The sequence below is a fragment of the Methanomassiliicoccales archaeon genome (assembly GCA_013415865.1).
In the GTDB taxonomy this organism is placed as follows: domain Archaea; phylum Thermoplasmatota; class Thermoplasmata; order Methanomassiliicoccales; family UBA472; genus MVRC01.
On the sequence record CP058896.1, the window covers coordinates 1,092,267 to 1,149,937 of the forward strand.

Below are 57,671 nucleotides of genomic sequence, written 5' to 3' on the forward strand. Positions count from 1 at the left end.
CGAGTTCGATTGCCCAGAGTGCGGCACCCATATTTCTGGGGGGCAGATGAGATGCCCCAAGTGCGGGACGGAGTTCGTTTTTGAAGAGGTCGAGGGGATCGAATGCCAATATTGTGGTAATGTCATCCCAGGGGACAGCGAGGTCTGTCCCAAGTGCGAGAGGCCGCTCAAGGAGAAGGCATCCAGCGTCGAACCGTCACCAGGACCAAGGACCGAGGCTGGACAACATCCAGCATCCGATGAGGAGGAGCTGAAAAGGCAGTTCCCTGTATATGTGTCCGAGGTAAAGCCCTTGATGGAACTAGCGAAGGAACACGCCATCGACATCACGGAGTGCAGGGTCCTGATAGACAAGGCCGTGAAGGCCGGCAAGAACAAGGAGCTGGCCATTGCCGTCGCTAGCGTTAAGGAGTGCCATTCGCTCATCAGGCGGAAGATAGAGGACCGGATCGCTGCGGACATCGAGTACCTCGAGAAGCTGGTACAGATAGCCAAGGGCATGGGGACAGACCCTTCGGACATCGACGCCTCATCGAGAAAGGCAAGAGAACTTCTTGCAAAGAGGGATTACGAGGGCGCTCTCCGAGAGGCGAAGAACGGCAGGAAGATATCGGAGAAGGTCACGGGCAAGTACGTCGAGGCAAGGGAGCTCTATGACCAGTTGGAGGCCACCATCCTCAACTCCGAGCGCTTCTACGTCGACACGAGGGAAGCCCGCCGTATGCTGAAGGAGGCCCAGGACGCTGAAGAGCATGGGGACTGGGCTATGATGGGGATCCTCGCCAGGAAAGGTAAGGAGGAGCTTATCAGGGTGCTCCCCGATGTCACGAACGCGGAGATAAAGCGGGCCAAGGCGCAGCTCTTGGAGGCCAAGGCCGAGGGTAAGGATGTCAGCATCTTGGTCAAGGTGCTCAAGGAAGCAGGCCTTGCAGTTAAAAAGGAAAGATATGACAAGGCGCTGGAGCATCTGATCGAGTTCAAGAGCGAGCTGAAAAGGATATGAAACGGATCAAGCGGACCTGATGACGTTCATCTCCCTCTCGATGATGGACCGCTCCTGATTGTTCAGGCTCGCCGGGTCCACCGACATCAAGAACATCGCCTTCTTTTCCGACATCTTGTCAACAAGGCTCCTTATGAACCGGACCGCCCCTTCGAAATTATTGCTGCTGACAAGGTACTGAAGGTCATCGATGAGGACAACGCACCTATCGTTCTTTGATAAGAACTCCTCCACAACCACCATGATCTTTTCGAGGGATGGAGAGATCGTCTCTTCGCTCTTGGTCTCGTGGTCCGTCAACCAGTATATCTGAGCCTCACCCTTTCCTATCCGGGACCGCAGACCTCGAGGGTTGGCCCGTGTGATACCCAGACCGGTCATGCCATCTTCCACCAGGTAGGCGAATATCCCATGGGAGTAGTCCCTGCTCGCCTCTTCCACCAGGTAGCTCTCCCCCTCCGTCAGCTCGACATCTATCCTCAGCTCTTTCTTGGGGGAGGCCTTTTCCTTGATGTTCCTCAGATGGAATTCCAATATCGCGGCCGCCATCTGGTCGGCATCATCGACCTGTGCCACGGGGGCTTTTTGCGCCTTCCCATCGACGACCTTATGATGAAGGATATTCTCAAGAGGTCGGTCGTAGTCCTTGCTCACGTCCCTGCCCTTCAGTACCTTCTCCAGCTCTTTTATCTCCCCGACCTTGTGCAGCTCGATCTCTGCGTTTGAGTAGAGGGAATCGCCGCAGACGAACTCCATGGCCCTCTCACCACGATAGATGATCTCCACAGACTCGTTGCCAGATGGTCTGAACGAGTATATAGCATATATCGGCCTGCCCGCTTCAAAGATGATGATGCCGCTGGAATCATGCCCTTCAAGCGCCAGGGACGACTGGAGATATCCTGTCAAAGGCATCTTCTTGACCTTTTCCATCACCATGCGGAAGGACTCCTGCCCGCCCTTCCTCACTTCTATCATCTCCCCCGGGGGGACCGATATCTCAGCTAGCGCACCGACCAACACGAAGTATGATTGGGCATCTGAGGATATTATCTTTTGTCTCTTATTGAAATGGTCCTAGAATGGCCTCGAGGACGAAAGGATTAAATCGGCGGAGCTGATGAAGGCAACCCTAGGCCACTGTAGCTCAGCGGCAGTCAATCCGAAGTTGACCGTTATAGAGCGACAGTTTCGTAAACTGTAGGCCGGGGGTTCGATCCCCTCCAGTGGCTCCATTTTTTCCTCGTCTTCAGGCGTCAGCGCATTGGATGCCACAGGGCAAGTGAATTTTGTGGGACCGACCATCTTGACGATCATTGCCTTAAGAGAGCATCGAAAGGGCCCATACTAAACGCTCTCTTGTCCTTGTGGTCCGTTCATCTTGGACCACGTCTCCCCCGGGGCCGAGCTGCAAATGGTGAAAGGTGCGAGGGCACCACGATCGTCAGTGATGAGATCACAGGGCCGAGGACATCCATAGGCCTCTCAGGACCATCATCTCTTCTTTAGATGCTCTTTCACGATCTTGATCGCGCATACATCGCCGCACATCGAGCAGCCCTGAGCGTCGCCCTGATGCCCTCTGGCCCGATATCTGCGCGCCTTCTCAGGGTCCAATGCCTCCCGGAACATGCCCTCCCAATCGAGATCCTTCCTTGCCCGGGCCATCCGGTCGTCGCGGTCCCTACCCCTCCCCAGCGCGACGTCGGCGGCATGTGCCGCGATGCGCGAGGCCATCAGACCCTCCAACATGTCCTTTTCATCTGGCAGGCACAGGTGCTCAGCGGGGGTCACATAACAAAGGAAGTCGGCCCCATACAGCGCCGCCATCGCGCCACCGATCGCCCCGACTATGTGGTCATAACCTGGAGCTATGTCGGTCACCAAGGGCCCGAGCACATAGAACGGCGCGCCATCGCATATGGTCTTCTCGATCCTCATGTTCGCCTCGATCTGGTCCATAGGCACGTGTCCTGGCCCCTCGACCATCGTCTGCACATTCTTCCTCCTCGCCCGCTTCACACACTCCCCGAGGGTTATAAGTTCCTGTATCTGGGCCCTGTCAGAGGCATCATGGATGCACCCTGGCCTCAGACCATCACCTAGGCTGAGCGTGATATCATACCTCTCTGCCATCTCCAGAAGGTAATCATAGTTGGCATAGAGCGGGTTCTCTTTCTCGTTGTGTATGATCCAGGCGACCAGGAAAGAACCCCCTCTTGAAACGACATCGGTGATCCTGTCAGAGGACCGGAGCCGTTCGACGCTCTCCTTGGTGATGCCGCAATGAACGGTCATGAAGTCCACGCCGTCCTTGGCGTGCCTTTCTATCCCGTTGAAGATATCGTCCTCGGTCATGTCGACCACGGCGCTCTCCCTGGCGGCCTTGAGCCCAGCTTGATAGACCGGCACGCTTCCAAGGGGGAGCTTGACCTCCTTGATCATGCGTCTGCGTATCGCATCGATGTCCCCGCCCGTGCTCAGGTCCATTATCGCGTCCGCACCATGCTCTGCCGCGAGATGGGCCTTCCTTATCTCCTGTTCGACATCAACCAGGTCTTTTGAGGTACCGATGTTCACATTCACCTTGACCCTCAGTCCTTCCCCTATGCCACGGAGCTCGATGTCGTGGAGGGGATTGTTCGGGATGACGACGCGACCACCGGCCACCCGCCTCCTGAGGACCTCAGGGTCAACGCCCTCCATCTGAGCGACCGTTCTGATCTCTTCCGTGACAGAGCCCTTGGCCCTTCGCATGAGCGTCATCGTCCTCACCTAATCGATGAACCGTTATATCCTTTTTCGAAACACTTCGGCTTTGGACGAAATTGCCAGCCCGTCCCTGTGAGCAAAGGCCGTTAACATGCTTCCCTCAAGGCCTAAAAATCGACCTCAAATTGCCCCGTCCTTTTTATATACCCAGTGTAGTGAAAGGCTATTAATAGTTTGAAGCCATATGGAAGTGTAGCGTTAAAAGGGATGGGAATAGAGGGATCCCTCGAGAAGGGCCGGTCTAGGAAAGTGCTCGGGACAATCGAAGTAAGTGTCATGAAAGAGTTGAGAATATGGAAGATTCCAGTTATACGGCCGAAAGTATCCAGGTGTTAGAAGGGCTGCAGGCCGTCAGGAAAAGGCCAGGAATGTATATCGGCAGCACCGACGAGCGCGGTCTGCATCACCTGGTCTACGAGATCGTCGACAACAGCATCGACGAGGTCATGGGAGGTTATTGCACCAGGATCGATGTCACGATAAATGCGGACGGGAGCGCGACCGTCACGGACGATGGCAGGGGCATCCCTGTCGGCATAATCCCGAAATACAACAAGCCCGCAGTGGAGATGGTCCTGACCACCCTGCATGCAGGCGGGAAGTTCGATAAAAAGAGCTACAAGGTCTCGGGAGGCCTGCACGGGGTAGGGATGTCCGTCGTCAACTCACTGTCAGAGTGGCTTGAGGTCAGGGTCAGGAGGGAGGGAAAGGAATGGATGATGCGGTGCGAGCGTGGGGTCGTCACGGTCCCCGTCCACGAGACAGGCGATGCAATGGGCTCCGGCACGAGCATCACCTTCATGCCAGATCCTGAGATATTCCCGAAAAGGGACTTTGACGATGACACCTTGATAGCAAGGCTCCGGGACCTTGCGTTCCTCAACAGGACCGTGGCGATCTATTTCAAGGACGAGCGCAACGGAAGAGAAGAGAAGTTCCATTATGAGGGAGGCATCATAGAGTTCGTCCAGAGCATCAATAGGAACAAGGTCGTGATGTTCGAGAGGCCGATCTACCTGTTCGGGGAGAGGGAGAACGTGATCGTCGAGGCCTCCATGCAGTACACCGATGCGTACTCGGAGAGCGTCTACTCGTTCGTGAACAACATAAACACGGTCGAAGGCGGAACGCACATAGCAGGGTTCAGGTCTGCCCTGACAAGGACGATGAACAATTATGCTCTGGAGAACAAGTTCATCAAGGAAGGGGAGGAGGGCCTCACAGGCGAAGACGTGAGGGAAGGCCTGACCGCCATCCTGAGCATAAAGATACCTGAACCCCAGTTCGAGGGCCAGACAAAGACGAAGCTTGGCAATTCCGAGGTGAAGGGGATAGTCGACTCGATCGTGTCGGAAAAGCTGGCGACCTTCCTCGAGGAGAACCCCAAGGTGGCCGAGGCCTGTATAAAGAGGGCCCTGCTGGCGGCACAGGCCCGCGAGGCGGCGAAAAAGGCGAGGGACCTGACCAGGAGGAAGGGGTTCCTCGAGAGCGCCTCATTGCCTGGAAAGCTGGCGGACTGTTCCGAGAGGGACCCGGCGAAGAGCGAGATATACATCGTTGAGGGGGACAGCGCAGGAGGCTCGGCGAAGCAAGGAAGGAACCGGGAGTTCCAGGCCATATTGCCCCTCAGGGGAAAGATCTTAAATGTCGAGAAGTCGAGGATGGACAAGATATTGAAGAATCAGGAGATCAGGAACCTCATAACGGCGTTGGGGACCGGGGTGGGACAGGACTTCGACATAACCAAGCTGCGATATCACAGGGTAATAATCATGACGGATGCGGATGTCGACGGCGCGCACATCAGGACACTTCTCCTGACGCTCTTTTTCAGGTACATGAGGCCCCTGATCGAAGGAGGGCACGTGTACGCGGCACAGCCTCCCCTTTACAAGGTGGCGAAGGGGCAGAAGGAGGTATATGTCTATGACGACAAAGAGCTCCAGGAGGCCCAGGAGGAGATCGGCCGGGGAGCGACCATCCAGAGGTATAAGGGTCTGGGGGAGATGAACCCCCATCAGCTCTGGGAGACGACGATGAACCCCGAGACGAGGGTGATGAAGCTCGTGACCATCGAGGACGCCATCAAAGCGGACGAGCTGTTCACGGTCCTGATGGGCGACGCCGTGGAGCCAAGGAAGGAGTTCATAATGGCCCATGCAAGGGAAGTGGAGAACCTGGACGTCTGAGGTGAGATGAGTGGCCGACGAGAACGAGAACAATGGGCAAGATATCCGACCAACGGTCCAGGAGGAGGTCCCGAAGAACCTGATCAAGCGCCCTATAGAGGCTGAGATGAAGAAGTGCTACATCGATTATGCGATGAGCGTCATAGTGGGCCGGGCATTGCCGGACGTGAGGGATGGGCTGAAACCGGTCCACAGGCGCATCCTGTACGCGATGTACGACATGGGCATCGCCTCTAACAAGCCGCATAAGAAGAGCGCAAGGGTGGTCGGTGACACCCTCGGCCGTTATCACCCTCATGGCGACACCGCGGTCTACGATTCATTGGTCCGTATGGCCCAACCATTCTCCCTCAGGTACATGTTGATAGATGGTCAGGGGAACTTCGGGTCGGTCGACGGCGATTCCGCGGCCGCGATGCGATACACTGAATGTCGTCTCAGCAAGATAGCCGAGGAGATGCTGCTTGACATCGACAAGGAGACGGTCAACTTCGTGGACAACTTCGATGGGAGCCTCAAGGAACCAGAGGTCCTTCCCGCGAAGCTACCGAATCTGATACTCAACGGAGCGTCGGGAATAGCGGTCGGGATGGCCACCAACATGCCTCCCCACAACCTCAAGGAGACCGTGGATGCCATAGTGCATCTCATAGATCACCCCGATGCCGAGGTGATCGACCTCATGCAGTTCATAAAGGGACCTGACTTCCCCACGGGGGGAATTTTGTATGGTGTAGGTGGCATCCTTGAGGCCTACCAGACAGGAAGGGGCAAGCTCCGGGTCCGTGCAAGGACGGAGATCGAGGAGCACGAGGGCAGGACAAGGATCATCGTCAGAGAGATACCTTATCAGGTGAACAAGTCCAAGCTGATAGAGTCGATAGCTGACCTGGTGAAGGACAAGAAGGTCGAGGGCATCACGGACCTGCGCGACGAGAGCGACAGGCAGGGGATGCGCATCGTCATCGAGCTGAGGAAGGACATTCAGCCGGACATAGTGCTGAACCACCTGTTCAAGCAGACCCAGCTCGAGTCGGGATTTGGTGTGATAAACCTAGCGCTGGTGAACAATGAGCCCAAGGTCCTGACCCTCAAGGAGCTGCTCCAGAATTACATCGCTCATCGGCACGACGTCGTGGTGAAAAGGACCAGGTATGAGCTGGCACAGGCAAGGAAGCGCGAACATATACTCATAGCGCTGATCATGGCCGTGGACGCGATAGACGAGACCCTTGCGATCATCAGGGGTTCCGGGACCCCCGAGGAGGCAAGGAACGGCCTCATGACGAGGTTCGGGATCGATGAAGAACAGGCGAAGGCCATACTGGACATGCGCCTGCAGAAGCTGACGGGCCTGGAGATCGAAGAGCTGAGGAACGAGTTCGCCGACCTCGAGAGGACCATCGCCGACCTGTTGGACATATTGGCGAACGAGAGCAGGGTCTACGGCATCATCAAGACAGAGCTGCAAAAGCTGAAGGAGGAGTTCGGGGACGAGCGGAGGACCGAGATAGTGGCAGACGCCAGGGACCTGGAGGACGAGGACCTCATCCCGAACGAGGACATGGTCGTCATGGTGACCCAGGATGGTTATATCAAGCGCGTCCCGCTCGACACCTACAAGCAGCAGAGGCGTGGCGGCATAGGCCTCATGGGAATGGAGACCAAGGAAGAGGATTTCGTCACTGACATGTTCGTCACGCTCACCCACAATTTCCTTTTGTTCTTCACGAACAAGGGACGCGTGTACAGCCTCAAGGCCTACAAGCTCCCGGTCGGATCGCGCCAATCGAAAGGCAAGGCGATCATCAATCTCCTGCCCAAGCTCGAGGACGGCGAGAAGGTCATGGTGACCATGCCCGTGGAGAAAATATCTGCTGTAGAGCGGTACCTGGTCTTCGCGACGAAGAACGGCATCATAAAGAAGACGCCATTGGAAGCCTACTCGAACATACGCTCGTCGGGCATAATAGCGATAAGCCTTGAGCAGGGCGATGAGCTTGTGGACGTGAAGATCACCGACGGGACGAAGGAGATAATCCTCGCGACGAAAGAAGGCCAGGCCGCAAGGTTCGAGGAGACGCAGGTGCGTCCGATGGGCCGACCGGCGCATGGCGTCATCGGCATAAGGATGGATGATGGCGACGAGGTCGTCTCCATGGCGGTGGTCACCCCAAGGTCGATGCTCCTCACGGTCACGGAGAACGGTTATGGGAAGATAACCCCGGTGGGAAAATGGGAACCTACGGACGAGCACGACGTCTATCGTAAGACCAACAGGGGCGGAAAAGGGGTCATCACAATCAAGACCGATGAAAGGAACGGAAAGGTCGTCAGCGTCATGGAGGTCGAGGATGAGGACCAGCTGGTCGTCGCCTCCAAGTCAGGCAATGTACAGAGGATCATCGCCTCTGAGATCCGGAAGACGGGCCGTGTGGCAATGGGTGTCCGTATCATGAGGTTGAAGGAGGAGGGCGACAAGGTCATCGCCGTTGCCCGTCTGGCGGGCCGAAAGGAGGAACAGAAGGTCGTTGAGACCGAATCGAAGGGAGACCGCCTGCTCCCTGATATCCCAGAGGAGCCTGGGGGAAGATCCGATACGGGGGAGGATGATTGAGATGCGGGCACCGGCATCATCTTATGAAACCGACCGCGAAAGTTTTATCATAGGACCAGACCATAGAACGCAGAACATGACTGGCGGTGCTTGAAAGTGTTCAGGAACTCGATCCCCGGTTTGGACAAGATATTCCGCACGGACATCGAGGCGCCGAAGGTCGTCCTTATCACCGGGCCTCCGGGGTCCATGAAGACGAGCTTCTGCTACTCGCTCATGCTCAACTATCTCGAGAAGAATGACGAGTTCGGTCTGTATGTGACCTTGGAGGAATCAGCAGAAAGCCATATGCGCAACATGCGGTCGCTCAAGCTGGACATGACGAACAATATGGAGATATCCGATTTCTCGGACCTGAGGGACCTTGACGAGATCGTCGATATCGATGACCCCACAAATTATGTCGAGTTCATAATCCAGATGATACACTATTACAAGAAGAAGCACGGGGACAGGTTCACGGTCTTCACAATGGACTCTCTCGGCGCTCTTTATTCTCTGATGGAGGACACCAAGGGCATGCGCAAAAGGATGTATCATTTCTTCAAGACCTTGAGGGATTATAACCTGATATCTTTCATAGTGATGGAGAGGACGCCGGGCGCGCCCTCGGAGATGATGGGGAACGAGGGTTTTCTCGTCGATGGAATAATAGAGCTGGGCCTTGATAGGTCACGAGGAAAGCTTGTGCGCTTCGTCCGCGTCGAGAAGATGAGGGCGTGCGATCACAGCATGGAGAGCCATACGATGGAGGTCGGAGAAAAGGGGATCACGGTCCTGGGCCCGACATTGGCCTGAGACCATCAATAGCTATCTGAAAAAGGTGAAAGCATGGTGGACGAGCAGGTGCCAATCTGGGACGTCATCGAGGAGTTCAAGAACAAGATCAAGGTCCAGGAGATAGACCTGAAGAAGAGAAGAGAGGAGCTTGACAAGCGCGAGGCCAAGGTCCGAGAGGATGAGAGGGAGATGGCCGAGCTCAGGGCGGACCTGGATAAAAGAGCGGCATCCGTGTCCGCGAGAGAGACGTCCATAGGGGCACGCGAGGCAGATGTGGCGAAGAAAGAGGCCAAGCTTAGGACCCTCGAGGCCGAACTGGCCGCCATCGAGAAGCATCTTACCGCTGAAAGGGCAGTGATGCAAAGAAGGCTGGCAGAGATGACGGAACGGGAGGCCGAACTGCTCAGGATGTCAGAGGTCTGTTCCGAGGGCGAGGTCAGGGCGAAGGAGGCCCTGGCGCATTTGTTGGCCGCGGAAGAAAGGATGCTTGCTGAGGAGGCAACGCTCAAGAAGTTGCTCGAGGAGGCTTCTGGCAGAAGGGAGGAGATCCTTGCCAGGGCAAAGGTCCTAGAAGAGCAGAGCGCATCGGTAGCGGCCAGCAGGCGCCTGATGATCGAACAGCAGAAGAGATTGGTGGAGCTCGAGCGCACGTTGAACGAGAGGGAGAAGGACCTGAACGAAAGGGCGCTCTTCCTCGAATCGAGGATAAGGAACATCCCAGCCCAGGCCGAGGACGTCATCCCAAGCATCGGACCGGTGCCTGAGGAGGGCAACGCCGCGGCCCTGGAGGCTAAAGTGGACGAGGTCCCGGAGATGAAGAGCGTACCGGCACCGATAGAGCCAGAAGTGCATGCCGAGCCAGCATCCATACCACATGAGATAAGCTGCCCCAAGTGCAGAACGATGATCGAGGCAACGGCAGAGAACTGTTGGGCATGTGGAGCGAACGTCAAACAGGCATATGAGGAACTCAATCGACCGGTCCAGGTCCAGGAGCCCCCTGTCCAACCGGCGCCGAAAGAAGAGACCAAGACCCCTGTTGGAGATGGAGGACGCGATGAGCAGAAGGTCGCCCCCGCCCATGAAGAGGAGGCAAAGAGGCCGGTCTCGATAAGAAAGATAATAAAAAGGAAATGAGGCCCGACCTTTTTTTTCAAAAATATTTTTATATTATTCGCGGTAGCCCGTGATGGCCAATTTTTATAATCTATGTATTTTAATATTATTTCAGGCCATATGTATTTATAATCCGTGAAGTTTATTTTATCCGATTAAACGAAGTCATCGGGTGGGCTTATGAAAATGGGGGATAAACTAACAAAGTTCGCTAGTGCGATGATCGTATGGTGCATGGTGTCGACCTCGTTGTTAGGTCTTTTGCTGGTCGCGGCACCGATCGTCGCGGAGGGAGCCGGCGTTTCTAACGCCGATGTAACGATAGGCGCAGACAACCCTCTTGTGATCATGGGCGGCATATATGTCCTTGGTCACAATCTGACCGTAGGGTCTGGGGGGACCGCCTACTTCGAGAACTGCAGGATCAATGTGACACAGAACTACGACCCCGCTCACCCGTTCGACCCGGCCGATTTGATGTATTGGATCAAAGTGCAGGATGGCGGTCAGCTAATCTTGAAGAATGTCACGGTGACGAACCAGCTCGTAACTCAAAACATGCCCGCCCCAGGTCTCGGCATCATCGTCAGGAATGATGGCTACATGCTCGTTCAGAATTCTACGTTGGCATTCCCAGGGCACTTCGTCGTGGACAACGCCCATCTGATCATGTGGGACTCCGTCGTCAAAGGTATCGACGCCCAGACTATAGCAGAAGAATGCGACTTGAGTTATTTCGTACCCGATTACTTTGATGATGCCCCTGTGATGCTCTTCATATCGAGCGACGTCCAGCTTTATAACACAAAGCTTTTGGGCACATTTAAGAACTCGATTTGGACCAACACCCCTGATCTCTTAAGCTTCAGCTACCCATTTGCAACAGACGATTCTAGCAGGAAGACCGTCACCTACTCGTTTGAGAGGAACGTCCTACCATCTGTCACCGGAACGGCCGTCGGCGAGAACGCTGTTAATCTGACAATGGAGGATGGACTATTCTACTCTGTAGAGGCTGGAGAACAGCTCACCTCACAAGGATTTGACATCGCAGGCCTATCGTTCTCCTCCGCCGATGTTGGGTTCATCACCCTCAATATACAATACTCGGCACCATATCCATTTGCCGACGCAACCCCAGATGCTTTCAGTTATACCATCCCCTTCGGAAGCCCCGTGGCCACTGGCATAACCGTGACCCCGACCTGGGGGCCTGACCCATCTGATGATATGGAGATCGTGAAGTCAGCCTCACTCCCATCAATGTCATCACAGGACCTGGCCAACCTATTGATATCATATACGAATGGCGGATCAAATGTGGTCAAGATAAATAGGATATGGGTAGATGTTGGCTTGGAGTATCAGTCTTACAGGAACATAACTCTGGCAGGCAACACAAATTTCCTGGCGGTCAACTCGGTGTTGGATATAAACAATTATAACTACACCGATGAATACAATTATACGTGGAACAAACTGGTTATAGCGGACCAGGCCACGGCGTACCTTTATGGCGTGAATGTCACCGACACAAAAGGAACTCCATCGCCAGATGGAATATCGCCGATAATCTGCGATAGCAAAAATGTAATTATCCTACCCGAAGAAAAGAGTATACTTGACAACACTGGCCAATCTATAACTTCTTTGTTCATGAATGATGATAATTATTATTCTATACAAAATGGACAAACATTCAACATTAATAAATTTACAACAAACGGTCTTTCTGGAGGGTTGTTAAGTGCGAGGCTATATGTCAGATATATTGCAAATGTGGGATATACAACTTCAAATTATTTGACATGGGGAATAGGAGAGAGCTCTGTAAAAAAGAATGCTATATTGTTCTCATACCAAACTGGAGAAACTCAGGTTTCCTATGATTTGTTTACAAATGGAGTTACAACAATAGAGGACATTCAAAGTCTCAACATATCATTTGAAAATGTGGGTGGAGAAACAATCGGCATCGATCAGCTTTGGTTAGAAATTGAACTCGATCCCAATGTTTACATATATAGGTGGGCCAATTTCAATGTAACCGACGAACAAGCATTACCTGTCGATGGGGCCAAGATCAGTTTGGTTGACCAGAGGGGTAATCCATTGGTCTATATCAGCCCCTCTGGTACGAGCTCCACCCCTCCAATAGAGGTATTGAATTATTTGGGGAGAACAGCCTCAGACTTCAATATAACAGATCCATTTGGCCATGCGTCTGTACCAGTACTCACCGAGATCGTGAACAGCTGGTCATTACCTAGGTCCATGGACCTATATGGTGTAAGGTCTCCGATGAGGTATGATGCCACGGTCACATATGTAAATGCAACATCTGTATTGTTCGATGAGTCTGTAGCAGTCTCATTCGAACAGTTCCCAGAGATGAGCATTGTAGGTCTCGACCTGGATGTTAAAATGGAAGGTCTTTATGTCGACAAGCCAGACTTATTGCCGATCAACCCAGGTCACAGTCCTGAACCCATGTATAAAAATATGACCGGTTCGACCGTCAATGTGACAGTCTGGAATAAAGGAATTACAGCTGCGCAATTTATAACGGTACAAGTCTTAGACATCTATAAAGCCAAGACCATCATCGTGGCAAATGTGACTGTAAATTCTCTATTGCCAGGAGAGTGGGCGGTCATAACGGTGCCATGGGTTAACAACACAGATGGCCTTCACGAGATCAAATTCATTGTGGACCCCAAGAACACCATTCTCGAAGAGGATGAGAGCAATAACGCCATCTCTCATTATGTGAATGTTCTGCCTCTATTGCCAGATCTCTCGGTCTCAAATAGCGATATCAACTTCAGCATGACCCCTGCGATGACCGGCATCCCATTGACGATAACAGCCACCATCTATAACACATATGGAAGGGCAGATGCAGTGAACGCCACGGTCAGCTTCTATCTCGGTCAACCGACTTCAGGTGGAATATTGATCGGGACGGATCGTGTGACGGTCAGTGCAGGTGGGCAGGTCAATGCCACCTTGGTCTGGAACCCCAGTGTCGTTGGTAAGTTCACGATATATGTGGTGGTCAGCGGCGTTTTGGAATACTCATATGCGAATAACCAGGCATACGCCAACCTTGCAATCTTCGTGTCGCAGAGCGGCCAATTGGAAGTGAACGACACTGTCGGAACGATGTACATCAACGAATATAGGAATCAACAGCAAAATGTCATTATCCGAGAGAATGGAACATTGGTCTTGAACGCAACATTGTTCATGAAGCAGAGCAATGCTAACCAATACTGGATCGTCGTTCAGGATAATGGTAGGCTGGTTCTCAATGGAGGAGGTCTGATATCATCAGATCAAGCGCTGACCGTCTATCTTGCAAACAATGCGAACCTTACTATAACGAACGCAAACCCGCAATCGAATAGTAAGGTGACCATCATCGCCGATGACACCTCGTCTATATACATAGCGAACTCTGGAATCGGTTATGATTTCATCGCGCCAAGCACCTCCCAGGCGGTATTTGTCGCATATGACTCACTGTTCCTGAGGAAGTGGACATACTTTGGAGGTCAAGCCATAGCAGATCTGACGAGCGTTGCGATTCCGAAGCTGGACCCGAGCGAGAATGCTATCATCAACCATTACCGTTGGATAACGGTCACCACATACGATGGAAGTGGCACAGTAAAATTGTCCGGAGTATATGTCGAGTTAAAGAGCTGGAACACCGCAATACCGATCTACTATGCCTCTGGAGTGAGCGACTCCAATGCGGAGGTCAAGTTCAAGGCGATCTGTGATGTAATTGTCGCGGGGCCATCCGTTCAAGATTATGGCAACTACAAAATTAATGGAACATATTGGGTTGATGGTAACAGGATCGATTCCTTGGCTGATCAAGAGGTCAGTCTATTGTATTACACAGAGCCATTATCGATCGCCAACAGCGTTGAAAAGCTGATAATACCCGTCCTGTTATCCGATGTATCGATAGTGGCCAGCGATATTGTGGTATCTCCCACAAATCCTGTGACGAACACAACAGCGACTTTATCGGCCACAATAAAGAATTTAGGCAGCCAGGCAGCTAATGGAGTTAACATTACGTTCTATCTTAATACAACTGGAACAAGAACGTATTTAGTTAGCCGCATAGTGACGAGCATACCGAGTGGGCAGTCCTATACGGTCAACGTCCCATGGATGCCAAAAAAGCCTGGCAATGAGACAATCCTCGTAACACTAGACGAAGGACAGGTCTTGAATGAGAGTACCAGGGGCAATAATCAGGCAAGCATCAATGTGAAGGTCTTGGACATTCCACACATATATGTTTCCCAAATATCCTTCAACATTGGTTCAGGAACTATGCCCATCTCCCAGGCCATCGTGGGTCAGCAGGTGAAGATAAATGCGAAACTTGTAAATGACGGAGAATCGTCTGCAACAGACTTTACTGTAAGCTTCTGGCTCAATCAACCGGTAACTGGAACCTTGATAAGCACGGTGCCTGTATCGAACATCGCCGCGGGCTCGGAGTACACGGCATCTACGTTCTGGGAGGCAACATCCATCTCTGGTGGAGGTGCCTACCAGAACAGGCAGATATTTGTTACCGTGGATAAGATGGAATATACTAAGGTCACTGACGTCCCTCAATCTCAGATCATCCAGATCATAGATGATCGTCCTGACCTTATAATTGAAGACGATGTCGTCGTGACCAAGGGAGCTACGATAGCATCGGGAGCGAGCCTAGGTGAGAGGATAAAGGTATGGTTCAATGTAACAAATGTCGGCATGTCCACTGCTGAAGACGCGGTCATATTGGTCAACATGACCTCTGGGACAACCAACGTGGTCTTAGCAACATTTGTGATCACATTAGACCCGAGCGAGACACGACAGTATAATGTAAGTTGGCTCGTCAGCGGTATTGCCCTTGGCACGTATGATCTGAACATATGGGCCAATCCGAACCAGACCTTTAAAGAGGCCTCTCAGACGAATAATCATTACATCACAGAATTCGACGTGGTCGTCTTAGAGGACCCTGTGATCGAGATCGTCCTGCAGACAGGTGGAAAGACAACCTTCGAGCCTGGTGATAAGATCACAGTGAGCGGGACGATCAAGAGCAAGGATGGCATACCCATCGTTGGTCAGCCGGTAAAGGTCAGCCTGAGAGACAGTAAAGGATTCCAGATCGGCACCGCTCAAACAAGGACGACCGACGAGACCGGTTGGTTCATAACTACGATCAACGTATCTCCTGACTATTCTGGAAAGGAGGCCTACGTCACCGTAACGATAAATGATGGCGTACAGGACGTTTCTGGTTCGGTGAAGATCAACATATCGACAGAAGAAGGTCTACCGATCCCACTCTGGCTAATACTGTTGATCATAGTTGTGATAGTATTGGTCGTAGCGTTCTTCTCTTGGTACCTGTACCGTTACAGCCTAGGAAAGATGGTTGAGTGCGGCGAATGCGGTGCATTGATCCCGGAGAGCTCTAAACGTTGCCCGAAGTGCGGAACGGTCTTCGAGACCGGAACGGCAAAATGCTCGGAGTGTGGTGCATGGATACCGGCCAATGCAACAGAGTGCCCGGAATGCCACGCCAAGTTCCTAACGATAGCGGTCGAGCCAGAGAAAGGGGACGCATACACCAAGGCAATGAAGGAACAGTATGACCAGTATGTGAACGGTTACCGCCAGCAGGCGATGGCAGCCCTTGGTTCAAAATACTCCGAGGAGAAATTCCAAGAGTGGTTGAAGACCGAACCAGGATTCCTAACCTACGACCAATGGGTGAAGAAGACCGAGGAGGACCGGAAGTCAGGCGTCTTCCCCTGCCCCAACTGTGGTACCCCGAACCCCCGCGGAAGCACCATATGTCACAAGTGCGGCACGGTGTTCGCGACCGTCCAAAAGGAGCAGCCACCAGAGGAGAAACCGAGGACCTTCCGGAAGATCGTCAAACGCGATAAGGAAAAGAAGCCTCCTGAGGGTCAGTAGGCATAAACCCTTTTTCTTTTCTCCCTTTTTGATCCTGTATGATAAGATCATTAGAGATGAAGATGACAATGGTTCATCCTGGTGACATTATTGAAAAATAATTGAAGAAAATCGTTTAAAGGTCAGAGCTGAAGGGTCTTTTCCCTTACCTCTTTCATCACTCTTTCGGGGTTGCGATAATAGGCCGATATGACCTTTGCGACCTGTTTGTAATTGTTCACCCCTAGCTTCCTCATATACTCCAATATCTCAACGCGCCTTTGGAGCTCTCTCTCCATCTCTCTCGGGGACCACGACTTGATGGCCCTCACCTTCTCAAAGATGTAGCTATGACCGCTATAATTGAAAGAGTCGTCGGCCGGATTCCAGGTGAACACCGAGTTTGTGATCAGCTCACCTGTCTCAGGGTCCATCCCTACGATCTCAGTGATCGATTTCACACGTCTGGTCATCTTCGTGCCGACCTTGACCTGTGCCTGTAGGAGGACGATGTCGAGAGCTGTTATCAGGGCCCTTGGCAGATTGATCGGGTCGTTCTCCATACGATGGACCATCGCCTGAACGTCCTCGGCGTGGAATGTTGAGTATGATGTCTTTCCTGTGGCCATGGCCTGGAATACGACATAGGCCTCCTTGCCCCTCACCTCACCGACCATCAGGTAGTCAGGCCTCTGTCTCAAGGCAGCGGTCAACAGATCGAACATGTCGACCTGTCCGACCGAACCTGATTTCTTTCCTCCGAACCCTTCCCTTGTAAGACCTGGTATCCAGTTCTCATGAGGAAGGTTCAGTTCCCTCGTATCCTCTATGGAGATGATCTTCTTCTGCGGGGGTATGAACAGAAGTACCGCATTGAGCGTCGTTGTCTTGCCTGAAGCGGTACCCCCGCAGACAAGCATCGACGAGCCGAACTCGGTGGCGATCCAGAGATATGCCATCATCTCTGTGCTCATTGTCTTGAACTTGATCAGGTCCAACGGAGTGAAAGGGTTCTCCTTGAACCGTCTTATTGTGAAGGAGGAACCTCTTTTGGTCACATGTTTGCCCAAGCTGGCATTTAAACGCGAGCCATCTGGGATCGTCGCATCTAGCAAGGGGTCGGCCACAGAGATATGCTTCCCACAGCGCTGGGCCATCCAGACCACGAAAGCATCGAGCTCCCTGTCCGTATAGAACTTTACATTGGACTTTATAGAACCGTATTTCCTATGGAAGATGTATAAGGGGATGTTCACCCCATCGCAAGATACGTCCTCAACATTCGGGTCTATCATCATCACATCTATGACGCCGTACCCAACGAAATCTCGCTTGAGATAGTACAATATGCGCTCCTTGGAGACCGGGTTGAGCGTGACATTAAATGTCTTGAGGAGCTCCTCCATGCCTTTCTTCACCAAGAGGCCCCTTTCCTCAGGCCTCTTCTCATCTGTGAGGTTAAGGGTGATCGTCAAGGACTCCTTCAATATATCCAGGAGGTCTTTCTCATCAGGCGTCAGCTGAGGCTCTATGACCTCATAGATATACTCTGATGAGGTGTTGTCGAACTTGATCCTTACGAAGGCCGCCGGTTTTACAATTGTGTTGACCTCGACCTCATCAACATTTGGCTCAGTTATTTTCGGGATCTCCGTGATCGTGGATTTTGAAGGGTCGGTCAGGCTGTCCTCGCTGATCATGACCTTCATAGGTTTTGACCTTAGGCGGTAGAGAAGATTGATATAAGACTCCTTTAGACCGGACCTGGGATTCTCTTCTTTCGGCCCCATCAGCTCTTCCGGCGTTATCTCCTTTTCAGCTTCCATCTCTTCACCTCAGATCAATGTACCTATAAGTCCGATCAGCAACATGATGAACGAATGTCTAAGACCGTTCGCTATCACCCCATCCTGCAAGACCCCGGCCAGTATACCATCCCCGAACGCATGGATGGCCACAGAGATGATGAATATCAGCTGCACCTGTGGGATGACATCGGTCTGAATGCTGTTCGGCAGACTGGTGATGCCCGCCTGCTCGGCCCCCTCCGCCACATCCCTGCCCGCGGTCTCCATGTTCGGAAGGAAGGTGGTGTTCAGGATGAATATCGTTGCAAGGAACACCCCGAAAGCGACGTAGATCACCACAGTATAAGTGGACATTGTCAGGCGGCGGTCATTGGCGTTGATAATATTCTCCCTGGCGTCATGAGCGACCATGTTGAGGACATCTGAAACGCTTCCACCGGCGTCGTTCGCCTTAATGATGATGGACACCATCCTCTTTGTCAGGGGGGTGTTGACCCTCTCAGAGAACAATCTTAAGGCCTCCGAGGCCGGGACACCCCAATCGATCTGCGCGGCCATCCTCTGGATCTCTGGGGTGAGACTACCATATATCCCCCGGGAGGAGACCTTGATGGCCTGCGCCAGCGTCATTCCGAATCGTCCGCCCTCCGCTACATCTCTGAGGAAATCGGGGAGCCTGTTCTCGATGTCCCTTATCTTCTTTATCTTCCAACCAGCATAGAACCCATACGGGCCTGAGAAGATCATGAGCCCGATCATTACGAGATGGATCCACTTTATCCTTTCCCCTAGGTCTATCCTCTCGAACGCCAGCAATGCTGCGAGGACGCAGAAGGCGGCAAGACCTATCCCACCAATGATGAGGAGCGTCTTTGAGATGTCCTTCTGCTTAATAAAAAGCTGTTCGACATCCACGACCTCTTGTTTATCTTTCTTTTTTGCCATCATCTCACCTCACATGGTGGACTCCTTGGTGGTGTTCCAGATGAAGAAAATAAAACCGAACTGAGAGAACGGTATCATCAGTCCCACGACCATATAGAGCAGCAGGACGGTGCTGTCCGCACTGCTCCCCGAGTTCCCAGGGACAATGGCCATGATCGCCATTATGACCACCAAGAACAGAGGGAACGCGACGACCACGGTCACAAAGGTCTCAGCCATAAGACCTAACGTCTCAAGCTGTTTCCTCATGTCGAGCTTTGCCTCCTTCTCGAACTGCTCTGCCTTCTGCAGGAAGTATGGCTTCAGCTGCCCTCCAGAGGTCGCCGTGGTGACGACACCCTGTAAGAACTCTTGGAACTTTGAAGATGGGGTACGCTGGGCGGCCTTGCTTATCGCCGTCAGGATATCCACTCCCAGCAGCTCCGTGTCCCTGGTGATCCATTCCGCCTCGGTCTTTATCTCGCCATAGATCGGCTGTCGAGCCAGCTCCTTGAAAATCACGTCGATGTTGACATCCGCAGAGGCCATCGCCGAGATGAAGCTCATGGCGGCACCGATCCTCTTGTCAATATCCCGTTTCCGGGTCTTTGCTTTGGATCCTGGCAAAGACATCATGACCGCCCAGGTGAGCAATGGAGGCAGCACTATGACCATCAATGTGAATATCAAGACAAGACCGCCGGCCACATTCAAGAGAGCAATCAAGGCGGCCCCGAACAACAATCCTGCAGTGATGGAGACTATCGCCACGAGGACCGTCGTCATGTAAACATATGCCAGGAACTCCTCTACCCTCAACCTCATATGCGCCTGTTGGAGCGAAAGCTCCAACTTGGCATTGGGCCGCATCGTACGTGTGACGAGGGGCCCCAAGACCTTCCAGCAGAGCTTTTGATAAGGAGAGAGCTTTACATAATCTGGTATGGCGCCCTTCGGCAGCTTTACCATTCTTGGCCCGGTCTCGTCTATCTTCGAGCGGATGTCCTTGGTACGGAGGTATTGTTTCTTTGATGATTCCAGGCGCGTGAATATATCTGATGATGCCTCAGGACACATCTCTCTCAACCCCCTGCTCTCTTTGCTGCTTCCATCTCTTCCATCTCCTTTCTGATGCGCAGAAGCGTCTTCTGAGGCTCCTTGTAATATGCCTGGGTGACGGCCCAGATCTTGCGATGGTCCGTCATGTTCTTCGCGACCATGTAATTGATGATCTCTATGCGGCGATGGAACTCCTCCATCATCTCCTCCTGGGTCAGCGACTTCATCTCCATTATCTTGTCAAAGAGGAAACTATGGCCCTTATAGATGAAACGGTCTGTGGCCTGGTCCCATTCGTAGACGGTGTTCGTGATGAGCTCGTTCGTCTCAGGCTCGAAACCTACTATCTCGATGACCTGCTTCATCCTCCTGACGTAGTCCGAGCCGACCCTCACCTGTGCCTGGATCAGCACATTCCTAAGGGCGGTTAGCAGTATCCTCGGACAGTTGATCGGAGGGTTCTCGAGACGGTTAACCATCGACTTGACCGAGTCGGCATGCATCGTCGAATAGGTGGAGTGCCCCGTCGCCATCGCTTGGAACATGATGTACGTCTCCTTACCCCTGACCTCCCCCACGATGATGTAGTTCGGTCTCTGCCTCAAAGATGCCCTGACCAGGTCATACATGTCGATCTCGCCGGCGGCCTTACCATCAGGCCCCTTCTCTCCGACCCCCGTCCTGGTGGTCCCTGGTATCCAGTTCTCATGTGGCAGGTTGATCTCCCTTGTGTCCTCAATGCTGACGATCTTGGCCCCTGGCGGGATGAAAAGAGTGATGGAGTTCAATGCGGAGGTCTTACCAGATGCCGTCCCCCCGCACAATATCATCGACTCGCCGTTCTCGACCCCCAGCCAAAGATAGGCCATCATCTCAGGGTTGACGGTCTTGTATTTCAGAAGGTCTACCGGGGTGAAAGGGCGGTCCTTGAAACGCCTTATCGTGAAGGTCGAACCTCTTGTGGACACCTCCCTGGAATAGGTCGCGTTGACACGGTGACCTTCTGCGGTGGTACCATCAAGGATAGGGCTGGAGACGGAGATCTGTTTGCCCCCCCTTTGTGCTAGGGCCACGACGAATGAGTTCAGATCGTCCTCGTTAGTGAAGACCAGGTTCGTCTTTATGCTCTCGAACTTCCTATGGGAGACGAATATAGGTATCCCTACACCATCGCAGGAGATGTCCTCAATGTCATCATCCTTCATCATTACATCGATGACCGAGTGTCCAACAAAATCTCTGATGATGTAGTATTCTATCCTTTTCTTCGACAGATCAGAGACCCTCACGCCTCTGGACTCAAGGTAGCTATCGATCGCGTGACCGAGATATTCCTTCTTGTCCATGACGGTCAGCTTCTCCCATTCATACCCAAGGGTCTTCTGCAAGGTGTCCTTTATCAGGCCCAGAAGCCCCATCTCCCTTATGTCGAGCCGAGGTTCGATGACCTCATAGAGGTGCTCGCTCGTATCGTTGTTGTAAGTGATCCTGACATAACTATAATCCGGTAGGACCGGATAGAACTCCTCCACCTCCATGGCCGGGCTGGCCAAAGGTGGTATCTCCGTTATCTTGGAACCCAATTTCTGTTCTACCTTCTCCTCCCCGAGGTTTACTTCGGTCTGGGCTTCGGACAAGCCTGCCGGCACCATGACCTTCCTGGCCTTCTTTCGCCCCAACAGACCCCGGCCTCTTTTTTCTTTAGATCCTTCATCGCCGCCTCGGCCACCCTTGTCTACTTCACTAGCTTCCATCTTCACAACCTTTGTACAGTCTCTTCACTTGGTGACCTCATAGTTCACGAAAGAATGGTAGTAAGCCACATTACTGATCCCAACGTTTTTGATGGTCAATGATACTGTGTATATCCCTGTCGTCGGGTTCTTATTCAATTCAACCTTCCAAAACAGCTTCGTAGGGTCCAAATTTCCCGGGGCCTGGTTTTGATAATAATAATGGTCTGGATTGATCGTCACTTTTCTATTGGCCTCTGAACCCAGTAACGGCATCCCCGCTATGCCCGTAAGGGTCTCTACCAGATAATTATAGTAAGCCTCCCCATATTTGGTCGTGAAATCGAATACTATGTTGGAATCAACGTCTGGCCTATAGTTTGACTCCATCACAGTGACCACTTCTAGATTGATCCCGATCGACCCCGTCCCTGAGTTCGATGACGCTTTCCCGATCAATGAGGTCTGATAGAAGACCGTGTTCAAAACCGGTCCACTTGGTGAATTGGAGTCGAGGAGGAATATTATGCCTGGCTTCGACCTTGCGATCTGACCATCATCCTGCTTTAGTATGATCGCTCCGTTCTCATAGGCTATCCATTGCTGGACATAATATCTATTGGGCGCATAGAACTCGATAGAGCCCCCCCCAGGCGAAGGGGACACAGAGACCCCGCCGACGGTAACTGTCAACCGGCTCATTGAGGTCGACCCACCAACCGGGGTGATAGTCAACAGACCTGCTGTCGGAGATGCAAATGCAGGGATGCCCTCTGATCCTAGGTCGATGCTTTGGTATACAGGAAGGGAAGGCTGTCCAGACAGACGAGTGTAGATCACCATGTTGTCAAGGCTTCCTTTCATATACCCAAACTCATTCATCACGGAATCCATATGGGTCCGTTCATGCTCTTTCAAGGTGACAGGCATCCATGTGTTTACGAACAGGGTCAATAGCGTCAGGAAGATCAGAAGCGCCATGATCGTACCGACGACCGAGGCTACACCCTCCTTGTCCTTCCTTATAAACCTGCTCTTACTGGGATAGGTGGACCTCAATCTATCCGAACCCCGACAGCGCATGCTCTATTCTCCAGACCGTTAAATAGAACTCGTGCGATATTTAAACATATCGAATTTAATCTTTTTATAATAAACAATAGAAAATAATATGCCCAGACGGTCATTGCAGCATCGTAGAGAATAGGAGTATTTATTGCAGAAATGAATAAAGAACGCGACGCCCCTTCTGTGAAAACGTTTATCAATGCGTGTACCTTTCACTCTCCCTACACGCCGCAGTAACTCAGCTGGGAGAGTGCAAGACTGAAGATCTTGAAGTCGCCGGTTCAAGTCCGGTCTGCGGCACCTTTTTGCCATTTTTCTACTCTGTTCACTTGTCTCCATAAATACCTGATAAGACATTAGGTGGAACAGAGGCGGGTTGGCATGCATATCAGATCCTTCGAGACGAACGGCATAGAGGCGAAACGCTTCTCAAAGACCGGAGAGCGAATGGCAAATATTCGCATCGACCAGAACAGCAGCATCATCCAGATAGTCAAATCTTCTAACGACATCGCCTCGATAGATTTCAGGTTCACCGCCAACTATGTAGGGCTCGGGTTCATAAAGATAGAAGGCCAGATGACCGTTCAGGGGGATGTGGACGTCATGATCTCGGAATGGAGCAAGGACGGAAATATGAACCCTGAGGATGCCAACATCGTCCATAACACCATCGTGAGCAACTGCCTTCCGACCGCCCTCCTCGTTGCCAGAGATGTGAAGCTGCCTCCACCTTTCCCATTACCGCGCATCAACATACAGAAAAAAGGAGAACCCCGCCCCTCCAGCAACGTCGAGGTCGCCTGATCAGCGTATGTGGTCGAGCGCAAAGGAGCCTATGTTGAGACTGTGCTTTGTCGCCGTGTAACGTATATAGGCCCTGGATTGGACATCCGCGATGCCCTGCACAGAGAAATAGGTCTTCATCTGCTCCACCTTGAAGTCGAACATGCCGTCCATGATCGACCCGAGCATCTGGATCTCCTGTTCACCGTGCATTCCTTTTTCGACAAGGTACATCGAGACAGCCTGGTCTCTTTTTCTCCTCCCGCACAACGGGCTCAGGAACTTGAACGCGGCCGAGGGGTCTGAATAGGCGATCAATGTGGAGACAGAACGGAAGGCCATCCGATAGTACTTGGCCCTCTCCTTGAACTCCTTGCATACCACCTCCACCATCTCAGATATCTTGTCGTGGTCGGTCGGCTCCTCCACATATATCGTATATGGGTCCTGGGTCTCGTCGCCCATGCTCCTCGAGTAACAATCAATGTACTTCACGAGCCCCCTGGCCTCATACTCCTCGTAACCTGAGATGACATATCTCATCTCATCACGGATGTCCTTGGGGGTCTTGTCCGTGATGACCCAAAGGACCGGGACCCCCTTCTTCAGCCCGTCTGCCATGAAGACGTTCACCATCGTCTCTTTTCCTTGGAACGGCGGACCGTGGACCATGATGTTGGACCCTAAAGGAATACCTCCATACAACAGGTCATCCAGGCGGTTGTTCCCGGTCTTTGCCTTTGCCTGCTGGAGCTCCACCACCAGCTCCTTTTGTCTTGCCTTCAGGTCATCCTCGATTATACCTGCCTCGCGCTGCCTGATCTCTTCTGCCTTGGCCGCCAGCCATTTCTCTTTGTTCCGAAGCTCCTCCTCTTTCGCCTTGATCTCGTTGCCAAGGTCCTCAAGCTTCTTCTTGAGCTCCACCTGGCTTATGCCAAGCACCTCTTTCTTGGCCTCCTCGAGCTTCAATCTCTCGGCAGCGATGACCTTTTCTTTATATTGGATCTCCTCTTCGCGCCTGGCCATCTCCTCTTCTTTCTTGTTTATTGCCTCACGGAGACGGTTCACCTCCTCCTCCCTGACGATCATCTCGGCCTTAAGGTTCTCGAGCTGGACCTTCATGAGGAGGGACTCCTTCTCCTTTGATTGCAGCTCCATCAGTTTTTTATCTATCTCCGCCACCGCGTTGCCCGAGCTCAGATTGCCTAGCTTCAGCTGCTCCTCCTTGACCTTGAGGTCGACAAGGGCCTTGGCCAGGTCTTTTTCAAGGCGCTCGACGTTCGCCCTTAGTTCCTGCTCTCTCTGGCGCCACTTCTCCTCCTTCGTCTGCATTTCCCTCGTGTATCGCTCAAAGATCTCGCGCTCTATGTCCTTGGGGGCCTTGGCATCTCTCAACGGCCCGGTCATCTCGAGCTCAGCGGCCTTGGCCTTCAGCCTCGACTCAAGCTCCTTGAGCTCTATCTCCTTCATTATCAGAGCGCTCTTCTCATCAGGGACCTTTTCGAGCGACCTCTGGAAGTCCATTTTCATATTTTCGACGAGCCCCTCGAGCCGTTCGACCTCTGTCTTTAGCGCTGCATTTTCATCAATGACCTTTACGGCCCTTTCTAAAAGCTCTATGATGCTTGAAAAGCCCTGGTCCGTCTCTGGTTGATCTGGAGCGAGCCTCTTCCTCAATTTGGCAATATCGACCTTATATCGTTCTAGCTCTCCCTTGATACGGTCGGTCTCCTCGGATGGAGGGCATTCCATTGTTCTCCAGGCAGGGTCTTCCCTCAACCACTCGAGAAAGGTGATGTCCTTGCGGTCCAACCATTTCTTGAGGCCATCGATGATCTCCTCATCCTTGATGACCGGGGCATTGGCCTCGACTTCGTTCTCTGCATCCGAGGCCGTGACACAACCCCCCCTGGTTTCATTCTTCAATTTCTTTCCCTCAGCAGAACATGATCGGTCTCTTATAGTATCAACTGCACTATACATCTTTATCGGGCAACCAGCATAAATATGTATGTATGCTATGAACATGGGAGCGTCACGGCCATGGCGCTCCTTGGCGATGGGCTGTCTGGCCCCGTGAGCATGTCATGCCGCCAAACAAATAATATATATCGACGACGTATCATAGAAGAGTTCAGTCGTTGGCCAGGGCTTATGATGGAGAAGAAGGTGCATGTGAGGTTGGACCGCAACAGCGACTTCACCCTACGTGAGGTTCTAAAGAAGATAGAGGAGATCCAGGCCCAGCATCCTGACCTTGATGTTTTCTTTGATGGGGACGACTATGCGATATGCAGCAGACCTAGGAAGGTCCCATTGAAAAAATGACCTCTAGTGAGGACCGCCCGCGATAATCAGAAATAGGGTCCCTTTCCTCAGCGTCATCATATGATGCACAAGACAAGGCTTGGGAGGGCCACCGTAGCGATATTCAACTCCTATGATTCCAACATTTTCAGGGAGGCCCACAGGAGGATACTGGCCAGAGCAGGACCCCTCGCCCTGGCCTTCGATTGCAACCTTGCGACCTTTGGCTTCCCATTCCCCCAGGAGCTCACAACCCCGAACGAGATCGCGGAATGGATCTCCACCACGACCTCCATAGGGGAGGATGGCAGCTATCTGAAAGAACTGACCGCAAAGGGCAGGTTCCAGACCTTCCCTTATCCTGAGAAGGGTTTCCCTCCGCAGCTTGGAGAGGTCGTGCTTACGACATGCAATCCCGACCCATCCAAAAAGAGGAGCGTTGACTGGGCGGTCGAGGTGCTGCTCTCAGGGAGGTCGATCTGTCTCGTCTTCGGTGCGGGCCCGAAAGGGGTGCCGAAAGAGGTCCATAACATGGCAAGGAACCACTTGGACATAACCTTCGACGAGATGTCCCTTGAGACCTGCACGGCCCTTGGGGCCGTGGTCGCGGTGCTGGCCCATAAGGTCAGAGACGCAAGGGTCCAATAGCGTCATTACTGCGTTTATAATGGGAAGACCCCGTTCAGAGGACCGCATGGGCGGTCACCCGTCCCTTTATTATCATCGGGTCCAGCGACCCCGGTCTCAATACCCCTCATAAAGAATTTCCAACGGGCTTATACCGGCACCATCCCCTTCCTTGACCTCCCCTACGACCCTGGCACCTTCGCCAAGAAGGCCCAAGGCCTCTTTCACGTCCTCTTGACGGAGGACGATGCCGAACCCCATTCCCATGTTGAACGTCTTGTACATCTCCTCGTCTGAGACCTCGCCCGTCTCTTGGAGGATATCAAATATCGGATGCGGCTCGATAGGTCGGTCGATGTCGAACAGGACGCCCTTCTTCAGCCTGACGAAGTTCTTCAGGCCTCCCCCTGTCACATCCACCATGCCTGTCGGCTTCACCTTTTCCAGCATCCTCAGGACCTTCCTGACATATATCTCAGTAGGGGTTAGGAGCTCCATGCCGATGGTCTTTCCAAGGCCCTCGAACTTCGTGCCGAGGTCTATCTGAGCATCCTCAAGGATCCTCCTTGCCAGGGTGAGGCCGTTGGAATGGACCCCACTGCTCCTCAGGCCTATGATGGCATCGCCCACGCGGACCTCGGCGCCCGTCACCATCTGTTCTTTGCGGAGGAACCCAAGGCAGGTGCCTGAAAGGTCGACCCCATTGACCATCTCGGGGAGGACGGCTATCTCTCCTCCCACCAGGTCGACGTTCGCCATCTCCGATGCCTTGTCGAGCCCTATCCCTATCTGTTCGGTTATTCTCGGGTCAGGCCTGTCCATAGCGATATAATCCACGAACGCCATCGGCTCAGAGCCGACGCATATGGTATCATTGACGTTCATGGCCATGCAATCGATGCCTATCGTGTCCCACTTGTCCAACGCCTCGGCGATGAGCAATTTCGTGCCGACCCCGTCAGTGCACAATGTCAGGACCCAACCCTCGAAATCGATCAGGCTGGTGAACTGTCCTTTGATGTCGATCACCCTGCCTTTTCCGACCCTGCGATATCTGAGGCGGTCCACCAGAGCCCCGATGGCCTTTGATTTTTGATCTATGTCCACTCCCGCCTTTGCATAGGTCCAAGATCCCTGGGTCATGTAACTCACCTCTCGTATCCTGATGGGTTCTAAAATACCTTCGTCACCATCGCGAACATAAGGGTTTTATCCGGGAAAGGCATGGTTCGCGCGCATGTCGAAGAACTGGTTGCAGGCCCGGCGAAGAGACCACTACTATCGCAAGGCAAAAGAGCTGGACTATCGCAGCAGGGCATCTTTCAAACTGATCCAGATAGACGATAAGTTCCATATCCTGAGGGAGGGGTCGATCGTTGTGGACCTAGGCGCCGCACCAGGTGGTTGGCTTCAGGTGGCAGCGGAACGTGTCGGTGAAAGGGGCAGGGTCATCGGGGTGGACCTTCAGCCCATCGACCCCATCGAGGGCGCCCTGGTCGAGACCATAAGAGGTGACATCAGGAAGCAGGAGACCGTCGAGAAGGTGCTATACATGATCGGTGGAAACGCCGATGTAGTTCTCTCCGACATGAGCCCGAACATATCCGGTCATTACTCCATGGACCATGCAAGGTCGATAGAGCTCTGCGAACATGCGTTGGCCTTCGCGAGGAAGACACTGGTGCCCGGAGGTGCCCTCGTCATGAAGATATTCGAGGGCGATATGATGAACGACTTCCTCAAGGAGGTCAGGGAAAACTTCGAGAGCGTGAAGCTCTTCGGGCCCAAGGCCTCAAGGTCCAGCAGCTCTGAGATATACATCATAGCCAAAGGGTTCCATTGGAGCGATGGTAGATCTCAGCCCGCTCTGAGCCCATCGGCCTGATTCAGAATTTATTTATGCAATGTCCTTGTTTTTAGGTGCATGATCACCTACATCCGCATAATGTTCAGCTCGGAAGGTAGGCGCCCGTCTCTGGTTTTCGAGGCGCTCCGCAATCTCGGTTTCGAGGCCACGAAAGGCAACTACGACGGAATATACAGGTGGGACAAGAATGCCACGACCGAGGACGCCATCTATCTCGCTGATAAGGTCCAGGTCACCTTGAAAGGAATGGGCGTCATATTTACCTTGGAGACGGTCGGTGACAGCGGCGAATGACCGAGGGTGGGCCTCGATGAGGTTTGGAAAGATCGTCTGCGTTGGGCAGAACTATAGGGAGCACATCAAGGAGCTCAAGGGAGAGGAACCCTCGGAACCGGTCATCTTCCTAAAGCCATCCACCGCATTGATAGGGGACGGGGAGCCCATAATCATACCAAAGGGGATAGGCAGGGTGGACCATGAGGTCGAGCTCGCCCTTATCGTTGGCAAGGCGGGGAAGAACATCCCGAGAGAGGAGGCCCTATCACACATATCTCATGTTGCCGTGTTCAACGATGTGACCGCAAGGGACGTCCAGACAGCCTATCGCAAGGCCGGGCTCCCATGGGCCCTCAGCAAGGGGATCGACACCTTTGCCCCCATGTCAAGGCCGGTGCTGCTCTCCTCAGTGCCTGACATCCATCATCTAAGGCCAAGATTGGTCGTCAACAAAGAGATGAGACAGGACGGTCGGACCGACCAGATGATATTCCCTCCTGAGGTATTGATCGAGTTCATAACAAGGTATATGACGCTCGAGGTCGGGGACATCATCGCCACGGGAACGCCGAGCGGTGTTGGCCCCATACTCCCAGGCGATATCGTCGAGGCATCGATAGAGGGCGTAGGGAAGGTCACGAACCCAGTATTGGAAGGCTGAATGTTGGGCCCTGTCCATAGGTCAGTTCAATCCCAGAACCTCTTGGTCTTGGCATAATTGATCTCCGCTGCAAGTATGTCCCTCAGGAGGTCGTCCTCGTCCTTGTGAAAGGAGCCCAACACCCTAGCTGCCGTGTCAGGGCCCACACCCCTGCCGGCCAAGGCCATCATCGCCTTCTTACCCTTTGAGGATACAAGGGAGGCGCTCTTGTAAAGCCGGGCGATCTCCTTCTTCTCCTCATCCGTCGGCTCCTTTTTCCTGATAAGTCTGATATTGTCCTTATTGTAGGAGCTGAGCGCAGCTATCATCGTCCCCCCACAGTTCTGGCAGAGGATACGTTTGGGCGCCTCCTTAGGCCTTAACCGGAACTGATGGCCACAATTTAGACAGGACATGTACATGAGCTCATCCTCCAATCTCTTCTTCAATGCCATCAGAATGGAGCGGTCCGCCCTCTGGGGGGTGATCAGCTCCTTGGAGTGCTGCAGGCCCGCCCTTCCCATCGGGGTAAGACCGCATACCTTGATCTCGAGGTCTCCAGTCCATATCCTGTTGACGACATCGACGGTGGAGTCCATGTCCATGTCCTCCCATAACACCTTATCGACCGCCTCATCGAAAAGGGGCGTCCCGTCGTAGGCCTCAACGAGCCTGGTGAAGTTGATGTTCCTGTAATCGGCATCCTTCTCGACCGCCCCGAACTTCTTTGCGACATACACGAAACGCCACCTGAGATGGCTGGAGTTCTTTATGACCATCCTTATAAGGGACTCCACGGTGCTTGGCCTTATGGAGCGGACCGTATCGATCAACACCTCGGGGCTGACGTCCCTTGGCAGGTCAAGGATGATCCTATAGGGGTCGGTGGTTACACCGATGCTCTCTCCCAGTCTTGCGGACAATAACGTCGAGAGCATCTTGGCCATCGTCTCGTTGACCTTTGTCCCGAAGCAGGAGTTGATTATCGTCATCTTCTTTCCCATCTCGATGGTAACGAGCTTATCGGTAGGGATGGGACCAGACGACCCCTGCTCCTGAATATACCTTCTCAGCGCCTCGTTTGCCTGTGGGTCACCAGAATATCCTTCGGTGACACCTTCCCTGCGGAGCCTCCCCACCTCCTGTGCGACGCTATAGGGGACAGGTATGTCCTCGCCTGCCCAGGAGGGGATAGAACCTATGTCCTTGACCTGCTCGACGAGGAGCTCGTCCTCTCTTACCTCGATTATCCGCCAGCTCCTTCCTCTGGTTATGAACGTTGCATAAGGCTCTGCGAAGGCCACCACGAAGCTCTCATCGAGCGTCCCGACGACCGACCTGGTACCCAGGTCCCTGACAAGGTAGGTCCTTTCATCGGGGATCATCGAGATGTTGTCATAGAAATATTTTCTTCCCCTTGCCGACCGCCTGAAATCATTCTCATTGACAAAGAGAAGCCCTATCGACCCTAATAGGGTGAGCACCGCATCGAACTTCTCCCTTTCGAGGTTCATGAAAGGGTAGGACCTCTTTATTGTCACGAACGCATCATGCTTCCTCACCTGACCGACCATTGCCATGGCGACCAGCTGATTTGCCAGCACCGTCATCGGGTTCTCCCTGACGCGCATCGGCTCCAGCTCTTCCGCCAAAGCCTTTCGGACAATGACCAGGCTCTCGGCGATCTCGTCTGGATTGGATGCTACGATCGCGCCCTCAGATCTCTCCCCGACCCTGTGCCCTGCCCTTCCCATCCTTTGGATGAGCCTCGCCACCTGCCTGGGGGAGTTGTATTGTATGGCGAAGTCTGCGCTGCCGATGTCGATCCCGAGCTCAAGGGAGGATGTGCAGATGAGGCCCTTCAACCTCTCCGCCTTGAAATCATCCTCCATCTCGATCCTGATCTCCTTGGAGAGGGAGCCGTGGTGGACACCGACCTTGAAATCCTCGTCCCAGATGTGGTACCTTGCCGCCAGGGCCTCTGCGGTGTCCCTTGTGTTCACGAAGAGCAATGTGGACCGGTGAGAATCGATGATCTCACGGCATCTTCTCATGCACGACACAAGCTGAGGGTCTGATTGCAAGGTCCCGGCCAGGTCCCTGTCGGCATCGGTCACCTCCGGGCACTGGACGCTGAGGCTCATCTGCTTTGAGACCTGCGCCCTGACGACATCGACCTCCCGTTCTGCACCACCAAGGTACCCGGCCACGGTCGAGACGCTGCCCACGGTCGCCGATAGCCCGATCCTTTGGAACTCACCTGCCAGGTCCACCAATCTTTCTAGAGCGATGGCGAGCTGTGCCCCCCTTTCATCGTCCGTCAGCTCATGTATCTCGTCGACGACGACATAACGCACATTGGCAAGATGCGCTCTCAGGTTCCTACCGGTGAACATCACCTGAAGGGTCTCTGGCGTGGTGATAAGGATGTCGGGGGCCTGTTTTGATTGTCTCTGCCTCTCTGATTGGGATGTATCCCCATGGCGGACAGCCACGTTGATGTCAAGGGCATCCCCGAACTCTTCGAGCCTCTTGAGCATGTCCCGGTTCAAAGCCCTTAAGGGTGTGATATAAAGGCATTGGATCCCTTTACCTGGTGCGGTGAGCATCTTATGTATGACCGGCAGCATCGCCGCCTCCGTCTTACCGATGCCCGTTGGGGCGACGAGCAGCACATGCCTTCCTTCCAGTATCTTTGGTATGGCGTCCCTTTGTGGGCCGGTCGGCTCGTGAATGTTCTTCTCTTTCAATACCGCCCTTATGCGGGGGTCCAATCTCTCGAATACCATTCCTGCTCCATTAGGAAGGGCATGGTTAATCAAAGGGGCTAATAAACCCTGCGATGGACCGTCCTTGATCATTATGGTCTAGAAAATAATGACGGTGGAAGTGGTTTTGTTCCAATGGCCATGCGGTCAAGCCTTTTTCTCGGTAGCGACCTCGGTCTTTTTCTCCTCGACGACAGGATCGGTCGCCTGAAGGAGCAGCTCGGAGATGTCCATGACCTTGATGTTGGCGCCGATCTTCTTGGCACCCTGTGAAAGGTTCAGCACGCAGAACGGACACGAGGTGACTAGCAGTTCCGCTCCGGTATCGACCGCTTCCTTGACCCTCTCCGCTGCAATGTTCACCGCGAAATCGTTGTTGGCCGACTTGAACCCCCCGCCCGCCCCGCAGCATCTTGAATCCATCTTGACATGTTTCATCTCGATGAACTCGATACCAGGGACCGCCTTGATGCACTCCCTCGGCTCATCGAACACATGTGCATGTCGACCAAGATGGCAAGGATCATGGTATGTGACCTTCGCTTTGATCTCCTTGGTGAACTTCAACTTCTTGTCCTTGATCAACTGCGCGGCCATCTGGGTGAAGTGTTGGACCGGGAAAGGCGGGTTGGCATAGTAACGGCCATAATCATGAGAGGTGGTCTTGTAACAACCAGCGCAGGTCATGACCATCGATTGCGCGCCCATCCTTTCCGCCTTCGTAATATTGTTCTCTGCGAACTTGGCCGTCAGCTTGGTCTGTCCGGTACGGAGGGCTGGAGATGTGCAGCACCATTCCTTCTCTCCCAAAGTATTGAGGGTGACACCAGCACGATGCAGGACCGTGACCCCTGCCTTCGCAGGGGCGTTCATCCTGTACGACGCAGTACATCCAGCAAAGAAGATCGATTGGGGATTTGGGCTCTTAGGCACGTCCTTTGGCCACCAGGCAGCACGTTTCTCCATAGGTTCGTTGTAGGGGTTGCGCAGCTCCTCGAGCCTTTCACGTATCTGGACATGTGCGGGTAGCGGCCCTTTTCCTTGTTCCACGCACCATTCCCGGACTGTCTCCCAGAACTCAGCGAACTCGATGCTAACATGGCATACGGTCCAGCAACGGGCACAACCGGTGCACCAGTAGAGGGCGTTGATGAACTCATCATCGATATCGACCTTCCTACCGAGCATCTGGTCGAGAACGGTCCTTTTCGCCAGCTGGTTCAAGTAGTATACCTTTCCGCGAGGGGAATTGGACTCCCAGGGGGATTGCTTATACGTGTCACATACCTGGACACAATATCCACACTGAAGACAAGCGGCCATGTCCCTTTGGATGCTCTTCGGAAGCTTCACCATTTCATTACCTCGATGAGATTCAGCACTACCTGAAACCGTTCGGTAGGATGTGGGATATGGATGGAAAACGAGTATAAATATCCTATGACGGAATGCATCAACACCCTTAAGAGATGAGCATCCAGATGAAAGGTTTCGACCTATTATTTAAATGTAATATTTATAATAAAAATACAAGGCCCCTTCTCTCTATCAACCCTCCAAGATCGGGGTGTACCCATACCAACTTCCTTCCATCCTGAGCATGTGCTCGTTCTCCTCGAGCAATCTCAAATGCCCCCTTTCAATATCCACCAGCTGCAAGAGCCTTCCCCTCACCTCTTCATCGATAGAGTCCTTGGCCGCGCTGGCGTACATATCGATGGACCTTCTCTCCACCTCCATCCCGACCTTCAAGACCTCCATCTCCTCTTTGATGGTGAGACATCTGTCGGTCGGCAAAGACATGAAGACCTTAGAAGGCTCTATACCGTAGCCGGTCAGGTCGACCCTTCTCTGTTCCACCTTGCCTCCGGTTATCCTTCGCACCTCATCTAGAATGACCTGCCTATGATGGGCCTCGTCCCTGGCAAGGCCTCTCATCAACGCCTTCCCGCCCTCCTCGGCCACACATTTTTCCAACCGATGATAGAACTCGATCCCGAACTCCTCTATGGCGATGGCCGCATAAAGCACCTCAAGCTCGTCCTTGCCTGACCCGATGGTTCTCGACATGCTCTAGTCCTTCCAGTGACAATCAGATGTGAACTATCGGTATTTCACTGTTGCTGAGATTGAAATATGGATGAGGAGATGAGGTCTGCATGTCCTCGCCCAAGGACAAGAGGTATAAGTGGAAGGTCTTGGTCATCGCATGCATCGGGTCGATGATGGGCCCTCTGGACTCATCTATAATCGGTGTCTCTCTCCCAGAGATCTCCAGGAGCCTGAGCATGGACTATGCGAGCGTGATATGGGTTCCCACAGCCTATCTGGTCACGATAGCGTCACTTCTTCTGAGCGCAGGCCGACTTTCTGACATGAGGGGGAGGAAGTGGTTGTACATCGTTGGATTTGGAACGTTCACGCTAGGGTCGTTGGCGTGCAGCATCTCGATGGACGGTCCCCAGCTGATCGTTTCCAGGGTCGTTCAGGGTGTCGGTGGCGCCCTCATGATGGCAATTGCGCCGGCCATGATCACTGCGACATTCCCGAACGAGGAAAGGGGGAAGGCCTTAGGGATCAACGCGCTTTTCGTCTACCTCGGCCTGTCGTTCGGCCCACCTTTGGGGGGCCTCCTCACGAACGCATTTGGCTGGAGGTCGATCTTCCTTGTGAACATTCCCATAGGGATCACGGTCATGGCCTTATCCGCCCTCGTCATTCAAGACGATTCAAGGCGCATAGAAGGGCGGTTCGACGTGAAAGGGGCCGCGCTGTTCTCGGTGGCGCTCATTTCTTTCCTCATCTCCCTGACGTTCGCCGAAGACATCGGTTGGACCTCCCCATTCATATTGATAGGTCTTTCCATCGCTCTACTGGCAGGGACAGCATATTGTATCGTCGAGGTCGGTCTTGGCGATAATGCGATGTTGAACTTCGCCCTCGTCACAAAGAACAGGCTGTTCGCGATGGCGAACCTGTCCGCGTTGATGAACTATACCGCATTCTTCGGAACGAGCTTCATAATCTCATTTTATCTGCAGAGGGTCTTAGGGGCCTCGCTCGTGGAAACGGGGGCGGTCCTTCTATCGATGCCCATCTCGATGGCCATCATAGCCCCCATGAGCGGGTGGCTTTCGGACAAATGGGGCTCTCGGGCGTTGGCGACGGGTGGGATGTTGCTGATGTCCATCGGCCTGTTGATGTTGTCCACCTTGAATGGCCAGAGCGATATTTGGACAGTGACCGTATTTTTAATAACCGTCGGCATCGGCATGGGAATGTTCGCCTCTCCGAACACCAGCGCTATAATGGGGAGCGTTAGGAAGGACCAGCTCGGTCAGGCATCTGGAACTTTGTCCACCATGAGGACGGTGGGACAATCGCTCAGCCTGGTGGTGATGGGGGCCGTCATATCCGCCTTCTCCTCGCCGGACATCGTGACGTCGGTATTCAGAGGTTCGATCGGTTCTACGGTGGAGCTTGAGGGGTTCATCGAGGGAATGAGGGCGGCGTTCTTGGTCTGTGCCTTCATCGGCCTGACCGGCGCACTTGTGTCCTCAGTGCGGGGAGGGACAGAGAACGTTGGTCTGGGGGTGGATGAAGTGAAGGGCAGGGCATCCTGATCATGACGTCGGTGCCAAGGTAAATCATATATATGGGATCATGATTGCGTCCTCAGTCCTGTGACCCAATCGAAGATGAGGGTGTAAATGTCCTGGGCATGATCGCATAGTCCCAGCCCTCTCTGACGGGTGATACAAACGAACGCTCAGATACTGTTCCAATCGATGATCGTGCTCTTAGGGATCGGTGGTCCGGTCTCCCTCTTGTTAAGGAGGAATGGACCATCGGTCGCTGTATCAGGGTCCGTCCTGTCCTTGATCTCATCGCTGTTGGGGATCGTGGTCTCATCGATCGTGATCATCGAGGGGCCGCTTGACCTTGGGTGGGAGATAAGCACGTTCTTTGGTGAATGGTCTCTTTCCCTTGACCCCCTTGGCGCCTTCTTCCTCCTTGTAATTTGCATTGTGATGGCGTGCGTCTCGGTGTATTCTATCGGCTATATCAGAGAATATGAGGGGGTCTATGACATCGGTGTCCTAAGTGGGCTCTCGATCTTGTTCTTCCTCTCGTTGGTCCTCGTCGTATCATCCACCAATGTCATTCTTTTCCTGATATCCTGGGAGACCATGTCCATGGTCTCTTACCTGCTTGTGGTTTTTGAGAACAGAAAGAACAATGTGGTAAGTGCCGGGTACCTGTATCTCACCATGACGCATCTTGGCACCGCGGCGATGACCGTCGCTCTCCTGCTCATGGCCCATTATGCTGGTTCATATTCTTTCGAGGAGATGGCCGGTGGCCTTGATGGAATGCCTTTGGCCACGATGTCCGCTGTCTTTGTTCTGTTATTGATCGGTCTCGGCACCAAGGCGGGGATGGTGCCTCTGCATGTCTGGCTTCCGGCGGCCCATCCCGCGGCCCCCAGCAACATCTCGGCCCTCATGTCAGGGGTCATGGTCAAGATGGCACTTTTCATGATGGTCCGCTCATTCTTCGACCTGCTCGTTCCGACCGAACATTGGTGGGGGCTGCTCGTGGTGCTGCTCGGTTGCATCTCTGCTCTGCTAGGGGTCCTCTACTCGCTCAAGGAGCGGGACATCAAGTCGACCTTGGCATACTCGACGGTCGAGAACATGGGGATCATGCTGATAGGTCTTGGGACGGCCATGGTGTTCGCGTCCTATGGCCTGTCAGAACTTTCCGCATTCGCTTTGCTGGCCACTTTGTTCCATGCCTTGAATCATGCAATATTCAAGGCATTGCTCTTCATGGGGGCGGGGTCGGTGGCCCGTGCGACACATACCCGCAACATGGAATCGATGGGCGGCCTGGCAAAAAGAATGCCCTATACCAGCGCCCTCACATTCTTAGGGCTGTTGTCCATGGCCGCCATGCCGCCGTTCGGCGGGTTCGTCAGCGAATGGCTCCTATTCCAGTCCCTGATCCAGTCCGTAAGTGTTCCAGATGTACCGATAAAAATGTTGATGTCCGTATCGATAGCAGTGCTCGCCATTACTGGAGCATTGGCGGTATCAATGGCGGTGCGCCTTTTCAGCTCCACCTTCCTCGCGCGGCCAAGGACCGAGGCGGCCGAAAGGGCGCACGAATCCCCTCGGTCCATGGTCCTGGGGATGGCATTCCTTGCTACGCTGTGCATAGCATTTGGCGTGCTCTCATTATGGGCGGTAAACTTTATTGACAACGTGACCTCCTCTGTCCTTGGCGTCAGCATCGGGTCCGATATAGCCGAAGGGCTTACGCTCAGATCGACCGATGAAGGATTCGCCTCCATGGCCCCATCGTTGATCGCGGTCCTCCTGGTGACATCGGCGGCCATCGCATGGACGGCGGCCTATACGATCACGAAGGGCTGGAAGGAGAGGATATCTGGGACGTGGGATTGTGGCACACCTCTAGGTCCTCGCAATGAATATACGGCCACCGGCACGGCTGACCCGATAGTCCGCGTCTTCAATACCGTCTATAAGCCGAGGAGCGAACTGAGGACAGAACCATCCGCATCTCCTTTGATCAAGAAGAGGTTGTTCTATGAGATACAGTTCATCGACATTTTTGAGAAATACCTCTACAGGCCAGTCGCAAAATCGTTCATTGCCATAGCCAAAAGATTGAGCATCATACAGGCTGGAAGCATCCAGGCATATCTATCTTACATCTTCGTGATGCTCGTGGCCCTTTTGTTGCTGTTCAGGTGATAGATTGGATGACATAGTGCTCGATCCCCTTCTTGCGGTCCTACAGGCCCTTCTTATGCTCGGTCTATCCCCTTTGATGATCGGGATCATCCGAAAGGTCAAGGCCTGGTTCCAGAGCCGAAAGGGCCCCTCCGTGGTCCAACCATATTATGATATCATCAAGCTGTTCAGTAAGGAGACGATAGTTCCAGACCAGGCCTCTTGGGTCTATCGGGTCGCCCCTTACGTAGGCCTGGCATCAGTGGTCGTGGCCGGCCTGTTGGTCCCATTCTTCACGACCCGCTCCTTGGGGTTCGTCGGGGACCTCATCGTGGTGATCTACCTCCTTGCGCTGTTCCGTTTTTTCATGGTGCTTGCAGGCTTGGACACTGGGAGCACATTTGGGGGGATGGGAAGCAGCAGGGAGCTCATGATATCTGCGATAGTCGAACCGACAATGCTCATGGCCATCTTCACCATGGCGCTTATTACCGGAACAACAACGTTATCATCAATATCTGAGGCCTTGGCCGTCAATGGTCTTGAACTGGTACGACCGGCCCTTTTCCTTGCCACGGCCGCATTCTTCATCTCGCTCCTTGCGGAGAACGCCCGCATCCCGTTCGATAACCCAGCGACCCATCTGGAGCTCACCATGGTCCATGAGGGGATGATACTGGAGTATTCCGGGAAGGACCTTGCGTTCATGGAGATGGCCTCTTGGATGAAACTGATGCTTTTCTCGACCATACTGTCTAATGTTTTTATCCCATGGGGGGTGGCGACCGATCTCAGCCTGGTCGCCATTGCAATAGGGCTCACGGCCATCCTGGTGAAGGTCCTGCTGATCTCGCTGGTCGTGGCGCTGATCGAGTCAGGGATGGCGAAGATGAGATTGTTCAGGATCCCCAACCTATTGACAATGTCCTTCATATTGGCCCTACTGGCGGTGACATCATATTACATATTGTGAGGTGATCAGATGAGCAGTGAGATCTTCGTCGACGCTATCAACGGCCTTGGGGCGGTCGTCCTTTTGACCTCGATATTCTTGGTAGCCAGCAAACGGATGGTCTCATTTGTCAGGACCTTTGCGGTCCAATCTTTGGCGTTAGGGCTTTTCGCCGCCATTGTGGCGTACCATATGGGCGCAGACCACATCTACATCGTCGCCGTACTCACGATAGCGCTCAAGGCCCTGATCATCCCAACTTTCTTGACGCGTACAATAGAACGGATCCATGTGAAAAGGGAGATCGAGCCATTGGTCGGGGTCCCGATGTCGCTTCTGATTTGCGGGGGCCTCGCCTTCGTGGGGTATTATGTCTCCGAACCGATAATAGCAGGTGGGAACGCGATAACGAAGAACTGCTTCGCGATATCATTGGCCGTGGTCCTGATAGGTCTCTTCCTGATGATATCAAGAAAGAAGGCCATGACCGAGATCATCGCCATCCTTGTCATCGAGAACGGGTTATTCCTAGGGGCAATATCGATCGCATATGGCATGCCCCTAATTGTGGAGATAGGCATCTTCTTTGATGTTCTCGGGGCGGTCCTGATCATGGGCATCTATGCCTTCAAGATAAATCAGACGTTCGAGACATTGGACACGTCTTTCATGAGGAGGCTGAGGGACTAATGTTGCTCGAGGTCCTTTTGATAATACCTCTCGTCATCGCGGTCCTGAGCTATTCAATTAAAAACAGGGCTTTGGTCCAATGGATGATGGTCGCCGGTGGGGCATCGTCCTTCGTCATCGCGGTGTTGTTGGGATTGGAAGTATGGAGCGATGGTCCATATGAGCATTCCATATGGTATGTGGACCAGCTCAGCGTCTACATGTTGTGCATCATAACGTTCGTTGCCTTGATGGTCGCGACGTATTCGGTCAGTTATATACGCCACGATCACGAGGAAAAAGAGATAGGCACAAGGCAGCTGAAGATGTACCACATATTTGTCCAGATCTTCCTATTCACGATGTTGGTCGTTGTTTCCTCCAACAACATGGGGATCATGTGGATAGCGATAGAGGGGACCACCCTGGCATCGGCGTTCTTGGTAGGATTTTATGAAAAGGACACCTCAATCGAGGCCGCATGGAAATACATCATCATCTGCTCGGTCGGCATTACATTGGCCTTGTTCGGTACGATAATCACGTATGCTTCCTCGACCGAGGTCCTGGGCGAATCATCGGATGCTCTCAATTGGACAAAATTGAGAGATGCGGCACCACTTCTTGAACCTACCTTCCTGAAGATAGCGTTCATCTTTATCGTGATCGGATACGGGACCAAGGTAGGTCTCGTACCGATGCATACCTGGCTACCTGATGCGCATAGCCAGGCCCCTTCACCTGTGAGCGCTCTTATGTCCGGAGTCCTTCTGAACTGTGCATTCTATGGCATAATTAGATATTACATCATCAGCGAGATCAGGGTCCCAGGATTCGCCCCCGACCTCATGCTGATATTTGGTCTCCTTTCACTCTTCGTCGCGGCGTTCTTTATCCTGATATCCAGGGACTTCAAGAGAATGCTGGCCTACAGCAGCGTTGAGCATATGGGGATCATCAGCCTTGGCTTTGGGATAGGTGGCCCCCTTGGCATCTTCGGGGCGATGTTCCACATGTTGAACCACTCCCTCACGAAGACCTTGATGTTCCTATGCACCGGCAATGTGGTGCAGAAGTATAACACGAGGGAGATCGGCGAGGTGAGAGGGATGGCGACCGTGATGCCGATCACAGCGGCGCTGTTCCTGTTAGGGGCATTGGCCATCACAGGCTCCCCACCGTTCGGGCCGTTCCTTAGCGAGATCGTGATAATGCAGGCGGGCCTAAGCTATGGAAGATACATCGTCACAACGGTCTATGTTCTCCTGCTGGTGGTGGTGTTCGCAGGGTTCATGTACCATGTGTCGAGGATGGTCTTTGGGGAACCGACCGAAGGGGTCACCAGAGGCGAGATCCATAAACTTTCATTGGTCCCTATGACAATACTCCTGTCGACAATATTGGTCATTGGCATCTTCATGCCTGAGGAACTGACCAACATCCTCAGGGAAGTCGCGAAGGTCGTCCCTGGGAGCGGATGAAAATGCGTGAACAGTTCGACGTGCTTGTGGAGAACCTTGCCCAGGAGTTCGGGCACGATATAATCTCATCCTCTGTCGCAAGGAACGAGCTGAAACTTGAGGTCAGGAAGGACACTTTCCCGGTCATTGCCGCTCACATAAAGAAAAATCACCATGTCCAGCTCATATCAGAGCACGCAGTGGACCTTAGGGAGAAGGACGGGTCTTTCCATATCTATCTGATATTCTCACTTCCAAAGGAAGACCATTTTGTCACCATCAGGACAAGGATAGACGCGTCAGACCCGACCTTCAGGTCGATCACCCCGGAGATATATGCGGCCAACTGGTTCGAAAGAGAGATCATGGAAGGCTTTGGGATCGTCCCAGTAGGGCATCCCGACCCAAGGCCCATCCGTCTATATGATGACTGGCCATCAGGAACATACCCTATGAGAAAAGACTTCGACCTATCCAGTCATGTTCCAAGGACCCCCTCGGGCTATGAGTACCGAAAGGTCGAGGGCGAGGGCGTCTTTGAGGTCCCCGTCGGGCCGGTCCATGCCGGCGTGATCGAGCCTGGCCATTTCCGTTTCAGCGTTGCAGGGGAGTCGATACTGCATCTTGAGATCAGGATGGGATATGTCCATAAGGGATTGGAGAAGCTCTCTGAATCGATGAGGTATGACCACGGTGTTTTTTTGGCGGAGCGGATCTCTGGTGACAACGGGTTCACGCATTCGTTGGCCTATTGTCAGGCGATCGAATCGATAGCCGGCATAGGGGTTCCTGACAGGGCCAGGTTCCTAAGGACCGTATACTCGGAGATGGAGAGGATATACAATCTGTTCGGTGATATCGGCGGTATAGCGATGGACGTCGCGTTCAGCGTGGGGGCACAGAACCTATATCTCCTGAAGGAAAGGGCGTTATCGTTGAACGAGAAGGCCACGGGAAGCCGGCTGCTGAGGTCGGTGAACCGCATCGGCGGGGTCAATAAGGACATCGATGCCGATATGAAGAAGAAGATCAGCACAGAGCTTGTGGGCATCAAATTGGACTTTGACGATGTTGTGGAGACATTGACCGGTATGGCCTCATTGTTGGACAGGGTAGAGACGACGGGGACCCTGCCCACAGATGCTGCGAAGAACTTCAATGTGGTAGGGCCGATAGCACGGGCGAGCGGCATCGACAGGGACGTGCGAAGGGACCATCCTTACGCGGCATATGACGAGGTCAGCTTCTCGGTCCCCTCGTATAGGGAGGGGGATGTGTACGCCAGAATGATGGTCAAGATCGAGGAGGTGCTGGAGTCGATCAGCATCATCGAACAGGCCATGGACAGAATGCCGCAGGGACCATTGTTCACAGAGGCGGCCGAGGTCCCTGAAGGGAACGTCGGAATGAGCCTCACGGAGACCCATAGAGGGGAGGCAATGCATTGGGTGCTCAGCGGAAACGGCATGCCGTACAGGCACAAGGTCCGTGACGCATCGTTCCTGAACTGGCCTGCGATCGAACAGGCCGTCCTAGGGAACATAATCCCAGATTTCCCACTTGTGAACAAGAGCTTCAACCTGTCATATTCAGGCAACGATCTGTGAGGTGCGATGATGTTCAGGTTCTATAACTTCGGCGTCAAAAAGCAAGGTATCGTTACGACCCGGTACCCTGATGAGACGTTCGTTCCCCCAGAGGGCACCCTTGGGATGCCTGATGTGCTCATCGGAAGATGCGATATGTGCGGGACCTGCGCCAAGGTCTGCCCTGTAGGCGCCATAATCGTCGAGGAGGGGACGATAATGTTTGACATGGGCAGGTGCATTTTCTGCGCGTACTGTACAAGCCACTGTCCTAAGGGGGCGATATTCATGAGCCAAAGGTATGAGCTCGTTGGAAGGACCAATAAGGACCTGGAGGTGAGGCATGCCGTCAAACATTGACCAAGACCTGGAATCGATGGGAGAGGCGCTCAGGGAAAGAGCGATGAAGGTCTTTGGAAGATCCTTTGCCATACGCGAGGTCGATGCAGGCTCATGTAATGCCTGTGAGGTGGAGGTCAATTCATTGACCAATTCTGTCTACGACATCGAAAGGTTCGGCATCCATATAGTCGCCTCACCCCGTCACGCCGATGCCCTGTTGGTCACTGGTCCGGTCACTAGGAACATGGAGGTGCCGTTATTGAAGACATATGAGGCGGCTCCTTCCCCCCGCATGGTGATAGCCATGGGGGCGTGCGCGATAAGCGGGGGGATATTCAAGGACTGTTACGCCTGCCACAGGGGAGTTTCCGACCTTTTACCGGTGGACGTCCTTATCCCAGGATGCCCGCCCAGACCCCAGGCGGTCATCCATGGTCTCATGGCGGCATTAGGAAAGATCGAGGAGAGAAAGTTCAAGAGAAGATGAGCTGTCGGCCCTCTCACTTCACTATGATGACAGTGCAACGCGAGTTGCGGACAACATACTCTGAGACAGAGCCGATGAGCACCCTATCAAGAACCGTCTTGCCTGATGTCCCGACAATTATGGCATCGGCCTTCATCCTCTCTGAGGCGGCCAGAATAGACTCATAGGGATTCCCCGCCTCCAGCAATGTCGTGACATCTATACCTTGGTCTTTTGCTTGGTTCTTTAGCCTATCGAGGACCTGCATGCCGTTCTGTACCAGCCTTTCCTTGTCCTCGTCGGCCTTTGGGCTCACGACGAACACGATGAACAGCTTTGCCTTGAAGACCTTGGCATACTCCATCGCATATTTTGTCGCCTTATCCGAATGTGGCCGTCCATCGGTCGCAAGGAGAACGTTCATCGTCATCACCTTCCCGCCTCACATATGCAGAAGAACATAAAAAAGAGTTTCGAGAATGGCCAGGAGATCATTCGGTCCATCCCTTTTCGTCGTTGACTGGTCAGACAGGCCAACTTAAATGCATCGATTCATATCCAAAGGTCGTCATCCAAGCTGGTCTGGATGATCCTTCTTCTCCTATTGCTCGTGCCCTTCCCATCGCGACCATGACCAAAGATCCTTTTGTTGAGCTCATCGGTGTGACGCCCATGACACTCCATGCAGAGCGTCACAAGATTTTCCGGCACGTCACTCCCCCCCTCCACAACTGGTATGACATGATGCACCTCTGTGTACCACTTCGGGTATTTATTCAGGTCCCGACCACATTGCGTGCATGTGTGCCCATCCCTATCTATGACGGCGGACCTGATTTTCCTTCGTGCCATCCCGATCATGTATCGAGGGAACATCTTTTTGAGCAAGGGTGAGGTGCTTCCTTTCGGTGGCCCCATCTCTTCGAGGACTCGCTGCAATCGGCCTTCCATCAGACAATGAAGATGTTCCCCAACGGTATCATGGCGACGTCCGCAAGATGGACATCCGCCCAGAATTTCAGAACGTACTGCCGTCACAAGTTGCCGTCTTTCAACTTCCCAGGACCTGAAAGGACACTCGTCGCTGTCAGCGCAGGGTCTCCAATCGATCTCAGAAAGTGCCCTCCCCTGGACCATGGTCCTTAGGCAAAGCGACCTTTTTCCCGGCCGGTCCTGGTAGTGACAGGCCCTCATTTCGAGCTCCTGGTCTTATTGCCTCTCTCGACCAAGGTCCCAATGATCTTTCCCCCGGCGCTCCTTTTAAGCTCTACTGCTCCTGAGGTGCACATCTCGTGGCACGTGTAGCATCTTATGCATTTGTTGTAATGGACCCTTGCCTTTCCATCTCTTAAAGAAATAACGTGCTTGGGGCAGGCCCTTACACAACGGCCACACCCAGTGCATCTTTCGCTCACTATCGAAGGCCTTAGAGCATAGGCCTTCATCAAAGATGCAGCTCTTTCCATCAATCGGGCCCTTCCTGTCCTCTCTTTCCCATTATAAGTCGCTGGCGGTCGGAAGTCCGGAACGGCCATATCCTCCAGTCTCTCCCCCACGACCTCGATATCGTCCATTGGGCCATCCAGCACGCCCCTTCGCACTGCGGCCTTTATGGTCGGGATGTTCCCAGGGGCCGCTCCGATGAGCTTTGAGGCCACCACGTCAACATGGGCATAAGATGGGCCAGCTATGATGGCATTTACCCTTCTTGGAGTGCCTGAATAAGGCCCGTCCCCCTCCATCGCCATCACCGCGTCGACGATCTGAAGCCTCGGCCTCATCAGCTCGTTCAGGTCCACGAGCATGTCTGAGAAATCATCCTCCAGGGGGAGCCTGCCATGGAAAGTGGCCTTGTCCATCCCCTGGACCACCCCGAAGATGTTTTTCGTTGCGGCAGTAAGATAGGTCAACATGTGGGTCTTAAGCTTTGAGACCACGACAATGGCATCCGCTTCGACCGCTGGCCTGATCACTGGGAACATCTTGATGAGCCTGCCTGACGGATTTGGAACATTCACATACGAGACATCGGTGTTCAATGTAACACCTAGCTCGGCAAGATCAGAGTATCCGACCTCGTCGTATCCCTTTGATAGTTGGGAGGGGCCATATATGGAGCCGGCCCCGGGACTGTCGGCGACAGTTACCTTGCAGCCAAGGTCCAAGAGTATCCTGCAGACCGCATGTAATATATCTGGATGGGTGCAAACGGCCCTCTCAGGGGGAGAGGGCTGAAGCATGTTCGGTTTGACGAGCACCTTCTCCCCAGGGGCCACGAACATCCCTATCCCGCCCAGGAGATCGACCGATTTTTCGACAGCATCATGCACGACCTCCCTGCCATAACCATCGCAACGGACCAGAGAGACCCGGTTCGGGCTCATGACATTCGTCCCCTAGAGCATACCGTTCGAGACCCTCATATCCTCACCAGACCAGAGGACCTTTCCCTATGCAGGGAGCCGATCCTCTTTCCCAAGGTCTGTGCGCTCTTCAGGACCGAAGGTTCAGTGAGCGCGACCCTGTGCCCCGACAAAATCTTTGCCGAGCCTTTTTCATATGGAACGTTGTCCGGGAGTATGTCCAAATATTTCGTATAGGCTTCCTTGATGCCATATTCCACACCTGTCATCTCTTTGGAGTATGTGTTCCAGATAGGGTAGGGACAACTGGCCCCTTTACCACAGGACAAACAGGTTATGGTGCCTTTGACGGCCATGTTTCCGACGACCTCCATACCTTCCGCGGTCAACGTCTTGACCATCCAATCCACGACCGCCTGCTCTGTTGCGCAACCGACCGCCACTACCGCGGCGAGCTTGCCCTTCAACAGAAGTTTTTGGTGCCTGAGCGAGTAGCATCTCTCGATGAAACACTTCATGAACGAGCTAGGGGCGGAGTAATATGTCGGACTTCCTAGGACGACAGCATCTGCCCGCAACAGTTTCCTGCTGACAAACGTCCAATCATCATCTATGTCGCATCGATTGTTCTGGACACATTTCATGTGCGCCCGGCATGGTCCGACATTCATATCAGAGAGTTTTAAGAACTCCTGCTCCTCGGCACCACTGGACCTTAGTATCTCCTTGATGATGGAGTCCGTGTTAGATCCGTCCACCGGACTGCCGCTTACCCCAAGTATGTACAAGTTTCCACCTTGAGTGATGAATGGGACCTGCCTCGAATAAACATTTGGAAGGAGTTCTCACAGGTCAAGCTCGATTCCGACGGGGCAATGGTCTGAACCTTGGACGTCAGACATTATGAAGGCGGACCTTAGCTTTGGCGACAGGCCTTTGGATATGAAGAAATAATCGATCCTCCAGCCAACATTTCTTTCCCTGGCTTTTGACTTCATATCCCACCAAGTATATCTTCCTGGGGAGCCGTCGAAATATCTGAACGTATCAATGAACCCGGAGGCCAAGAGACGGTCTATCCACTCCCTCTCCTCTTTTAGGAATCCTGATACCTTCTCATTCTCCTTGGGTCTGGCCAGGTCTATCTCCTTGTGCGCGGTGTTAACATCACCACATATGATGACCTCTCGACCGGACCTCAGTTCTCCCATGACGTGCTTTAAAAAACGCTCATAGAAATCCATCTTGAAAATCAAACGCTCTTTCGATGCTTTCCCGTTCGGGAAATAGACATCATACAGCACCAGGTCCTTGAAATGAGCTATGATCGTCCTCCCCTCTACATCGAACCTTTCCTCCCCAAGACCATACTCTACCTTTTCAGGTACAATTTTGGTGTAGAGCGCCACCCCGCTGTATCCGCTCCTTTCCTTGGGGCTGTTAAAGTATGCCATATATCCTTCTGGTTTCCTTAGCTCCTCAGGATACTGGTCTGGTGAAGCCTTAGTCTCTTGAAGGCACACGACATCGGGCGAACCATCGAAAACAGGCGATAAAAGGCCTTTCCTATGGACTGCCCTGACCCCATTTACGTTCCAACAGACCATCCTCACGCCATCCCCTCCATTGCGGCCTTCGCCCTTTTCATCGCAGCCATGGACCTTTCAACACCATCGTCAAGCCCCAGACCTTCGAAAACGGTCTTTGCGTCCAAGAAGGCCTCCATCGCTTCTCTTGGCTCGCCCTTCTTGAGCAATATCTCACCCAGTCCGAGAAGGTCCGTTGCCCTGCTCTCAGAGGCACCAAGGTCCGACCTCAAAGCGACCGCCCTCCTCATTGCGACCTCTGCTTCTGCCATCCGACCAAGTGCATACAGGCAGAGGGCCTGCAGGGAAAGCATGTTCGCCACTTGGACCATGTCATCGAGTTCCTTGAAAACCTCTTCCGCATCGATAAGTTCTGCCAGTGCAGATGCATAATCATTTCTATCTATGAAATCAATCGCTGAGGACGCTGCTTTGGTGGCCCTGATGACCTTCATAGCATGCATAAGGTCCGATAAGGATTCCTTCCTCGACCTTCTCCTAATATCCGGAGGAACATCCATTCATCCGTTCGAATTGAAGCTGACGCTACTAATAACTTTCACATGAGAAAATGATGATAAGGAAAATGGTTTTATGAGGGGACCACCGCGGTCACGGTCCCGAAAACTTCCTCTGGCACATCCATTTTTAGTAAGCTTGCGACCGATCCTTCGGGTATCATAAAGCCAATCCAGAAGGTCTGGGTCTCTCCAGGCTCCAAGGACGTCGGTACATTCTCAGGGACCGCCGTAGAATAACCATAGTATTGATTATCAGAGGTATAAAGCAAGAAATGATCTGGTTCTAGGCTAAGGTCCCCTCCACGGTTGTTCGTGATCGTTACGCTGAGCCTTACGTATTTGTACCCTTCATCTGGCAGGTCGGACGGGTTATGATATACGCTCTGGGAATTGACCTTCATCTCTATGTTCAGGTCGGACCACTCCTCCCACGGAATGTCATCAACAGCTTTGCTGATGAAGAACGCCGCGAGAACCATCGAGACAGCCAGGATCATCACGATCACGACAGCAACTATCAACCCAGTGTTGTCCTTCTGCTTCGGTGGAACATAATTTTTATAGAGCATAGGGGCAACGTATGTGCCCACTGTCAGGGTGCTTCCGCATTTATGGCAGAACTGGGCCTCGTCGCCGCTCTCCGTCCCACAGTTTGAACATTTCCTCATTATGACCTACCCTATCATTTACAAATGAAACACGATATATAATAATGACCAATTTAAATGAAATAGAGTTACAAGGCACAACATGAACCATGTTAATAAGACACATGAGAGGTATGCATTTAAAGCCCATTGATGCACAATAATGTCGGACGAACAATCGATGAGGTCCATTATTGAAAACAACTCACCCTTCTATTTGAAAAATGTTCAGAACAATATAGAATTATGAGCTTCACAAATGTAAAAATTGAGGAAATAATTCTTAATACTAACATCTTTCAAATCGAGTAATTGGTATCTACTTATCCTGTCGCTTGTCAGTTAGATTCAATTATAGGGACGGCGAATGGTTTTTGCTCAGGGGGATGGGCAATGCCTCAGACGTTTGATGATGAGACGTATCGCTCGATATGGACCAAGGACATCTGGTCAACAGGTAATCTGAAAGATGCCAGTAGCTCCTTGGTCAATATCGATGAGGACATGATCAACCTTGTCAAGGTGAGGGATTACAAGGATGAATACATTTTGAGCATTCTCCAACGAGATGCCAGGATCGAGAACCCAGGTTTCAAATTGCACGATCGATCGAAACAAGAGGCCGTCATTGCATGGACGAGGGTCGAAGGGTCAAAGATCCCATCAGGCTATTATTTGGTCACAAAGGAGCATTATGTGGGCGGGAGTTATCCTCATTGGTATCCTAGGACGCTCAACCAACTTTACGTCATAAAACGAATGAGACGGAAAGGAATAGGTATGCGGCTCCTTTCAGACTTTATCTCCAGCGATCGGTCGGGAAAGATCTGGGTGGAGAGCCCGAAATGGGAAACAAAAAACATGCTCGAGAAGGTCGGATACTCGGAGACCCAGGAACCTTATGAGATATGGCAGATGAGGGAAGGACTTACTTTGTGGGTATTAAAGGCAAGGTCATGACCTCTGATCCGGCAATTTCAACTGAACCTTTCCTCGAGGACGATGTCAAAGGTGATCGGCCAACCATGGTGCTTACCGAGAATGAAGGTCCAGACCTTTAACATTGAGATTTCTAGCCCGCCCCTCTTCTGATCAGCTCCCCTCATCTCATTATCAAGTCACTTAATGTAAGACGGCAACCATCAATTGTCATCCTGGTTTTATGAAGAGTTAGGACCGCTTCTCTAATATCGGGGCCGCTCTTTCCGCTGAGCTGAGCGGCGATGAGATTAATGGAGTGGAACATCCGGCACGGGGGAGGTAGGGGGTCTTTTCCAGGCATAATCGCGAGCGTGAGGAGACATGACCCGGACATGGCAATATTCATAGAGTTCAGACCTGAGAGGGTGATCGAGCTCAGTCTGGCTTTGGCCAGCAACGGTTATCCCTACATCCTTAATTCTCAGCCCCCCATGAACACCAACGGTATCATGGTGGCCTCAAAGAGACCTATAGAGATGCCCCCCAGGGACTACCCAGACCCCATCATCCCCCATAGGTGGATGGAGGTCCGCCCAGCCACCTCGGACCTGAGAATATTGGCGGTACATGTGCCCACCGCATCGGACCTTGGAAACAAGATGAGGTTCTGGGACCAGATCATTGATTATGCCAAGAGGATGATCGAAGATGAACAACGCGCGGTCATCATCGGAGACCTTAATACAGGTCTGGAAATGGACGCAGAGGGCAAAACATTCCTCGGGGAGGATAAGTTACGGACATTGATCGGACTTGGGATGAGGGACATCTGGAGAGAATATCATCAGATGTCAAGAGAATACTCTTGGTATAGCCATAGTGGGGCGGGATATAGGTTGGACCACGTCCTCGTCACACCATTTATCGATAGGCCCATGTGGGCAAAGTATTCACATCAGGAAAGGGAGGAAGGCCTCTCGGACCACTCCCCCCTCATATTTGACATAATAAGCTCTATGAGCGAGGGCGGCTCAATAAGGAGCGCACTGAGAGGTTAAGGTCCTTAGGAAATGATAAATCAGCGTCCCGCCATCAGAGCGTCGATAAAATGTCCACGGATATCATGGACCCTTATGATCAGTTATTGAGCAGGTACAAACAGTTGACGATATTGAGGACCGCCATTGGGATATTATATTGGGACCTCGAGACAAAAATGCCCCCACGCGGGATAGAGCAGAGGAGCGAGCAGCTCTCGCTCCTGGAGGTCATGGCCCACAGGGAGCAGGTCGATCCGAAGGTCAACGAGCTTCTCGTGTCGATCGAGAGGAGCGATCGATTTGACACGTTGAACGAGGTCCAGAGGAGGAACGTCAAGCTCATCAGGAAGTATTATGACGAGGAAGCAAAGCTTCCAGATGAGCTCGTCGCGGAGATAAGCAAGCAGGCCGCGATCACTGTGAACGTCTGGAAAAGGGCAAAGGCGGCGAAGGACTATTCTATGTTCAAGCCAGATCTGGCCAAGACCATAGAACTGAAGAAGAAGGCCGCGGACATTTTAATGGCGGTGAAAGGAACAAGGACGCCCTACGATGCACTTTTAGACTCTTTCGAACCAGGGATGACATCTGAGAAGGTGACCGAGATATTCAATGGGATGAAGAAAGGGCTTATGTCGGTCCTTGAGAGGATAAGGTCATCAGATGTTAGGCCAGATATGAGCATCCTCAAGCGAAGAGTGCCGGTTGAGGACCAGAGGAAGATCAGCCTCTTGGCCATGAAGTTCGTAGGATATGACACCACGTCCCCAAATGCAGGGGGAAGATTGGACGAGACCGAACACCCGTTCTCCACAGGATACTATGACGACCTTCGGATAACCACTCACTATCATATCAGAAAGTTCGATTCAAGCCTCTTCAGCGTGCTCCATGAGGCTGGTCACGCAATGTATGAAGGAAATCAGCCAGCAGAGTGGAAGTACCAACCGGTGGGAGCCCCGGCGAGCTATGGGGTGCACGAGTCCCAGAGCAGGTTCGTTGAGAACATCATAGGAAGGAGCCCGGAGTTCCTGAGTTATGTGTTCCCAAAGATCAAGAAAGTGACCGGCAGCGCGCTTTCCGATGTAAAGGCAAGGGACTTCATCATCGCAGTGAATAACGTGAAACCTTCCAAGATAAGGATAGAGGCCGACGAGGTGACATACGGACTGCATATCATAATCAGGTTCGAGATAGAGAGGGACATCTTCGAAGGGAAGATAGGTGTCGATGAACTGCCACAGGTTTGGAATGAGAAATATGGTAAGTACCTAGGTGTCAAGATAAAGAACGACTCGGAGGGGGTCATGCAGGACACACACTGGGCTAACGGGTCGTTCGGTTATTTCCCGAGCTACGCCCTGGGGAATATCTACGGAGGGATGTTCTTGGAGAGGATGGAGAGGGACCTGCCCGAATGGAGGTCTTCCATAGCAAAAGGCAACTTTATGCCGGTAAGGGAATGGCTCAAAGAGAACGTACACTCAAAGGGGAACCTGTATGACCCAGCCGACCTCGTCAAGGTCATAACCGGGAGAAGCCTTGACATAGACCCATTCATCAAGTATCTGGACGGTAAGATGGGCAAGATATTCGGCTATTGACACATTTGACGTCACTGACGAATCGCTGAACTTTTTTCTTTTTTTTCTAGACATCTATATATACAACAGGCTGGCACTATTTCACGATAGACAAGGTGGTTTTTTGGCTGAGATCAAGGTCGACTGTAGGGGTAAGAACTGTCCGATACCGCTCGTTGAGATGAGGAAAGCGATAAAGAAGGCGGCGAGCGGCGACATCATAGAGATCGTTGGTACCCATCCAGCCTCAAAGAAGGAGATACCCATGGCCGTCCATTCGTTAGGTCAGGAGTTGATAGGCGTGACCGAGCAGGGCGAGGAATGGAATATCCGCATCAGGAAGGTCAGGGAGTGATATGATGACAGAAAAGGCGACGATCATAGTCCACAGCGGCGACATGGACAAGGTCTATAGCGCCCTCATAATCGGGACCGGGGCGTTGTCGATGGGAATGGAGGCCTCGCTCTATTTCACCTTTTGGGGCCTACAGAGGTTGAAAAAAAATGGACTTGAGAAAGGGGCGCTATCTAAGATGAACATGCTCGGTCTGGGGAAATGGATGGTCAAGAAGAGAATGGACAAGAACGGCGTGGCCAAGCTCGACTCGCTGATAAAGGATTTTCGAGAACTTGGAGGCAAGATCATAGCGTGCGAGATGACGATGGAGGTCATGGGCGTGAAGAAAGAGGACCTTTGTACCGATTGGATCGACGAGTTCGGTGCCGTCGGGACCTACATATCAGAGGCAAGGAGCTCCTCGATCACTCTTTTCATCTGAGGTGCTGTTCATGATATATCTTGACAATTCTGCGGCGACCAGGATGGACGAGAGGGTCCACGAGGCAATGTTACCCTACTTTTTTGAGAAGTATGCGGTGGCAACATCAGAGTTCGGATACTCACTAGGGATCGAGGCAAGGGAAGCTTTGGACAAGGCCAGGTCGGACATATCATCCATCATAGGGGCCGATGAGGATGAGATAATCTTCACATCGGGGGACACCGAGGCCAGCAATATGGCATTAAAAGGAGTGGCCTATTCGCAGACCAGGAAAGGCAGGCACATCATAGTCTCGAAGATCGAGGACTTCCCGGTCCTGAATACCGCAAGGGCGTTGGAGAGGGACGGGTTCAAGGTCACATATCTACCGGTCGACAGCGAAGGTCTCGTCGATCCGGAGGAGTTAAAAAAAAGCATCACAAAGGAGACCGTACTTGTTTCCGTACAGCACTCCAACCAAGAGATAGGCACTGTACAGGACATCGAGGTGATTGGTAAGATCTGCAGGGATTCTGGAATCCCATTTCATACGGATGCCACACATACCTTTGGAAGGGTCCCCTTAGACATGAAGAAATTACCGGTCGATCTCATGACCATATCATCGCACACATTGCATGGGCCTAAAGGCGTAGGCGCTCTTTTCAAGAGGAAGGACGTCCCGATTCAAAAGTGGATGGATGGTGGATATCAGGAGTTTAACCTGAGGGCAGGGCTGGAGAACATACCTGGCATCGTAGGATTCGCCAAGGCGGCTGAGCTGATGAACGAAGAGGAGAATATGAGGATAAAGGGGATGAGGGACAGATTGATCGACAAGGTAATGAACGGCATCCCGGACACGACATTGAACGGTCATAGGACGAAGAGACTTCCCCAGAACGCCAACATCACCTTCCATATGGTGGAGGGAGAATCGATGACGCTCCATCTTGACATGAGGGGCATCGAGGTCTCGACCGGCTCAGCATGCTTCAGCCGATCCTTGGAGGCCAGCCATGTTATCATGGGGATAGGTGGTGACCATGAGAGGGCCCATGGCTCGATCAGGTTCACGTTTGGAAGATATAACAATGAGGAGGAGGTCGACGTGGTTGTCGAGGCGATGAAGGAGATCGTCTCTAGGCTCAGGGAGATCAGCCCCTTGAAGAGGTGATGAAGATGAAGTTCCCATATAACGAGAAGGTACTGGAGCATTTCAAGAACCCCAAGAATGTTGGAAAGATCGAGGACGCAGACGGCAAGGCGATGGTCGGGAGCCCGGCCTGTGGGGACATGGTCGCCGTATATCTAAGGGTCAGACCTGAGGACCATGTCATAACCGACATCAAGTTCGAGTCATACGGTTGCGCATCGAACATCGCGACCGGTTCGATCATCACAGAGCTCGCGAAAGGAAAGACAATAGAGGAGGCTAAGAAGATCACCTGGAAGGACGCCTTGGAGGCATTGGGCGGTCTTCCAAAGATCAAAGCGCACTGTTCCGTGCTTGCCGTGGAAGGGCTGAGAGAGGCCATCACGAACTATGAGGAGAAGCACGGCCTGGTCATCGAGAAGAAGCCCACGACGGTCGAGCTCATCGAGCGCCGCTTGAAGAACGTCATGAACCCGCTGACCGGACTGGACATTGTACGGACCAACCTGGTCAGATCGATAACGATAGAGGAAGGTGTGGTGAGGATATCTATTGATCTTCCGAAAGAACACATTTTCGCCAACAACATCAGGGACGAGGTCAAAGAGAAGATCGAGAACCTATGGGATGTCAAAGAGGTGATCCTAAGGTTCAATGACGAGTGATCATCCTCCATTCTGGGGTCGGGAAATTATTATTAACCTTCGTCATGAATCATATTAGCGGTGACCCTAGATGACCCAAGATGAGATCAAGTTCCAGAAGCTCCGCCGTTTCAATATTGTCATGGGCGTGCTTCACACCATCCAGGGAATCCTGATGCTGGCGTTCACGAACGATTTTGCCGTTCCTTTCACGACGAACTTCTTAAAATTCGATGAGGTTAACGAGACCGTATATCATAATATGAACGAACTCTGGGAGATCCAGCTGGGACCAGCTGTTGCCCTGTTCATGTTCATGTCCGCCTTTGCTCATTTCTCAGTTTCGACGTATGGCTACGGATGGTATCAGAGGAAGTTAAAGGAAGGCATCAATCCCGCGAGGTGGTACGAGTATGCTGTCAGCTCTTCCTGGATGATCCTCATCGTGGCAATGCTGAGCGGTCTAACCGACCTCGCCGCCCTCATCCTGCTCGTAGGCCTCAATGCCAGCACGAACCTCTTTGGAATGATGATGGAACTTCACAACAAAGAGCTGAAGAAGACGAACTGGTCATCTTTCATATATGGAAGCATTGCTGGAACGTTGGCATGGGTCGCCGTGCTCATGTACTTCCTGGGAGCGATTTTGGATAATTTTGACAACGTCCCGAACTTTGTATACATGGTCGTTTTCGTGCTACTGTTCTTCTGGGGCACCTTCCCTTTGAACATGTGGCTGCAGTACCGCAGAAAAGGAAGATGGGCGGACTATCTCTACGGTGAGAAGGTCTATATCCTGCTCAGCCTCGTCTCGAAGTCCGCATTGGCATGGTTCATCTTCTTCGGGGTACAGGGAATAGGTTCATAGAACATCAAAAACTGGACCTTACCTTCATGAAGATGAGGGCAAGGTTCAGGCTCAGACCTATCGCGTTCCACATTACTATCGGCACATCTCCTTGAAGAGCACCATATAATAACCATAGGGACATCCCTATCGCCAGCAGGATCGGCATGAAAAGGGACACATCATCCATCTTTTTTGTCCGATGGGCACGGACGATCTGAGGTATGAACCCTACGGTGGTCAGAAGACCCGCCAGTAGGCCTAGGACAAGGTAATGATCCATGGGCCCCAGAAGCCCTCTGGTTCGTAATTACCTTTGCGTCGAGAAAAACTCCGAGGGCACATCGGAAGACCCACAACGATTTTGCCATTTATTTTCATCCTTTGATGGAAGGATACAACATGTCCATCTTGGCCAACAATCTTCTTAGGGCCTCCCTCTCGATGTCCCTCTCAACATCCCCCGTCAATCTCTCAAGTTCGTTCATGATCTCCTTGTCGGTATACAGGCGGATCCTCTCATTCGGGTCCATCATTGCCATCACCGTATATTATTTATGTCTATTGTTATTTGAATTTATTCAATCATTCATCTAATTATTTGAAATAAATTACTCAAATGAACAACATAATTACATATTTCACAATATTTGTAGACAAATGTCGAAAAGGGACACACAAAACACCATAACTTTCTCGGACGACCGAATGCATTAATATCTCACAACTGCAAGTTCATCACAAGGAGGTCAGGCGATGGCAAAGTATGTTGTGTTGTCGAGGTTAACGGCCGAGGGCAGGAAGACATTGAAGAGCAAACCATCGAGGCTGCTAGAGGTGAACAAAGAGATCGAGAAGATGGGTGCAAAGGTGGTACACCAGTATGCACTTCTGGGCAAGTATGATTTCCTCACGGTGCTCGAGGCCCCCGATAATGAGACGGTAGGGAAGGTCATGGTAGAGCTAGGCTCCAGAGGTACATTGGAGACCACCACCCTGGCTGCAATGCCGATAACGGATTTCTTGAGCTCCCTTGAGTGAGATCGGTCATTGATCTGCCGAGCGTGCTTAGCACCCTCTTTAGGAGTGACCGGTCATTCCTCGTCCCCGCCCTGCTCAAGAGGGGCATTCTGGGCGACCATGATGTAGAACCGGTCATAACCATTTTTCAAGGTCCCCCATGCGAGATAAGCGACGGTCAAGGCCATCATGACGACCACAATGACCAACATAGGGTTCTCAGGACCGATGTTCGGCAGGAACGGGATGAGCAGCAACAGGACCAATGTGACCATCGAGATCTTACCAAGGTTGGCGAAGATCGCGAATACGTTCTTTCTGCTGCCCTCCACGAACCTCCGCGAGCTCATCACCGCGGAGGTCAGAAGCTCGGACAGGTTCCGTATATGGCCATATATATTGACGATGGCAGGTAGAATGGAAAGGACCATCAGGAACAGAACGAGCAGGTCAGGTACCACATGCAGTTCTTCAGCGATAATGCCTATGGCATTCTTGACCTCGTTCAACATGCTGAACAATAACAGTAACAGCACAATGATCAGATAATCCAAAAAGATCAGTAGGAGCCCTCTCCTCATTTTTTCTCTGACATCCTTTGAGACCGCGAATCGTGCAGAGGCCGTTGCCCTTATCTCCTCTATCCTACCAAGGGCAGACCTCACTCCCCGGGGCAATGACCGAACGAACCCGTTGAACATCCTGACCTGGGCCTTTGTTAATACTGGAAGAACTATCATGGTGACCAATGCGGCCCCGACCATCGCGGAGTAGAACTCTCTGGTGACCACCCCCTCGTCCAATGCGATCTTGGCTATGATAAACGCGAACTCTCCCATCGCCACTAGGCTGGTGGCGATCATGAAGGAGCTCCTTGAAGGGACGTTCATCACGTAGCAGGACAGTATCACTGAAAAGGTCTTGGCAAGAATGAATGTGATGGCTATGACCATGACCAGCCATACATTGTCCCAAATCAATGATGGGTCGATCTGAAGGCCGATCGAAATGAAGAAAACG

General features: G+C 52.5%; 51 protein-coding genes and 2 tRNA genes (2 of these 53 cut by a window edge). 31 read left to right on the plus strand and 22 right to left on the minus strand.

Going from position 1 to position 57,671, the window contains the following annotated elements:
* Positions 1–1,003: the 3' portion of a hypothetical protein gene (locus tag HPY73_05370; GenBank protein QLH74927.1), read on the plus strand. It extends 44 nt beyond the left edge of the window; 1,003 of the gene's 1,047 nt are visible here — the last part of the coding sequence; the start codon falls outside the window, past its left edge; it ends in the stop codon at positions 1,001–1,003.
* Positions 1,004–1,009: 6 nt separating this feature from the next.
* Here the strand turns inward: HPY73_05370 and HPY73_05375 are convergent, their stop codons facing one another.
* Entirely contained in the window at positions 1,010–2,026 is a 1,017-nt protein-coding gene (locus HPY73_05375; protein ID QLH74928.1) for a DUF835 domain-containing protein, read from the minus strand.
* A gap of 113 nt (positions 2,027–2,139) precedes the next feature.
* On the opposite strand from HPY73_05375, the gene HPY73_05380 reads away from it, so the two are divergent.
* Positions 2,140–2,238, plus strand: a tRNA-Thr gene (locus tag HPY73_05380).
* Between the two features lie 259 nt (positions 2,239–2,497).
* On the opposite strand, the gene thiC is transcribed toward HPY73_05380, so the two are convergent.
* The gene (gene thiC, locus HPY73_05385) at positions 2,498–3,769 is read right to left on the minus strand and encodes a phosphomethylpyrimidine synthase ThiC (GenBank protein QLH74929.1); all 1,272 of its coding nucleotides are present in this window, start codon (positions 3,767–3,769) and stop codon (positions 2,498–2,500) included.
* 299 nt (positions 3,770–4,068) lie between these two features.
* Between thiC and gyrB the strand changes: the two genes are divergently transcribed.
* From gyrB to HPY73_05410, 5 genes are all read left to right on the plus strand, one after another.
* Positions 4,069–5,964, plus strand: coding sequence for a DNA topoisomerase (ATP-hydrolyzing) subunit B (gyrB, locus tag HPY73_05390; GenBank protein QLH74930.1), 1,896 nt, complete (start codon positions 4,069–4,071; stop codon positions 5,962–5,964).
* A gap of 106 nt (positions 5,965–6,070) precedes the next feature.
* A complete protein-coding gene (gene gyrA / locus HPY73_05395; GenBank protein ID QLH75685.1) occupies positions 6,071–8,581 on the plus strand; it encodes a DNA gyrase subunit A in 2,511 nt (836 codons plus the stop codon).
* A gap of 90 nt (positions 8,582–8,671) precedes the next feature.
* Positions 8,672–9,379 (plus strand): signal transduction protein, encoded by a 708-nt coding sequence (locus HPY73_05400; protein ID QLH74931.1) that lies wholly within the window; start codon positions 8,672–8,674, stop codon positions 9,377–9,379.
* Between the two features lie 33 nt (positions 9,380–9,412).
* Positions 9,413–10,498 carry a hypothetical protein gene (locus HPY73_05405; GenBank protein QLH74932.1) on the plus strand — a complete coding sequence of 362 codons (1,086 nt, stop codon included), beginning with the start codon at positions 9,413–9,415 and terminating at the stop codon, positions 10,496–10,498.
* A gap of 165 nt (positions 10,499–10,663) precedes the next feature.
* Complete coding sequence (locus tag HPY73_05410) at positions 10,664–16,486, plus strand: hypothetical protein (protein QLH74933.1); 5,823 nt, start codon at positions 10,664–10,666, stop codon at positions 16,484–16,486.
* A 122-nt stretch (positions 16,487–16,608) separates the two neighbouring features.
* On the opposite strand, the gene HPY73_05415 is transcribed toward HPY73_05410, so the two are convergent.
* From HPY73_05415 to HPY73_05435, 5 genes are all read right to left on the minus strand, one after another.
* Entirely contained in the window at positions 16,609–18,255 is a 1,647-nt protein-coding gene (locus tag HPY73_05415; protein ID QLH75686.1) for a type II/IV secretion system ATPase subunit, read from the minus strand.
* Between the two features lie 45 nt (positions 18,256–18,300).
* The gene (locus HPY73_05420) at positions 18,301–19,221 is read right to left on the minus strand and encodes a type II secretion system F family protein (GenBank protein QLH74934.1); all 921 of its coding nucleotides are present in this window, start codon (positions 19,219–19,221) and stop codon (positions 18,301–18,303) included.
* A 6-nt stretch (positions 19,222–19,227) separates the two neighbouring features.
* Entirely contained in the window at positions 19,228–20,283 is a 1,056-nt protein-coding gene (locus tag HPY73_05425; GenBank protein ID QLH74935.1) for a type II secretion system F family protein, read from the minus strand.
* Positions 20,280–21,908, minus strand: a complete 1,629-nt coding sequence (locus tag HPY73_05430) for a type II/IV secretion system ATPase subunit (protein QLH75687.1) — start codon at positions 21,906–21,908, stop codon at positions 20,280–20,282. Before HPY73_05430 ends, HPY73_05425 begins: the two co-directional genes overlap by 4 nt.
* Before the next feature lie 126 nt (positions 21,909–22,034).
* Positions 22,035–23,072, minus strand: a complete 1,038-nt coding sequence (locus HPY73_05435) for a hypothetical protein (GenBank protein QLH74936.1) — start codon at positions 23,070–23,072, stop codon at positions 22,035–22,037.
* A gap of 212 nt (positions 23,073–23,284) precedes the next feature.
* On the opposite strand from HPY73_05435, the gene HPY73_05440 reads away from it, so the two are divergent.
* Positions 23,285–23,357, plus strand: a tRNA-Phe gene (locus HPY73_05440).
* A gap of 60 nt (positions 23,358–23,417) precedes the next feature.
* Complete coding sequence (locus HPY73_05445) at positions 23,418–23,864, plus strand: hypothetical protein (protein QLH74937.1); 447 nt, start codon at positions 23,418–23,420, stop codon at positions 23,862–23,864.
* Here HPY73_05445 and HPY73_05450 read toward each other — a convergent pair whose 3' ends face one another.
* On the minus strand, positions 23,865–25,769 hold the full coding sequence (locus HPY73_05450; protein QLH74938.1) for a recombinase RecA: 1,905 nt from the start codon (positions 25,767–25,769) through the stop codon (positions 23,865–23,867). It lies immediately after the preceding gene.
* Positions 25,770–25,997: 228 nt separating this feature from the next.
* On the opposite strand from HPY73_05450, the gene HPY73_05455 reads away from it, so the two are divergent.
* Together HPY73_05455 and HPY73_05460 are read left to right on the plus strand one after the other, a co-directional pair.
* Positions 25,998–26,171: a hypothetical protein gene (locus HPY73_05455; GenBank protein QLH74939.1), complete on the plus strand. Its 174-nt coding sequence runs from the start codon at positions 25,998–26,000 to the stop codon at positions 26,169–26,171.
* Between the two features lie 63 nt (positions 26,172–26,234).
* Positions 26,235–26,798 (plus strand): DUF531 family protein, encoded by a 564-nt coding sequence (locus HPY73_05460; GenBank protein ID QLH75688.1) that lies wholly within the window; start codon positions 26,235–26,237, stop codon positions 26,796–26,798.
* A 96-nt stretch (positions 26,799–26,894) separates the two neighbouring features.
* On the opposite strand, the gene HPY73_05465 is transcribed toward HPY73_05460, so the two are convergent.
* Complete coding sequence (locus tag HPY73_05465; protein ID QLH74940.1) at positions 26,895–27,920, minus strand: phosphoribosylformylglycinamidine cyclo-ligase; 1,026 nt, start codon at positions 27,918–27,920, stop codon at positions 26,895–26,897.
* Positions 27,921–28,014: 94 nt separating this feature from the next.
* On the opposite strand from HPY73_05465, the gene HPY73_05470 reads away from it, so the two are divergent.
* The 3 genes from HPY73_05470 to HPY73_05480 are packed head-to-tail and all read left to right on the plus strand — an operon-like array spanning position 28,015 to position 29,581.
* A complete protein-coding gene (locus tag HPY73_05470; GenBank protein ID QLH74941.1) occupies positions 28,015–28,662 on the plus strand; it encodes an RlmE family RNA methyltransferase in 648 nt (215 codons plus the stop codon).
* 39 nt (positions 28,663–28,701) lie between these two features.
* Positions 28,702–28,938, plus strand: a complete 237-nt coding sequence (locus HPY73_05475; protein QLH74942.1) for a hypothetical protein — start codon at positions 28,702–28,704, stop codon at positions 28,936–28,938.
* Positions 28,939–28,954: 16 nt separating this feature from the next.
* A complete protein-coding gene (locus HPY73_05480; protein ID QLH74943.1) occupies positions 28,955–29,581 on the plus strand; it encodes a fumarylacetoacetate hydrolase family protein in 627 nt (208 codons plus the stop codon).
* A gap of 26 nt (positions 29,582–29,607) precedes the next feature.
* Here the strand turns inward: HPY73_05480 and HPY73_05485 are convergent, their stop codons facing one another.
* The 3 genes from HPY73_05485 to HPY73_05495 form a co-directional block, all read right to left on the minus strand.
* The gene (locus HPY73_05485) at positions 29,608–32,349 is read right to left on the minus strand and encodes a DEAD/DEAH box helicase (protein QLH74944.1); all 2,742 of its coding nucleotides are present in this window, start codon (positions 32,347–32,349) and stop codon (positions 29,608–29,610) included.
* A 126-nt stretch (positions 32,350–32,475) separates the two neighbouring features.
* A complete protein-coding gene (locus tag HPY73_05490; protein ID QLH74945.1) occupies positions 32,476–33,684 on the minus strand; it encodes a 4Fe-4S dicluster domain-containing protein in 1,209 nt (402 codons plus the stop codon).
* A 192-nt stretch (positions 33,685–33,876) separates the two neighbouring features.
* Positions 33,877–34,398 carry a ferritin family protein gene (locus tag HPY73_05495; GenBank protein QLH74946.1) on the minus strand — a complete coding sequence of 174 codons (522 nt, stop codon included), beginning with the start codon at positions 34,396–34,398 and terminating at the stop codon, positions 33,877–33,879.
* Between the two features lie 89 nt (positions 34,399–34,487).
* On the opposite strand from HPY73_05495, the gene HPY73_05500 reads away from it, so the two are divergent.
* The 8 genes from HPY73_05500 (at position 34,488) to HPY73_05535 (ending at position 43,583) form a co-directional block, all read left to right on the plus strand.
* Entirely contained in the window at positions 34,488–35,951 is a 1,464-nt protein-coding gene (locus HPY73_05500) for an MFS transporter (GenBank protein ID QLH74947.1), read from the plus strand.
* A gap of 132 nt (positions 35,952–36,083) precedes the next feature.
* On the plus strand, positions 36,084–38,108 hold the full coding sequence (locus HPY73_05505) for a hydrogenase 4 subunit B (GenBank protein ID QLH75689.1): 2,025 nt from the start codon (positions 36,084–36,086) through the stop codon (positions 38,106–38,108).
* 55 nt (positions 38,109–38,163) lie between these two features.
* On the plus strand, positions 38,164–39,060 hold the full coding sequence (locus HPY73_05510) for a respiratory chain complex I subunit 1 family protein (protein ID QLH75690.1): 897 nt from the start codon (positions 38,164–38,166) through the stop codon (positions 39,058–39,060).
* 9 nt (positions 39,061–39,069) lie between these two features.
* Positions 39,070–39,729 (plus strand): hydrogenase, encoded by a 660-nt coding sequence (locus tag HPY73_05515; protein QLH74948.1) that lies wholly within the window; start codon positions 39,070–39,072, stop codon positions 39,727–39,729.
* Complete coding sequence (locus HPY73_05520) at positions 39,729–41,189, plus strand: hydrogenase 4 subunit F (protein QLH74949.1); 1,461 nt, start codon at positions 39,729–39,731, stop codon at positions 41,187–41,189. The genes HPY73_05515 and HPY73_05520 overlap by 1 nt, the downstream gene beginning before the upstream one ends.
* A 2-nt stretch (positions 41,190–41,191) precedes the next feature.
* Positions 41,192–42,775, plus strand: a complete 1,584-nt coding sequence (locus HPY73_05525; GenBank protein ID QLH74950.1) for an NADH-quinone oxidoreductase subunit C — start codon at positions 41,192–41,194, stop codon at positions 42,773–42,775.
* Positions 42,776–42,781: 6 nt separating this feature from the next.
* The gene (locus HPY73_05530; GenBank protein ID QLH74951.1) at positions 42,782–43,114 is read left to right on the plus strand and encodes a 4Fe-4S binding protein; all 333 of its coding nucleotides are present in this window, start codon (positions 42,782–42,784) and stop codon (positions 43,112–43,114) included.
* Positions 43,110–43,583, plus strand: a complete 474-nt coding sequence (locus HPY73_05535; GenBank protein QLH75691.1) for an NADH-quinone oxidoreductase subunit B family protein — start codon at positions 43,110–43,112, stop codon at positions 43,581–43,583. Before HPY73_05530 ends, HPY73_05535 begins: the two co-directional genes overlap by 5 nt.
* 13 nt (positions 43,584–43,596) lie before the next feature.
* Here the strand turns inward: HPY73_05535 and HPY73_05540 are convergent, their stop codons facing one another.
* The 7 genes from HPY73_05540 to HPY73_05570 form a co-directional block, all read right to left on the minus strand.
* Positions 43,597–43,992 (minus strand): universal stress protein, encoded by a 396-nt coding sequence (locus HPY73_05540; protein QLH74952.1) that lies wholly within the window; start codon positions 43,990–43,992, stop codon positions 43,597–43,599.
* A gap of 122 nt (positions 43,993–44,114) precedes the next feature.
* Positions 44,115–44,756 carry an HNH endonuclease gene (locus HPY73_05545; GenBank protein QLH74953.1) on the minus strand — a complete coding sequence of 214 codons (642 nt, stop codon included), beginning with the start codon at positions 44,754–44,756 and terminating at the stop codon, positions 44,115–44,117.
* Positions 44,753–45,946 (minus strand): DUF362 domain-containing protein, encoded by a 1,194-nt coding sequence (locus tag HPY73_05550; protein QLH74954.1) that lies wholly within the window; start codon positions 45,944–45,946, stop codon positions 44,753–44,755. The genes HPY73_05545 and HPY73_05550 overlap by 4 nt, the downstream gene beginning before the upstream one ends.
* 35 nt (positions 45,947–45,981) lie before the next feature.
* Positions 45,982–46,713, minus strand: a complete 732-nt coding sequence (locus HPY73_05555; protein QLH74955.1) for a flavodoxin family protein — start codon at positions 46,711–46,713, stop codon at positions 45,982–45,984.
* 57 nt (positions 46,714–46,770) lie between these two features.
* On the minus strand, positions 46,771–47,532 hold the full coding sequence (xth, locus tag HPY73_05560; GenBank protein ID QLH75692.1) for an exodeoxyribonuclease III: 762 nt from the start codon (positions 47,530–47,532) through the stop codon (positions 46,771–46,773).
* A 2-nt stretch (positions 47,533–47,534) separates the two neighbouring features.
* Positions 47,535–48,032: a tetratricopeptide repeat protein gene (locus tag HPY73_05565; GenBank protein QLH74956.1), complete on the minus strand. Its 498-nt coding sequence runs from the start codon at positions 48,030–48,032 to the stop codon at positions 47,535–47,537.
* A gap of 71 nt (positions 48,033–48,103) precedes the next feature.
* The gene (locus tag HPY73_05570) at positions 48,104–48,700 is read right to left on the minus strand and encodes a DUF4352 domain-containing protein (GenBank protein QLH75693.1); all 597 of its coding nucleotides are present in this window, start codon (positions 48,698–48,700) and stop codon (positions 48,104–48,106) included.
* 372 nt (positions 48,701–49,072) lie between these two features.
* Between HPY73_05570 and HPY73_05575 the strand changes: the two genes are divergently transcribed.
* From HPY73_05575 to heR, 8 genes are all read left to right on the plus strand, one after another.
* Complete coding sequence (locus tag HPY73_05575; protein ID QLH74957.1) at positions 49,073–49,639, plus strand: hypothetical protein; 567 nt, start codon at positions 49,073–49,075, stop codon at positions 49,637–49,639.
* Between the two features lie 263 nt (positions 49,640–49,902).
* Entirely contained in the window at positions 49,903–50,658 is a 756-nt protein-coding gene (locus tag HPY73_05580; GenBank protein ID QLH74958.1) for an endonuclease/exonuclease/phosphatase family protein, read from the plus strand.
* 50 nt (positions 50,659–50,708) lie between these two features.
* Positions 50,709–52,244: a carboxypeptidase M32 gene (locus tag HPY73_05585; GenBank protein ID QLH74959.1), complete on the plus strand. Its 1,536-nt coding sequence runs from the start codon at positions 50,709–50,711 to the stop codon at positions 52,242–52,244.
* 103 nt (positions 52,245–52,347) lie between these two features.
* The gene (locus HPY73_05590) at positions 52,348–52,578 is read left to right on the plus strand and encodes a sulfurtransferase TusA family protein (GenBank protein QLH74960.1); all 231 of its coding nucleotides are present in this window, start codon (positions 52,348–52,350) and stop codon (positions 52,576–52,578) included.
* 4 nt (positions 52,579–52,582) lie between these two features.
* Complete coding sequence (locus tag HPY73_05595) at positions 52,583–53,002, plus strand: DsrE/DsrF/DrsH-like family protein (protein QLH75694.1); 420 nt, start codon at positions 52,583–52,585, stop codon at positions 53,000–53,002.
* 10 nt (positions 53,003–53,012) lie between these two features.
* Positions 53,013–54,161 (plus strand): cysteine desulfurase, encoded by a 1,149-nt coding sequence (locus HPY73_05600; GenBank protein QLH74961.1) that lies wholly within the window; start codon positions 53,013–53,015, stop codon positions 54,159–54,161.
* Positions 54,162–54,166: 5 nt separating this feature from the next.
* A complete protein-coding gene (locus HPY73_05605) occupies positions 54,167–54,805 on the plus strand; it encodes an iron-sulfur cluster assembly scaffold protein (protein QLH74962.1) in 639 nt (212 codons plus the stop codon).
* Between the two features lie 70 nt (positions 54,806–54,875).
* On the plus strand, positions 54,876–55,652 hold the full coding sequence (gene heR, locus HPY73_05610) for a heliorhodopsin HeR (protein QLH74963.1): 777 nt from the start codon (positions 54,876–54,878) through the stop codon (positions 55,650–55,652).
* Between the two features lie 4 nt (positions 55,653–55,656).
* On the opposite strand, the gene HPY73_05615 is transcribed toward heR, so the two are convergent.
* Positions 55,657–55,914, minus strand: coding sequence for a SemiSWEET transporter (locus tag HPY73_05615; protein ID QLH74964.1), 258 nt, complete (start codon positions 55,912–55,914; stop codon positions 55,657–55,659).
* A 94-nt stretch (positions 55,915–56,008) separates the two neighbouring features.
* On the minus strand, positions 56,009–56,173 hold the full coding sequence (locus tag HPY73_05620) for a hypothetical protein (GenBank protein ID QLH74965.1): 165 nt from the start codon (positions 56,171–56,173) through the stop codon (positions 56,009–56,011).
* A gap of 214 nt (positions 56,174–56,387) precedes the next feature.
* Between HPY73_05620 and HPY73_05625 the strand changes: the two genes are divergently transcribed.
* Positions 56,388–56,672, plus strand: coding sequence for a GYD domain-containing protein (locus HPY73_05625; protein QLH74966.1), 285 nt, complete (start codon positions 56,388–56,390; stop codon positions 56,670–56,672).
* 53 nt (positions 56,673–56,725) lie between these two features.
* Here the strand turns inward: HPY73_05625 and HPY73_05630 are convergent, their stop codons facing one another.
* Positions 56,726–57,671: the 3' portion of a cation:proton antiporter gene (locus HPY73_05630; GenBank protein QLH74967.1), read on the minus strand. 827 nt of this gene lie beyond the right edge of the window; only the last 946 of its 1,773 coding nucleotides appear in the window; its start codon lies beyond the right edge, outside the window — the gene reads right to left on this strand; the stop codon is at positions 56,726–56,728.

Excerpts from the sequence above, each read along its gene's own strand:
- thiC (QLH74929.1), bottom strand. The coding sequence starts at position 3,769 with ATGACGCTCATGCGAAGGGCCAAGGGCTCTGTCACGGAAGAGATCAGA.
- gyrB (QLH74930.1), top strand. The coding sequence starts at position 4,069 with ATGGAAGATTCCAGTTATACGGCCGAAAGTATCCAGGTGTTAGAAGGG.
- gyrA (QLH75685.1), top strand. The coding sequence starts at position 6,071 with ATGAAGAAGTGCTACATCGATTATGCGATGAGCGTCATAGTGGGCCGG.
- HPY73_05405 (QLH74932.1), top strand. The coding sequence starts at position 9,413 with ATGGTGGACGAGCAGGTGCCAATCTGGGACGTCATCGAGGAGTTCAAG.
- HPY73_05410 (QLH74933.1), top strand. The coding sequence starts at position 10,664 with ATGGGGGATAAACTAACAAAGTTCGCTAGTGCGATGATCGTATGGTGC.
- HPY73_05415 (QLH75686.1), bottom strand. The coding sequence starts at position 18,255 with ATGGGGCCGAAAGAAGAGAATCCCAGGTCCGGTCTAAAGGAGTCTTAT.
- HPY73_05420 (QLH74934.1), bottom strand. The coding sequence starts at position 19,221 with ATGATGGCAAAAAAGAAAGATAAACAAGAGGTCGTGGATGTCGAACAG.
- HPY73_05430 (QLH75687.1), bottom strand. The coding sequence starts at position 21,908 with ATGGTGCCGGCAGGCTTGTCCGAAGCCCAGACCGAAGTAAACCTCGGG.
- HPY73_05435 (QLH74936.1), bottom strand. The coding sequence starts at position 23,072 with ATGCGCTGTCGGGGTTCGGATAGATTGAGGTCCACCTATCCCAGTAAG.
- HPY73_05455 (QLH74939.1), top strand. The coding sequence starts at position 25,998 with ATGATGGAGAAGAAGGTGCATGTGAGGTTGGACCGCAACAGCGACTTC.
- HPY73_05460 (QLH75688.1), top strand. The coding sequence starts at position 26,235 with ATGCACAAGACAAGGCTTGGGAGGGCCACCGTAGCGATATTCAACTCC.
- HPY73_05465 (QLH74940.1), bottom strand. The coding sequence starts at position 27,920 with ATGACCCAGGGATCTTGGACCTATGCAAAGGCGGGAGTGGACATAGAT.
- HPY73_05470 (QLH74941.1), top strand. The coding sequence starts at position 28,015 with ATGTCGAAGAACTGGTTGCAGGCCCGGCGAAGAGACCACTACTATCGC.
- HPY73_05475 (QLH74942.1), top strand. The coding sequence starts at position 28,702 with ATGATCACCTACATCCGCATAATGTTCAGCTCGGAAGGTAGGCGCCCG.
- HPY73_05480 (QLH74943.1), top strand. The coding sequence starts at position 28,955 with ATGAGGTTTGGAAAGATCGTCTGCGTTGGGCAGAACTATAGGGAGCAC.
- HPY73_05485 (QLH74944.1), bottom strand. The coding sequence starts at position 32,349 with ATGGTATTCGAGAGATTGGACCCCCGCATAAGGGCGGTATTGAAAGAG.
- HPY73_05490 (QLH74945.1), bottom strand. The coding sequence starts at position 33,684 with ATGGTGAAGCTTCCGAAGAGCATCCAAAGGGACATGGCCGCTTGTCTT.
- HPY73_05495 (QLH74946.1), bottom strand. The coding sequence starts at position 34,398 with ATGTCGAGAACCATCGGGTCAGGCAAGGACGAGCTTGAGGTGCTTTAT.
- HPY73_05500 (QLH74947.1), top strand. The coding sequence starts at position 34,488 with ATGTCCTCGCCCAAGGACAAGAGGTATAAGTGGAAGGTCTTGGTCATC.
- HPY73_05510 (QLH75690.1), top strand. The coding sequence starts at position 38,164 with ATGCTCGGTCTATCCCCTTTGATGATCGGGATCATCCGAAAGGTCAAG.
- HPY73_05515 (QLH74948.1), top strand. The coding sequence starts at position 39,070 with ATGAGCAGTGAGATCTTCGTCGACGCTATCAACGGCCTTGGGGCGGTC.
- HPY73_05520 (QLH74949.1), top strand. The coding sequence starts at position 39,729 with ATGTTGCTCGAGGTCCTTTTGATAATACCTCTCGTCATCGCGGTCCTG.
- HPY73_05525 (QLH74950.1), top strand. The coding sequence starts at position 41,192 with ATGCGTGAACAGTTCGACGTGCTTGTGGAGAACCTTGCCCAGGAGTTC.
- HPY73_05530 (QLH74951.1), top strand. The coding sequence starts at position 42,782 with ATGATGTTCAGGTTCTATAACTTCGGCGTCAAAAAGCAAGGTATCGTT.
- HPY73_05540 (QLH74952.1), bottom strand. The coding sequence starts at position 43,992 with ATGACGATGAACGTTCTCCTTGCGACCGATGGACGGCCACATTCGGAT.
- HPY73_05545 (QLH74953.1), bottom strand. The coding sequence starts at position 44,756 with ATGAGGGCCTGTCACTACCAGGACCGGCCGGGAAAAAGGTCGCTTTGC.
- HPY73_05550 (QLH74954.1), bottom strand. The coding sequence starts at position 45,946 with ATGAGCCCGAACCGGGTCTCTCTGGTCCGTTGCGATGGTTATGGCAGG.
- xth (QLH75692.1), bottom strand. The coding sequence starts at position 47,532 with ATGGTCTGTTGGAACGTAAATGGGGTCAGGGCAGTCCATAGGAAAGGC.
- HPY73_05565 (QLH74956.1), bottom strand. The coding sequence starts at position 48,032 with ATGGATGTTCCTCCGGATATTAGGAGAAGGTCGAGGAAGGAATCCTTA.
- HPY73_05570 (QLH75693.1), bottom strand. The coding sequence starts at position 48,700 with ATGAGGAAATGTTCAAACTGTGGGACGGAGAGCGGCGACGAGGCCCAG.
- HPY73_05575 (QLH74957.1), top strand. The coding sequence starts at position 49,073 with ATGCCTCAGACGTTTGATGATGAGACGTATCGCTCGATATGGACCAAG.
- HPY73_05580 (QLH74958.1), top strand. The coding sequence starts at position 49,903 with ATGAGATTAATGGAGTGGAACATCCGGCACGGGGGAGGTAGGGGGTCT.
- HPY73_05585 (QLH74959.1), top strand. The coding sequence starts at position 50,709 with ATGTCCACGGATATCATGGACCCTTATGATCAGTTATTGAGCAGGTAC.
- HPY73_05595 (QLH75694.1), top strand. The coding sequence starts at position 52,583 with ATGACAGAAAAGGCGACGATCATAGTCCACAGCGGCGACATGGACAAG.
- HPY73_05600 (QLH74961.1), top strand. The coding sequence starts at position 53,013 with ATGATATATCTTGACAATTCTGCGGCGACCAGGATGGACGAGAGGGTC.
- HPY73_05605 (QLH74962.1), top strand. The coding sequence starts at position 54,167 with ATGAAGTTCCCATATAACGAGAAGGTACTGGAGCATTTCAAGAACCCC.
- heR (QLH74963.1), top strand. The coding sequence starts at position 54,876 with ATGACCCAAGATGAGATCAAGTTCCAGAAGCTCCGCCGTTTCAATATT.
- HPY73_05615 (QLH74964.1), bottom strand. The coding sequence starts at position 55,914 with ATGGATCATTACCTTGTCCTAGGCCTACTGGCGGGTCTTCTGACCACC.
- HPY73_05620 (QLH74965.1), bottom strand. The coding sequence starts at position 56,173 with ATGGCAATGATGGACCCGAATGAGAGGATCCGCCTGTATACCGACAAG.
- HPY73_05625 (QLH74966.1), top strand. The coding sequence starts at position 56,388 with ATGGCAAAGTATGTTGTGTTGTCGAGGTTAACGGCCGAGGGCAGGAAG.